A 55,815-nucleotide genomic window follows, 5' to 3' on the forward strand; every position below is an offset into this window, starting at 1 on the left:
CCTCCTGGTCCCCGTCGCCAACTACCTCCAGCAGGCGACCAACAGCTGGGACGGCGTCTTCCTCGTCGCCGCCGGCGCCAACGTCCTCGCCTCGCTCCTCGCCATCGCCGTCCTGAAGCCCTGGCGCAAACGCGTCGTCGCACAGGCGCAGATCGCAACCGAGACCGCTCAGGCGCCGCGCATCGTCACCGCCTGACCGTCGGCACCACCATCCAGAATGCGGGGCCGGACGAAAGTCCGGCCCCGTTTTCGTTCGGCGACCCGCCATGCGGGCCGATCGGCATACCAGTCCCGGTTGACACCGCGCCGCCCGGGGTCCTAACATATGTAGTGTTATAACATTACATAACTACAGGATGCCGATGCAGACCCCCGTTGCCCGCCTTCCGGTGACCGTCCTCACGGGCTTCCTCGGCGCGGGAAAGACCACGCTCCTCAACCATATCCTGAACAACCGCGAGGGGCGGCGCGTCGCCGTCATCGTCAACGACATGAGCGCGGTGAACATCGATGCCGACCTCGTGCGGGCCGGCGGCGCCGACCTCTCGCGCACGGACGAACGCCTGGTGGAGATGACCAACGGCTGCATCTGCTGCACCCTGCGCGACGACCTCCTCGCCGAGGTGCGCCGCCTCGGCGAGGCGGGCCGGTTCGACTACCTGCTCATCGAGGGGACGGGCATCGCCGAGCCCCTGCCGGTGGCGAGCACGTTCTCGTTCCGCGACGAGGCCGGCCGCTCGCTCTCGGACGTCGCCCGCCTCGACACCATGGTGACGGTGGTGGATGCGGTGAACCTCCTGCGCGATTACGGCTCCGAGGACTTCCTGCGCCAGCGCGGCGAGACGGCGGCCGTGGAGGACACCCGCACCCTCGTCGATCTCCTGGTCGAGCAGATCGAGTTCGCCGACGTGGTGGTGATCAACAAGGCCGGGGACGTGCCGCCCGCGCAGCTGGCGCTGGTGCGCTCCGTGGTGCGCGGGCTCAACGGCGATGCCCGGATCGTCGAGGCCGATCACGGCCGCGTCGCTCCCGCGGCGGTCCTGAACACCGGCCTGTTCGACGAGGACCGGGCCCAGGCGCATCCCCTGTGGTTCAAGGCGCTCTACGGCGCCCACGCGCACGTGCCGGAGACGGAGGAATACGGTATCGCGTCCTTCGTCTACCGGGCCCGCCGTCCGTTCGACCCGGAGAAGTTCGACCGCTTCGTCCACGCCACCTGGCCGGGCCTCATCCGGGCCAAGGGGCATTTCTGGCTGGCGACGCGGCCCGACTGGGTCGGCGAGTTCTCGCTCGCCGGCGCCGTCGCGAAGGTCGGCGCCATGGGGTTCTGGTGGGCCGCCGTGCCCCGGGCCCGCTGGCCCGAGATCGACGGGTTCGCGGAGAAGATGCGGGCGGTGTGGAGCGAAGTCTGGGGCGACCGGCGCCAGGAACTCGTGTTCATCGGCACCGGCATGGACTGCGACGCCATCACCGCGGCGCTGGATGCCTACCTCGTCGGCCCGGCCTCGCCCCGGCGCTTCGATCCGGTACCGTTCCGGCACCTGCCCGATCCGTTCCCCGCCTGGCAGCGCAGCGGCGCCTGATGGGATTCGTCAGCCGGGCGGATCTGCGCCTGCGGCAAGCCGTCCGCGCGACCGAGGCCGCGCGGGTGAAGGCCGAGCTGGTCGCGCGGCTCGGACTGACGCCGGACGACGCCGTGTCGGTGAACGAGGTCGCGTGTGACGCGGCCTGCTGTCCCGATGTCGCGACGGTGGTGCTGGTGATGCGCGCCCGCGAACCGACCCGATCGTTCCGGATCGCCCGGCCCCTCGCCGCCGTCACGCCGGCCGACCTCGCGGGCGTACGGGAGGCGGAGGCGCGGTCGCGGGGCTAGAGCGTTTTCTTACGCCGAACCGGCAACCACTTCGGCGGACAATGCGCGAGCCGGATGCGCGCCGGCCCGAGGCCGCTCCGCACGGGTTTTCCCGGCGCTCCGTCACCCGTCCGCCGCACGGCGGAAGAACGCCACGGCCTGCGCCACCACCTCGGGCTGGTGAGCGTGCGGGCCGTCGTACTCGACGACCGTGACGTCGTAGCCGGCCGCGCGCAGGCGGGCGGCGTGGGGGCGGGCGCTGCGGTCGATGGGGATCTGCTCGTCGCGGGTGCCGTGGGACAGGAAGATCCGCGGCGCGCCTGCCTGGAGGTGGACCGACAGGAACCCCGCCGAGGACGCGACCACGTGGGTGACCACGTCGCCGTTGGCGAGCCCGAGGGACAGGGCGTAGCTGCCGCCGTCGGAATGGCCCGCGAAGACGAAGCGCGCCGGGTCGAGGGGAAAGCGCGCGGCCACCGCGGCCAGGGCCTCGGACAGGCGCTCGCGGTCCGGCCCGTGACCGCCGATGACGAGGTCCCAGGTCGGGAACAGCGATTGCGGGGCCAGCAGCAGGAAGCCCTCGGCCGCCGCATGGGCCTCCAGCATCGGCAAAATCTTCTCCGCGCTGCCGCCCCCGCCGTGGAACAGCACCACGAGGGGCACGGGCCGGCCGGGTATCAGGCCGTCCGGCACCACCAGCACCGCGTCGCGGGTGTCGAACAGGCCGAGCGCGTGCCGGCCGGGGGGCAGGGGCGGCGCCACCGGCAGGCGATGCGCGAAGCCGAGGCGCCCGGTCAGTTCGGGCGCGAGGGCGACGCCGTCCGTCACGCGGACTCCCCCTTGGGGAGCGGCTTGATCTTAAGCTGGTCGATCACCCAGAGCCAGCCGCCGTCGGCCTGGCGCCGGGCCGTCTCCACGGAGATATTCCCGTTGGGCAGGCGCGCGAAGGTCATGGCGAGGTCCCCGTTGCGGAGGGCCGGCAGGGTCTCGACGGCGGGAAACTCGGATTTGCGCGCGAGCAGGTCGGTGTAGAACGTTTCGATCTCGGCGTGGCCCGTGGCGACGACGGCGCCGGCGGCCACCACGGCGTCGGGCTCGTAGAGCGCCACCAGACCTGCGACGTCGCCCGCATTGGCGCGGGCGTTGAACAGGCGAGCGAGGTCCTCGGGTGCGTCGGCGCGGCTGGTGTCTGTGGGCATCGCGGATGTCTCCTCGTGGGAATGGGTCGCTTCAGCGCAGCCGGCGCCCGGTTCCGTCCTGGACGGTGACGGCGACGGGGATACCGGCCTCGACGCTCTGCGACACGGTGCAGAAGCGCTCGAACTGCTCGAGCACCCGGTCGAGGCGCGGCAGGGTTTCGGCCGGCTGGCCGAGCGCGATGGCGACCTCGATCCCGCCGATGCGCAGGCGCCCCTCGGCGTTGCGCACGATCCGGCAATGGGCGTCGGCCGCCACGCCGCCCGCCTCCTGCCGGAACTTGCCGAGGGCGAACACCATGCTGGCGCACAGGCAGTTCGAGACCGCCGCCACCAGGAGCTGTTCCGGGCACGGCCCGAGGCCCTCGCCGGCGGGCGGCGCCTCGTCAACGACCAGACCCGCGATCAGGTCGCCGAAATCCACGGTGAAGCGGTACGCCGCCTCCTGGGTGATGCGGATGCCCGGCCCCCGCCCCACGGCCGGGTCGAGAAGGACGGGGTCGAGCCCCGGTGGCGGCGACGCCACCTCGCCGGGGGCCGGAATGGTCGGTTGACAGTCCGAAATGCTTGGCATACCAAATACCAACAACAGGCAGACAGAAAAAGCAAGTCCTCGTCAGGCCCGCCCAAGGGCCGACGACTGCCGAATGCCCGGAGGAAGCGATCATGCGCTCGGATATTCGCCCGCACCACCCCGTCCCGTCCATGCTGCACTTGCGAACGATTGTCTTGCTCCGCAACAAGACGGCGGCGGACCCGCGCTGAGGCATGGCGGAATCCATGGGTTCCCCGACGCAGGCCATCGACTTCGCCGACCTGGTGGGCACGATGGGTGACGCCGTGGTGGTGTCGGACGCGAGCGGCGCCATCGTGGTCTGGAACGCCGCCGCGACGCGCATCTTCGGCCACAGCGCCGCGGAGGCCATGGGCCAGTCCCTCGACATCATCACCCCGGAGCGCCACCGCCGGCGCCACTGGGACGGCTACTTCGAGACCATGCGGACGGGCGTCACCAAGTACGGCGCCGACGTGCTGCGGGTGCCGGCCGTGCACAAGGACGGCCGCGCCCTCTCCATCGCCTTCACGGTGGGGATGCTGCACGGCCCCGACGGAACGGTCGCGGGCATCTCCGCCGTCATCCGCGACGACACCCGTCGCTGGACCGAGGAGCGGGACCTGCGCCGCCGCCTCGCCGAATTCGAATCCCGCGCGCCCTCGCCGGGCGCGGTGGAGACGGCCTGACCGGGCCAGACGCCACACGGCCAAAACGAAGAGCCCGCGCCGAAGCGGGCCATACCGAAACGATTTCGTGTCCGACACCGAACGATCAGGGAGAACGCCGCAATGAGTAAGCCGCTCGAGGGTATCAAGATCATCGACTTCACCCACGTCCAGGCCGGTCCCGCCTGCACCCAGCTGCTGGCCTGGTTCGGTGCCGACGTGATCAAGGTCGAGCGTCCGGGCTCCGGCGACGTGACCCGCACCCAGCTGCGCCACGTCGAGGATGCCGACGCGCTCTACTTCACCATGCTGAATTCCAACAAGCGTTCGCTCACCCTCGACACCAAGACCCCCGAGGGCAAGGAAGTCCTGGAGACGCTGATCCGGCAGTCGGACGTCATGGTCGAGAATTTCGGCCCCGGCGCGCTCGATCGCATGGGCTTCTCCTGGGCCCGCATCCAGGAGCTCAACCCGGGCATGATCCTCGCCTCGGTGAAGGGCTTCTCCGACGGCCACCATTACGAGGACCTCAAGGTCTACGAGAACGTGGCGCAGTGCGCCGGGGGCGCCGCCTCCACCACGGGCTTCTGGGACGGCCCGCCCACCGTCAGCGCGGCGGCTCTGGGTGATTCCAACACCGGCATGCATCTGGCCATCGGCATCCTCACGGCGCTCCACCACAAGAACAAGACCGGCACCGGCCAGAAGGTCGCCGTGTCGATGCAGGATTCGGTGCTCAACCTCTGCCGGGTCAAGCTGCGCGACCAGCAGCGCCTCGACGCGCTGGGCTACCTCGAGGAGTATCCGCAGTACCCCCACGGCGAGTTCACCGACGTGGTGCCGCGCGGCGGCAACGCGGGCGGCGGCGGCCAGCCCGGCTGGGTGCTGAAGTGCAAGGGCTGGGAGACCGACCCCAACGCCTACATCTACTTCACCATCCAGGGTCACGCCTGGGCACCGATCTGCAAGGCCATCGGCAAGGAGGAGTGGATCGACGATCCGGCCTACAACACGGCCCGCGCCCGCCAGGACAAGATCTTCGACGTGTTCGCCATCATCGAGGCCTGGCTCGCCGACAAGACCAAGTTCGAGGCCGTCGACATCCTGCGCAAGTTCGACATCCCGTGCTCGCCGGTCCTGTCGATGAAGGAACTCTCCGTCGATCCGTCGCTGCGCGCAAGCGGCACCGTCGTCGAGGTCCAGCACCCGAAGCTCGGCTCGTACCTGACGGTGGGAAGCCCGATCAAGTTCTCGGACATGACCGTCGACATCGTGGCCTCGCCGCTGCTCGGCGAGCACACCGACGAGGTGCTCCTCGACCTCGGCTACACCCAGCAGCAGATCGAGCACCTGCACCAGGCCCGCGCCGTCTGACGTAAGGCCTCCACCCGACGAAGCGGCGCGCCCATGGGCGCGCCGTCCGCGTTGTGGGCGCCACGTCGAACACCTGTGCGCGTTTCCACTCTCCACGCCTGATGACTGGACACACACATCCGCTCTGTCGCTGGTTTCGACAGGCGTGTGCGTTGGCGTGAAGCACAACAGGCCCCCTCTCCTGGAAGGAGAGGGTTGGGGTGAGGTGTGGGACCTGTTCGGAGAGTTCGCACACCTCACCCTGTCCCTCTCCTTCCAGGAGAGGGGACCCGTGTTTCCCGCGAGATACGAAGACAACGATTCGAAAGGCGATGGGTCCTGAAAGACTCTCGGGCTGGCATCGCTCGCTGATCCAGTGAACTTCCTATCCGACACGCTTCGGATGCTCGGCTCCCTTGCCGCATTAGAGTCTCCCGTCACGCCCCGCAAAACAGCGCCGAGGCCCGTTCCGACGATGCGCCTGTCCCTGCGTCACCTCCTGCCGGACACCCAGCCGTTGAGCCGGCGCGAGCGCCTGCGCTCGGCCGCGGGCGCCCTCGTCGGCATCCTGGTGACGGGGCTGGTCGGCCGGCTCGCCCTCGGGCCGGACCCGGCCTGGCCGGCCCTCATCGCGCCCATGGGGGCCTCGGCGGTGCTGCTCTTCGCCGTGCCGGCGAGCCCGCTGGCCCAGCCCTGGTCGATCCTCGGCGGCAACCTCGTGGCGGCGCTCGTCGGGGTCACGGCGGCCCACGCCATCGCCGATCCCGCCCTGGCGGCGGCCCTCGCCATCGGGGTCGCCATTGGCCTCATGACGACCCTGCGCTGCCTCCACCCGCCGAGCGGGGCCGTCGCCCTCACGGCGGTGCTCGGCGGCCCGGCGATCCACGACCTCGGCTACGGCTTCGTCCTGTGGCCCGTGGGCGCCAACTCGATCCTGCTTCTCTCCGTCGCGATCCTGTTCAACAACCTCACCGGGCGCGCCTACCCGCATGCGGGGTCTCAGAAAAGCGCCGACCCGGCCCCGTCCGCCCGCGGCGGCGTCACCCCGGCCGACCTCGACGCGGTGCTGGACGCCTACGATCAGGTCCTCGATATCGGGCGCGACGACCTCAAGGCGATCCTGGCGGGGGCGCAGCTCGCGGCCTACCGCCGCCGCGCCGCCGGCCCGGTCACCTGCGCGGCGATCATGTCCCGCCACGTCATCGCGGTGGCGCCGCACGCGCCCCTGCACGAGGCCCTCGACCTCCTGCGCCGCCACCGGGTCAAGGCCCTGCCGGTGACCGACGAGGGCGCGCGCATCCTCGGCATCGTCACGCAGACGGACCTCCTGGACAAGACCGTGTGGGAGCGGCCGGGCCCGCGACTCGGATTCGCCCGGCGCGTCGCCCTGACCCTGGCCCGGGGCCGCGCGCCCCACGGCAGCGTCGAGGACATCATGACGAGCCCCGTGCGCTCCGTCCGCCCTGAGACGCCCATCGCCGACCTCGTGCCGTGGATGCAGGATGCCGGCCTCTCCCACCTGCCCGTGGTCGGCCCCGACGACCGCCTCGTCGGCATCGTGTCCCAGGCCGATCTCGTGGCGGAGTTGCTGGCCGAGGCGGTGGGTTCGCGCCGGGCGACGCCGAACCCCGCCGAACCCGCCCTGGCGTGACCGGGGAAGACCCGGCCTGCCACGCCCCCGCAGGACGCCGCGGTGGGCCCTACGGACCCCGCGCGGGTTGCCCGGACAGAGCCACCTCGACCGCCCTCACCACATCGGCGACGGGGACCTCCCAGGTCTGGCCGTGGAATGCGGGATTGAGGTCGGCCCAGGGTTGCGGGGCGGCCCCGATCACGCAGCCGTAGGTGAGGTCTCGAAGCCCGGCCAACCGGCGAAAGCACCAGTTCGCGTAGGCATCCATCATGAGTTCGATGACGATGCAGCCCCGCGATGCGAAGCCGATATTCGTCAGTCCGGCCCCGTGCGGCGACACGATGATGCGGGCCTGGCGGAAAAGGTTGATCTGGCCCGGGATCGTCAGGTCCTCCAGGCGCACGGCCACGAACCCCAGCGCCGCGAGGGCGTGGACGACGGCGTCCTCGTTCGACAGCCTTCGCTGCGAAGCGCCCCGGCGATCGACGTAGAGCCGCTCGATCCGGCCGCGCCCGTCGACCACGTGATTCGCCAGCACGGCATCGAAGAACCGGTTGAGGACCGGATGGTAGTCGAACACCCCGTGCAGATCCCACGGCAGGAGCAGGGTCTCGACGCGCAGCGTCTCCGACGGCAGGACCGGCCGGAACTCGATCCCGGGCGGCAGGCCGGCAAGTGCGAGGAGCTCGCCCTGGCCGATGGCGTCGGACGCGTACAGCACCGTCCGGACCGTTTTCAGCACCGTGTCGGGGACGGTCGACAGCTTGGCGACCCCATCGATGACGGCGTGCCAGTAGCTGTTTCCGCCGGGCATCAGGAGGCTCAGATGGGTGCCGGACAGGGGCGTCACCCGGTCGATCTCGAGGCGGATGCCGGAGTCCTCGATCCGGTACCGATGCCGGCCGGGCTCCGTATGCCAGGTCGTCTCGGTCACCATCGCGTCGCCGATCCCGAGGAGACCGGCCGATCCGTGGACGAGGGCGTCGGCGATGGCATGGACCGTGGTCGGGAGGGACAGGTAGGAGGTCTGCCGCCAGGAAGCGTGGCGCTCGCTCTCGCGGATCGCCACCCGCTCGAGGGTCTCGGCACCGACGCGGAGGGGCGGGAGATGCACCGTCACCCTCGGATACGCGACCAGGGTCTCGATCGCCGCCGGGCCGGTGCCGGCCTCCCGCAGGATCTCGGCCAGCGCACGCAGTTGCAGGGGCGCGACGGGCGGCGGCGCGTCAGTCGCGTCGGCGGCCGCGTCGGCGATCTCGCCGGCGGTCGGGTGACCGGCCCCATCCCCGGCGCGCCGATCCCGTCGGTCGGGCCCGGCGGCGAACGCGCGGCGAACCCGCCGGGCGACGCTGGCCCAGGCGGCCCGGATTCCCTTCCCTGACAGCCGTGGCGTCACCGGTCACCCCCTCGCCCCACCGGCCCTGGTCCGGGCGCTTCACAGAACGTCCCGTCACCCGTGACCGGATGCGGCGCAGGGCGGGCGCCCCGCGAGCGGCCCATCCGAACCGAACTCGAGGTCCGGTACGCCCCCTTTGAGCATCGCATCGACCAGACATCGCGCCGCCGAAGGTAAAGATCCTGCCCCGACGCACAGCCGAAGCCTAGATCTCCCCTGATCCCGTCTTGCGAAGCCGAGTTGCCGAGCCGAATTACGAAGCCGACTTGCAAAGACCCGCGCCCTCGTCGAAGCTTGGACCCCGGACGGACGACGACGAAAACGCCACCGGGACGTCCGGTTCGGTCGACCGAATGGGCCCGGTCCACCATTCCGCCGTCCGCTGGCATTGCATCGGCATCCTGCGCAACCCCGCGAAGGGATCGGCGGCGCGATTGTGATCGGCGGGCGGCCCGGGACGCGCCGGGCTTTCCGCCGGAGCGCCGTCCCGAAACCTGCCCAACCTCTTGATCGAATGATCTTTTTCCCGGTCGTCACGGGGTACCGGTCCGCGCAATCAGGCGAAAAAGTCCGCATCACTTATTTGTGATTTCGTACAACTGAAACTTTCTGGTCGCGTGAAACGTAGTTGCCCTCTAGTGTTTCGATGGCTTAATTTCGAAGAGCAATAAAAGATATTCATTAACACATTGATAAAGCTGGATTTTCGTTTTTTGAAAGACATGGCGACTTCTTTATTCAACCGTAGCCGCTTGATTCAAAACCATCGTTTCACGTACCATCGGATGATCGATACGCGCGATCACTCAAGGGAGTCACAACGATCATGGAAAACGCCTCCGTGCCCACCAACGATTTCGCCGGTTTTGATTATGCCGCTGGACGCCGGGCGTTCATGCGGACCCTCGGCCTCGGCGCGGCGGGCGCCGCCCTCCTGAGCGCCGCCGGCGGTCCGGTCAGCGCGCAGACGGCCTCCGTCGGCGCCGCCGACGTGTTCAACTTCGCCCTGAACCTCGAATACCTCGAGGCCGAGTTCTACCTCCGGGCCGCCTTCGGTCGCGGTCTCGCCGATGCCGACATCTCCGGCACGGGCACCCTCGGCGCCGTCACCGGCGGCCGTCAGGTCTCCTTCGCCACCCCGCTCGTCCAGGGCTACGCCAACGAGATCGCCGACGACGAGGAGAAGCACGTCAAATTCCTGCGTGCGATCCTGGGCAATTCGCGTGTCGCCCGTCCGACGATCAACTTCGTCGACAGCTTCAACGCGCTGGCGCGCTTCTCCGGCCTCGGCAACACCTTCGACGCCTTCGCCAACGAGACCAACTTCCTCCTGGCGGCCTTCGTGTTCGAGGATGTCGGCGTCACCGCCTACAAGGGCGCGGCCCCGCTCCTGCGCAACAACGAGTTCCTCGAGGCGGCCGCGGGCATCCTCGCCGTCGAGGCTTACCATGCCGGCCTCATCCGCACGGTGCTGGCGAGCCGCGGCCTGTTCCAGCAGGCTCAGGCGATCTCCGATCTGCGCGACTTCTTCGACGGCCCGAGCGACCTCGACTTCGGGATCGGCACGGCCGCGCGGCCGGACCTCGTCCCGACCGATGCCAACTCCCTCGCCATCAGCCGGACGCCGGCCCAGGTCCTGGCCATCGTCTACGCCAGCGGCACGGCCCAGCCCGGCGGCTTCTTCCCGAACGGCCTCAACGGCCTCGTTCGCTAAGCCGACGACGGAACGTCGCGGCGCCGCCCGGCCGGTCGCCGGGCGGCGCGTCTCAGGACACGGGCGGGGGTCACGCTTCGAGCGCGATCCCCGCTCGCGTCCGTCGCGGATGGCGGTGACCCGGAAACAACGTCTTGGGCGTTCTGATCGACGGCCTCGTCTGCGCGGTGCTGGTCTTCGTCGCGGTGGAGGATGCCCGGCGGTTCCGCATCCGGAACGGCGCCGTCGCCCTCCTCGTGGCGCTGTTCGGACTCGCCGCGCTGGTGTCGGGCACCGTTGAGGACGCCGCCTGGCACGGTGTCTTCGGCGCCGCGGTCCTGGTCCTGATGTTCGGCGCCTTCTCGGCGCGGCTCGTCGGCGCCGGGGATGCGAAGCTGATGACGGCCGCCTGCCTGTGGACCGGACCGGAGAACGCCCTCACGTTCGCCCTGATCCTGTTCGGCCTGACCGTCCTCTACGGCATCGGGGCGGCCCTGCGGCTTCTTCCCGCCCGACGGGACGGGGCTGGAACAAAGATCCCGTTCGGCCCCAGCATCGCCGTGGCCTGGATCGCGACGATTGCTTTGGTTTGACGAAACTCACCGAAACAAGACCGGCCGCTCGAGCCTAATACCGCGAATGTCAGCTGAGCGGTTGACGGAATCGAACCTTCGATTGACACGTTTCGATCCGCAAGGGATCATTTACCATCTTGGATAGGCGGCCGCGATGCGGGCGCGCCGCGTCTGTGGGGACAGGTCACATGAAGCATCTCATCGAACGCTTTTGCCGCGAGGACGACGGTGCGGCGATGGTGGAATACGCCCTGCTGGTGGCGCTGATCGCCCTCGTGGCCATCGTGGGCCTCACGGCGACGGGCACCAGCCTCAACGCGCAATTCGCCAAGATCAGCTGCAAGATCGCCACGCCGACGGCGGATTGCACGCAGACCCAGTGATCCCGGCAGCGGGGAACGGCGCGATGCGGGAACGCGGGCTCGACGGGCGGGGCGAACCGGATCGGATCACCGGTCGCCGGAGGCGTGTGTCATGAGGGCCTCGTCGGCGATCTCCCTCGGCGTGGCCCTGGCCTTCGGCGCCCTGGCCGCCTTCCTGGCGCGCGGGCTGTTGCTCAGCGCTGATACGCAGGCCCGGCGGCCCGCCCAGGGCCGCATGGTCGTGGCCTCCGCCCCCGTCGGCTTCGGCACGGCCTTGACCTCGGCCAACCTCCGGGAGGTCGACTGGCCCGCCGGGGACAGCCTCGACGGTGCCTTCACCTCCATCGCCGACCTGACCCGCGACGGGCGTCGCCTCGCCCTCGCCCCCCTGCAGCGCAACGAGCCGGTTCTGGCCGCGAAGGTCACGGCCCCCAACCAGCGCGCGACCCTGTCGACCCAGATCGACGAGGGCATGCGCGCGGTCTCGGTCCGGGTCGACGAGGTGCGGGGCGTCGCCGGCTTCGTGCTGCCGGGCGACCGGGTCGATCTGATCCTCACCCGCGGCGAGGGCGGCACCCAGGACAACGCCTACGCGGACGTCCTGATTCAGAACGCCAAGGTCCTGGCCATCGATCAGGTCGCCGGGGACCGGCAGGACAAGCCGACGATCGCCCGCGCCGTCACCCTGGAACTGTCCGTCGCCGAGGCCCAGAAGGCGATCCTCGCCCAGGGGATCGGGCGCCTGTCCCTGGTCCTGCGCCAGACCGGCGAACCCGTGGCGCAATCGGCCCAGCGCGTCACCGCCGCCGATCTGTCGGCCGGCGAAGGGGCCGCCGCCAAGGATCGCATCGCCGAACTCACCGCCCAGGTCGAGGCCCTGCGCAAGGCGTCCGAGGCCGCCGCGGCCCTCGCCGGCGAGGGCGCCCGCGCCCAGCTCGCCGAGATGGAGACGCGGCTGCGCGTCGAACTCGGGCAGCGGATGCCGCCCGGCATCGCGCCGGCGGCCCCGGCGCCGCCGAAGCTCACCATCAACGTCATCCGCAACGGATCGAAGCGCGAACCCTACGCGGTGGATTCCGAGGACTGACGGGCGCGCGGGACGAGCCCTCGCCCCCGAACCCTCGCCCGCGAGCGCCGACCGCGCGTGTCCCGCGTCGAAAAACCCGGCCGCACTTGAATTCCCCGTCCCATCCGGAGCCTTCGTGAACTGTTTTCTGATCGCGGCCGATCGCGGCGCGGCGCGCGTGCAGGCCCTGGCCAAGCACGCCCAGGGCCTCGGATACACGGTGTCGTACGTGGCCGACGTCGCCGCCCTGCACCGTGACCGGACCTTCGCCAAGGCGCGCACGCCCCTGGTGCTGATGCCGGAGGAGGCCGGAGCCGCCCCGGGCGCCGTGGCGGAGGCCGCGATCCAGCTCGCCCGCGCCGAGCAGGGCCGGGCGTTCGTGGTCCACGTCGCCGCGGCCCTCGCGCCGGATCTCTACAAGGCCCTGGTGCGCAGCCAGTCCGGCGAATGGATCGGCTGGGACAACGCCGCCGGGGAACTGCGCGAGGTCACGAGGACCCTGGGCGCCACGGAGCCAGCGGAGAGCAACGCCCGGATCGTCAGCTTCCTGCCGAGCAAGGGCGGGGTCGGAAACACCACCCTCACGGTGGAGACCGGCATGCGCCTGTCGAGCCGGCGCAAGCAGCCCCTGCGCGTGGCGCTCCTCGACCTCAACCTGCAGGGCGGCACCCTCGCGGACGCCCTCGACATCGAACCCCGCTTCGATATCGCCGAGATCGCCGCCCAGCCCGAGCGCCTCGACGAGCAGCTCGTCGATGTGTTCACCAGCCGGCATACGCCGCGCCTCGACGTCTTCGCCTGCCCGCCCCGCCGGATCGCCTTCGACGACGTGCCGCCGGCGATCCTCTTCACCTTCATCGACACCATCGCCCGGCGCTACGAGGCGATCCTCATCGATCTGCCGAAGGCGTGGGTGCCGTGGATCGACAACATCCTTCAGGGGTCGGACGCCGTCGTGCTCTCCGGCGGCGCGACCGTGCCGGCCCTGCGCGCCCTGACCCAGTCCCTGGCCCATCTCGACACCCTGGAGATTCCGGCCGACCGCCTCGCGGTGGCGGTCAACGCCTGCGACGTCGATCTCCTCGGCCGGATCGCCCATCGCGACCAGATCGAACGCCCCCTGTCCGGCCGCTCCGTGTTCTGCCTGCGCCGCGACGGCGCCACCGCCAACGCGGCGCTCGACGCCGGTCGATCCTTGCTGGAGATGGCGCCCAACGCTAGGCTGACCCGTGATCTCGGCCGCGTGGCGGAGTGGTGCGGCACGGCGGCCAAACTCGCGTGAGCCGATCCGAGACGCCGGCCGACACGGACCCGCCCTGCACGGAGCTGCCATGAAAGCCGGATTGTCCGATCGCTGGCGCACCGCGAAGGCGCAGGTGCCGCCAGGCCAGGCCGGCATGCCGCCAGGCCAGGCCGGCATTCCGCCAGGCGAGGCCGGTGTGCCGTCGGGCCGGTCCGAGGGGCCGTCCGGCCAGGCCGGGACGCCGCTCGGCCGACCTCCCGTGACGCCCGGCCCGGCCCAGGCGTCGGGTCCGGCCCGGGAACGGTCCGCGCCGGCGCCCGTGGCCGCGACCAGGGCCGTCCCGGCCCCCGAGCCGGCGCCGCGCTCGTCCCTGACCGACGCCAAGGTGAAGCTCCACGGCCAGATCATCGACGAGTTCAACCTCGCCCTCATCGACAAGATCTCGCCCGAGGACCTCGCCCGCCAAGTCGGACGCTTCGTCGCCGAATACGTCCTCAAGGAACGCCTCGCCCTCAACCAGCGCGAGCTCGAGGCGTTCTCGGCCGAAGTCCTCGACGAGATGATCGGCCTCGGTCCCATCGAGCCCCTGCTGAAGGACCCGAGCGTCACCGACATCCTCATCAACGGCCATCGCTCGGTCTTCGCCGAGCGCGGCGGCCAGCTCGAACCGACCCTGGTCCACTTCAAGGACGAGGCGCACCTCCTGCGCATCGTCAACAAGATGGTCGCGGCGGTCGGCCGGCGCATCGACGAATCCTCCCCCATGGTCGATGCGCGCCTGCCCGACGGGTCGCGCGTCAACGTCGCGATCCGGCCCATCGCGGTCGACGGCCCCCTGGTCTCCATCCGCAAGTTCTCGAAGCGCCCGATCTCCATGGACCGGCTGGTGGAGCTCGGCGCCCTGCGCGCACCCATGGCCGACCTGCTCAAGATCGCCGTGCGGGGCCGGATCTCCCTCATCGTCTCGGGGGGCACCGGCTCGGGCAAGACCACCATGCTCAACGCCCTGTCGTCCTACATCTCGCCGCGCGAGCGCCTCATCACCATCGAGGACGCGGCCGAGCTCCAGTTGCAGCAGCCCCACGTCGCCCGCCTCGAGACCCGGCCGCCGAGCGTCGAGGGGCGCGGCGAGATCCGCCAGCGCGAGCTGCTCAAGAACGCCCTGCGCATGCGGCCCGACCGCATCATCCTCGGCGAGTGCCGGGGCGAGGAAGCCTTCGACATGCTCCAGGCCATGAACACCGGCCACGAGGGCTCGATGACCACCATCCACGCCAACACGCCCCGCGACGCCATCGCCCGCGTCGAGCAGATGATCGGCATGGCGGCGGCCAACATGTCGGTGACCTCGATCCGCAGCCAGATCGCGTCCGGCGTGCAGCTGCTGCTTCAGCTCCAGCGCCTCAGCGACGGCCGCCGCCGGGTCACCAGCATCGCCGAGATCACCGGCATGGAGGGCGACGTGATCCAGATGCAGGAGATCTACCGCTTCGTCCGCGAGGGCATCGACGAGCGCAACCAGGTGCTGGGCAGCTATCGCGCCACGGGGGTGCGGCCGAAGTTCCTGCAGGAGCTGAAGGCGCAGGGCCTGGACATGCCGGCCCAGGCCTTCGACCCGTCGGTGGCCCTGTGAGGCCGCGTCACCGAGAGACAAGTCACCGGGAGGCAAGTCACCGAGAGACAAGTCACCGAGAGACAAGTCGCCGGGAGGCAAGTCACCGGGAAGAACGCCATGGCTGAGCCCTGGGCGATCTACCTCCTGATCTTCGTCTGCTCGGTGGTGGCGGTCCAGCAGCTCCAGGTGGGGCTGGCCGGCGCCCTGCGCGGCCGGAAGCGCCGGCGGCAGCGGCGCGCGGACCTCGACGGCCCGGCGGTCGCCGCTCCCGCCGAGTCCCTGCGCCGCCGCGAGGCCGGGAAATCCGCCCTCGTCATCGGCTGGAATCGTCTGCTGCTGCAATCCGGCACGCGCAAGAGTTCCGCGGCCCTGGCCGGACGGACCCTCGGCCTCGCCGTCCTTCTGCTGCTGGTTCTGCCGGTTCCGGGGTTCTGGCTGCGCCTCGCCGCGAGCCTCGGCGTCGCGGGCCTGCTGTGCCTCATGGTGCTGCGCATCAAGCGGGCGCGCCGCCTCGCGCGCTTCGGCGAGCAGCTGCCGGAGGTGCTCGACGTCATCGTCCGGTCGTTGCGCGCCGGCCATCCCTTGCCCGTCTCGCTGGGCCTCGTCGCCCGCGAGACGCCCGAGCCCGCCGGACCGGAATTCGCCCTCGTGGTCGACGAGATGAACTACGGCCGCAGCATCGCCGAGGCCCTCGACGGGCTCTACCTCCGGGTCGGCCACCCCGAGCTCGCCTTCGTGGTGGCGGCGATCTCCATCGCCAACCAGACCGGCGGCAACCTCGGCGAGGTCCTGGCGCGCCTGTCGCGGATGCTGCGCGAACGCTTCCGCCTGTCCCGGCGCGTGCGGGCGCTCACCGCCGAGGGGCGGTTCAGCGGCTACGCGCTCAGCGGCCTGCCGATCATCCTGTTCGTCGTCATCAACCTCGTCAGCGCCGCCTACTACGCCGAGTTCTGGGTGAGCCCGTCCGCCAACACGATCTTGGGCGTCGCCATCGTCCTGCTGCTGCTCGGCAATCTCACCATCTACCGCCTCGTGAACTTCAAGGTCTGACGTGGCATGAGCGTCGTCCTTCTCGTCACCGTGCTCGCCTTCGCCAGCGTGGCGCTCGCGCTCTACACCGCGACCTCCGCCCTCTCCCGGCGCGAGCGCGTGCGCCGCCGCTACGGCGGGCTCGGTGCGCCGGCCGCCACCGCCGAGGAGGTCGAGCGCGACCAGGAAAGCTGGCTCGACATCGATCCGGCCCGCCTCGGCCTCGACGTCGATGCCCGCCGCGCCCTGCGGCGCGAACTCATCCGCTCGGGCTTCTTCGCACCCTCGGCGGTGGTCATCTTCACCCTGGCGCGCCTCGGGCTCCGCGTCGGCCTGCCGACGCTGGGCACCCTGGTGGTGACCCGCTTCCTGCCGAGTTCGGGCCTCGCCGAGGCGGCGCTCATCGCCCTCGTCCTCTTCATCGTCGCCCATTACCTGCCGCGGGCCTATCTCAGCCGGCGCCAGCGCCACCTCGAGATCCGCTACCGCGCGGTGTTCCCGAACTTCCTCGACATGCTGGTGGTCTGCATCAATGCGGGCCTCAGCCTCGACGCCGCCCTCGACCGCGCGTCGGGCGAGATCGGCGCGTCGGATGCCGAGTTCCGGGCGAATTTCGACCTGATGGCCGGCGAGATGCGGGCGGGCAAGAGCACGCCGGAGGCCCTGAAGGCCTGCGCCGAGCGCCTCGGCCTGCCCGAGGCGCGCTCCTTCGCCGCCCTGCTGCAGCAGACCATCGAGCTCGGCACCGACGTGTCGCTCGCGCTCACCACCTTCTCCGACGAGATGCGCGACCGGCGGATGTCGCGGGCGGAGGAGAAGGCCGCCTCCCTGCCGCCCAAGCTCACCCTGCCGCTCGGCCTGTTCATCTTTCCCGTGGTCCTCATCGTGATCCTGGCGCCGGCGGTGATGAAGGTGCTCCGTGCCACAGCCCCTTAAGCCCCTCGCCGGTGAGCCCCTCGCCCGACGCCTGCGGGCCCTGCGCGACGAGGATTCGGGGGCGGCGATCCTCGAATTCGCCCTGCTGCTGCCGATCCTCGTCGTCCTCGTGTACGGCTGCTTCGAGGTCGGGCGCGCGCTCCTGGTGCGCCAGGCCATGGAGGGGGCCGTGCGCGCCGGCGCCCGAATCCTCGCCCAAGTTCCCGACGCCGCCTGCGAGGCCGGCTGCCCGCCCGGCGCGGCCCGGGCGGTGCGGATCACGGAGAGCCAGATCCTCGCCAATACCGGCCTGCCGCCCGGGGCGGTCACGGCGGAGCCGCAGCCCGACCCGCCCGCCGGCACGGTGGCCATGCAGGCGAGCGTCGCCTTCGACGTGATGTTTCCGGGCCCGGTTCCGCTCCGGCGCTGGACCCTGAAGGCCCGGCATCAGGAGCCGCACGTTGGCCAGTAGCCTGACCGCCTTCCGCCGCAACGAGGACGGCGCCGCCCTGGTCGAGGCCGCCCTGGTGCTGCCGATGCTGCTGATGCTCGTCTTCGCCCTGGCCGACCTGTCCCTGTACTTCTGGCAGCGGGGGCTGGCCGCGAAGGCGGTCGACCTCGGCGTGCGGGCCGCCATCGTGGCCGATTCCGTGGCGGAGGGGCCGGGCCTGACGCCCGCCGACAGCGCGGCCTACTGGTACGGGCGCCCGCCCGGCGCCCCCTGCGGGGCCGGCGGCGAGGCGGGCCAGTGCCCGGTCTTCCGGGTGGTCTGCGATCTCGCGAGCGGCTGCGTCTGCCCGGGAAGTTCGTGCCGGTTCGGATTCTCGCAGGCGAACCTCGCGCCGATCCTGCTGGCGATGCGGGCGGTGCTGCCGCGCCTCGAACCCGCCAACCTGCGGGTGACCTACGCCACCAACGGCCTCGGCTATGTCGGTCGCCCGCCGCCGGTCCCCGTTGATGTCACCGTGCAGATCGTCGATCTCGCGTTCGATCCGATCTTCGCCGGGCTGCTGTTTTCCAAGGCGCTGCCGCTGCAGGCCACCGCCACCCTGCCGGGCGAGGATCTGGTGACCCGCCGATGAGATCCCGCTGCCTGCGCGCCTTCGGCCGGACCGAGGACGGCTTCGTCCTCGTCTTCGCCGCCGTCTGCATCCCGGCCCTCCTCGGCCTCCTCGGCCTTGCCGTTGACGGCACCCGCCTGATGACTTTCGACACCCAGCTCGCCGCGACCGTGGACGCCGCGGCGCTCGCCGCCGCCGGTCAGCTCGACTGGACCGACGGCGCCATCGAGCGGGCCGTCGCCGCCGGCAACGCCCTCACCAACGGCGTCGCGTTCTCCCGGCGCAACCGGGCGAGCCCACGCCTGTCCTTCCGCTTCGCCGCGACGCTGGCGGACCTGCGCGCCGACCCCGCCTACACCCTGCCGGACACGGAGGGCGCGCGGGCCGTGTTCGTCGAGGCGACCACGGCCGAGTACACCCTGACCGCCAGCCTGCTCCAGGTTCTGGGCACGCCGATCCGGCGCCGGGCCGTGGCGGAGGCGCAATACTACGCCTGCGACGTCACCCCGATGGTGATGTGCCAGTCCGACCCCGAGCGCTTCGCCGCCGCGGCCCGGCCCGGGCGCCAGTACTACCTGCGCATGGACGGCAACATCGCCAACGGCTCCGTCGTCCCCCTCGACCGGCCGGACGATGCGGCGAGCCGCACGACCCTTCGCACCCTCGCCTCGGACGCGCCCGCCTTCTGCTACGGCCAGGGCGTGGCCCTGCGGCGCAACATCGCCCCGCGCGACTTCGACGACGCGCTCAACATCCGGTTCGACCGCTACTTCAACGGCATCGCGGCGGTGGCGAGCGATCTTGCCGCCTTCCCCCCGGCCCCGAACGTGATCCAGGGACGCCACCTCCAGGCCTGTTCCTCGCCGCCCTCGTCCGGCGACGTGAACCCGCCCTACCACCTGCCGCGCGACGCGGCCTACCGGATCGTCCGGCCGTCGGCAGCCTACGACCAGGGCCTCGGCGACTGGGCGGTGACGGCGGCCTATGGCGGCTTCGGCGAGATGTCCGCGGCGCGGGCCATCGACGAGTACATCCTGTGGAATCACGCCGACAAGGACCGGACCTTCCAGACCGCCCTGCGCGAGGCGCCGACGCGCTACGACCTCTACCTGCGCGAACTCGGCCTCACGCGGGCGACGGAGTCCCAGCCCGTGGTCACGCGCGGCAACCGGCTCATGGGCAAGACCATGCCCACGGGCGGCCCGCTCACGGGACCGTACGCCTTCGTGCGCGAGAGCCCGATCCCCATGTGCTATCTCGGCGTGCGCCCGGCCAGCGATGCGCGGCGCCGGGTGCTCTACCTGTCGATCGCCGATTGCCGCGATTTTTCCGCCGATCCGGGCCCGGCCCGCCTGTCGCGCCACGTGGCCAAGGTGTTCCTCACGGAGCCGGTGAGCGGCGGCGGACTGCTCGTGGAACTCGTCGCCATGCTCACCCCGCGGGCGGACGACGGCAAGCTCCGGCCGGTGGTGCAGCTCGTCGAGACCCACTGACGCCGGTCCGTCGCGGCCGGGGTGGGGCCGCCGGGGCAAACCTCGCCTTAACGACCGTGGGGCCAGGATGCGCCATGTCGCGTGCCCTGAACGCCCAGACCTTCGGCTCGCTCGTCGTCATCGGCGCCTTCGCGGCCGCCGAAGGCGCCGCCGCCTATCTCGCGGCCTGCCCCGGATCGAGTCTGGCGTGGTACCTCAACCTCGCGGTCTTCCGGCCGTTCGAGGCGGCCCGCGTGGAGACCTCGCCCCTGCACGCCCTGTTCGGGATCGACGCGCTCCGCAACGCCGCCGCGCTCGCGGCGATCACCCTCGCGGTTCGGGTCCTGCGGTTCCGGTTCGGCGTCGCCGCCATCGCCAACCTGTGCTTCGTCTTCGCGGCGGCCCTGACCTACGCCTGGCTCGGCCTCGGCGGACCGCTCCGGACCGTGTCGCTCCTGCCCGTGTCGCTTCCGCCCATGGCGGCGATCCAGGGGCCGGATTTCGCCGTCCTCGCGGTGATGCTGGCGAGCTCGTTCCTCGCCTTCGCCATCAGCCACCTGTCCTTCGCCGGGCGCATCCGATCCGAGCGGCGCCGCGACCCCGCCGGCGCCGGCACGCCGTGAGGCCGCGCGGGTTCGGCGCGCTCCTGCTGGCGCTGGCCGCGACCCCCGGCCCGGCCCTCGGACAGGACCGGGATGTCCCCCCGCCCCGGGGGCCGGACCGGACCCTCACCCTCGGGGGGGACGGATGGGTCCTGGAGCGGTTCGGCCGGGACCTCGCCGTCCTGCGCACCGGTGCGACGCCCCCGTCCGGCCCGGCCGGACTCCTCGTCCTGTCCTGCGAGGGCGGCGAGCGGCGCTGGCGGTTGAGCCTTCCCCAGCGCCTCCTGCCCGAGGGGGATTCCTCCACCACCGGCCAACTGCTCGCGCGCCCGTCCGGATCGGCGGGGCGATCCCCCCGCGCGACGATCGGTCCGGTCCAGATCGCCGACGGGCGCGTCCTGACCCTGACCGAGGGTCGGGCCGCCGCGGGCGCCTTCGTGCCGGCCTTCGTCCGCCTGCTCAGGGCGGGACCGAGCCGCATCGACCTCCTCCTGCGCAGGGCGGGCCCGGGGCGGCCCCCGGTTCTGTTCGGATCGACGATCCCCGCCATCGTGTTCGCGCCGGTCGTCGGGCGCTCGGACATCGTCGCCTTCGACGACTTCCTCGCGACCTGTGTCGCGGCCCCGCGCTGACGAGCCGGCGCCGCACCGACGGGCACGCGCGGCATTCCCGCAACGGCCGGTCCGAAACCGCGGGACGGGCGGGCTGCGCGCTTGGTCGGCCCCGCCAAGTCTGCCATGAGCAGGCGCGAACGTCGATCGGCACCGGGCGCCCCGAACGGGAGAGATCAGCCTGCGGTCGCGGCCTGTGTCCGGCCGAAGGCCGACCGTGCCGGCACGGGACCCGAAGATCACGGGACCCGAAGATTCCGAGCTCCGGGCGCCTCGCGACACGTCCGGACGGACGTCGTGAAACTCTTCGCCTCGGCGGCCGTATGGGAGACACCCGGAGTGTTGCGAGCGGCCCGATGCTTCTCCCCAGCCTTCGGGCCGTCTTGGATACAAGCCGGGCCGTTCGTGTGGCAGTGTCGCCGCTGGGTCCAGGGATAACGAGTGGATGACGGCATATCGCGCAGCGCGAGCCGCGGGACTCTTCGCCTGCCTGTGGCTGGCCGGGTGCCAGACCCGGTCGGACGAGGGCATCGCCCTGGTTCCAGGCGTCGAACCCACGTTGCCGGCCACCAACGAAGCCTATCGCGTTGGCCGGGTGAACCTTGCGGCCGGCAACAACGGCCTAGCCGAGCGCAACTTCCGGCAGGCCGTGGAGGTCAACAAGGACGACGCGGCCGCCTGGCTCGGACTCGCGGCGGCCTACGACAACCTCGGGCGCTACGAGCTCGCCGACCGGGCCTACGACCAGGCGACGTCCCTCAGCGGCGAGACCCTCGAAATCGTGAACAACCGCGGCTATTCCTACATGCTGCGCGGCAACGGCAAGCGTGCCCTCGGCCAGTTCGAGCAGGCCCTGGCCATGGACCCCAGTAACACTGTGATCCAGAACAACATTCAGATCCTGCGCTCCGCCCGGCGCCCGACCCGATCCGCTCCGTTCTGAGCCGATATCACGATCTGATCGTTCGATCCGCGCGGAAGCGTTGCCCGAACGCCTCTCTTCTCTCGATAAAACTGTGGCACTCAGCACCGGATCTTGTGGCAGCCACGCCGGCACGCTTAACCTGATCTTAACCAGAAGGATGTTTGCGTGATCGGTTGCCGGCGAAGGGCTCGACTGACATTTCGCCGGGTGTTCGATCTCGCCGTCGTGCTGTCGTTGACGGCCGGCGCGCTCCCGGCGCAGATCGGCGTGGCCCAGGCCCAGGCCCAGGTTCGCGCCGTGCCGCGCACGGGCGGCAACGCGGTCCTCAGCCGCCTGAAACTCACGATCAACAAGTCCCAGACCGTGAAGGTCGGCAGCGCGTTCGCCGACGTCCTCGTGGGATCGTCGGAGATCGCCGACGTGGTGCCCATCAGCGACCGCACCCTCTACGTCCTCGGCAAGCGCGCCGGCACCACCAACGTCTCCCTCATCGATTCCGAGCGCAAGCTCGTCGGCCTCATCGACGTGGAGGTGCGCCCCGATACCGGCGTCATCGAATCCCAGGTCCGCCAGAGCACCGGCGATCCGGGTTTGCGCGTGGAGAGCCAGGGCGACCGGGTGATCCTCGGCGGCGTCGCCGGGGACGCGGTCAGCGTCGACCGGGCCATGCAGGTGGCGCCGCCCGGCACCCTCAACCTCACCCGCGTGCGCTCGCCCCAGCAGGTGATGCTGAAGGTCCGGTTCGTCGAGGTGAACCGCAACGCCGGGCGCGAGTTCGGAACGCGGTTCGAGTTCGGCGGGCGCAGCACCCTCGCCAGCGTCGGCGCCTTCGGCGGCCAGACCCCGGTGTCGTCCTCCGGCGGCGTGCTGTCGGGGATCGTCGGCTCGGCGGTCAATGCCGCCACCACGGGCGGCGTCCCGTTCGCGAGCCTCGTCCAGGGGTTCCGCGGCAATTCGGGGCAGCTCGACCTGTTCGTGAGCGCCCTGGAGACGAAGGGGCTCCTGCGTCGCCTGGCCGAGCCCAACCTCATCGCCATGTCGGGTGACCGGGCCGAATTCCTGGCGGGCGGCGAGATCCCGATCCCCATCGCCAACCAGACCTCGAACGGCGCGCCGCAGATCACCGTCTCCTACAAGGAGTTCGGGGTGAAGCTCGGCTTCACGCCCACGGTCCTGCGCAACGGCATGATCCACCTCCAGCTCGAGCCCGAGGTGAGCGACATCGATCCGACCCTGTCGGTGGCCGTGGGCGGCGGCATCTCCGTGCCGGGCCTGACCAAGCGCCGGGCCAAGACCAACGTCGAACTGCGCGACGGGCAGAGCTTCGCCATCGCCGGCCTGCTGCAGACCAACTCCACCCGGTCCATCGAGCAATTGCCCTGGCTCGGGTCGATCCCGGTGCTGGGGGCCCTGTTCCGCTCCTCCGAGTTCCAGGAGCGCGAGACCGAGCTCGTGGTGATCGTGACGCCGTCCCTGGTCAATCCGGCCCGGCCCGGCCAGATGCTGGCGACGCCCCTCGACACCAGCACGCCGGCCAACGACGTCGATTTCTTCGTCAACGGCCAGATGGAACTGCGCCGCAACATGCGCCAGTTCGTGAACCAGCGCGGCGGCGCCGTCGGCCCGCACGGCCATATCCTTCCCGACCGTTCCCTGCCCACGGCCGTCGCCGTCCCGCAGGGGACCGTGCAGGCGCTCAACTGATGCGGGGCGCACCCCTTCGTTCGGCGCGACGCCTGCTGCTGCCGGCCGGGGTGCTCGCCCTGGCCCTGTGCGCCTCGGGCTGCACCGACTACCTCAAGCGGCGCGATACCCTGACCCTCGAATCCGGCGAGGCGGTGCAGGCCAACATGGCGGTGCACGTCATCGACCCGGCGCCGCCCGCCTCCAGCCGGATCGTCCGGGACATGGATGGCGAGCGGCTGCAGCACGGCATCGAGCGCTACCGCAATCCGCAGACCGGCTTCGGCGGCGGGGGCGGCGTCTCACCGGTTCCCGTCGGGGCGACCACCGCGCCGCCCGTGGGCAATCCGCTCAACCGGTAGGCCGACCCGCCCTCTGGACATGTCCGGGCGCCCACTCCATCGGATGGGCGGCGCGGGATCACAGGAGCCGCCATGCCTGTCAGGCTCGACATCGAGTTCCCGGACGACAACACGGTCACGCTCGCACCGAAGTTCCTCGACGAGAGCAACGCCGTCGTGACGATACGCGGGCGCGGCAATCGCCTTCACGTCGAGGCTCCCCTCGTTCCGAACGCCGCCGCGTTCTCCCTCACCGGGGGGGCGACGGTCATCGTCGGGATGGATTCGAACCTCAACGGCCTCACGGTCTCCGCCTCGGCCGAAGGGGCCGTGGTCGAGATCGGCGCGTGGTGTTCGTTCAACGGCCGCAGCCAGATCACGGCGCATGAGCGCGCGACCATCAGGATCGGTGCGTTCTGCCTGTTCGGAGACGGGTGCCGCATCGCGTCGAGCGACGTCCACAAGGTGCTCGACGTCGTGACCCGCGAACGCCTCAATCCCCCCGGCGACATCACCATCGGCGATCATGTCTGGGCGGCGGGCGACGTGACGATCCTGCGCAACGCCGTGATCGGCCGCGACACCGTGGTCGGCGCCGGCTCCCTGGTCCGAGGCGCCTTCCCGTCCAACGTCTCCCTCGCGGGGGTTCCGGCACGGGTGATCCGCACGGGCGTCACCTGGGAGTTCTGAGGCTTCGCCGCGGGCCCGCGTCTCCCCACGCCTCGCCTCCCGGGACACCACCCTGTTTTCGGAACCGCGGCCCGCATCGGCGCTTGCCCCCCTGATGCCGGCGTCCCGTCCGGCCACGAGGAACGCCATGTCGAGCGATACGGACAAACATCGGGCGCTGCTCCAGGGGCTCAAAGCCGCTATGGGCGAAGGAGCCTCGGGCAAAGGAACCGGCGCTTTCGAGCAGGCCGTCACCGCCGCCTTCGAGCACGTCTTCGAGCACCTGGAACGCTTGAACTCCCACGTCTCCGAGGGCGGGCACTCCGGTGAGGATCGCCCGTTGAAGGACGGCGAATCCTCGACCCTGCGCTAGGCCGGCCCCGCGCCGCCCACGGCGCGGAGGCCCCCTCCCCCGGGAAAGCGGCCCGCGAAATGTCCGATCGGGGCCGGTCCCCGCCCGGAAGCGGGCTCCGGGACGGTCCACACCGGACCTTAACGACCCCGGCCGTCCTAATCCGGCGCAGGCGGCAACCGGCGTTCCGTCGGTCGGCCGCTTCCACGGACGCCCCGCGCATGAACCCCTACCTGCTCCTCGCCTTCGCGATCGGCGCCGAAGTGACGGCGACGCTCGCCCTGAAAGCCGCCGATGGGCTGACCCGCCCGGTGCCGACGCTCATCATGGTGCTGGGCTACGGCACCGCGTTCTGGCTGATGTCGAACAGCATGAACATGCTGCCGATCGGCGTCGTCTACGCGATCTGGGCCGGGGTCGGCATGGTCGGCGCGGCGCTCGGCGGCGCGGTCCTGTTCGACGAGCCGATCACCCTCCCGATGATGGCCGGCATCGCCGTGATCGCCCTCGGCGTCACGATCCTCGCGTCGGGCCAGACCGCGCCGCACTAGATCTTTCCTCGGCCCCGTTGCCCGCGCTCCCGTCATCCGCCCCGAGGCGTGGACGCGGCGGCGAATATTCCCCCTCGTGAAGGCTGCCCCCAGGTGCGTCCGAATCCCGAGCGCCCTGCGCGGCTCCGCCCCCGGCTGGTCGGCCCGGCCCTCGTCATCGGTCTTCTGGGCGGCCTGCCGGGCGGCCTGGCCTGGACGGCCACCGCCCTCATCGGCGTGCCCGATCCCGTCACCCTGGCGGCCCTGGCCATCGTCAAGCCCTCCGCCGTCGGGACCTGGTTCGCGAGCCGGCCGGTGGCGGCGTCGCCGACCCCGCGCGTGCTGCCGGCCCAGCCCCGCCCGCTCCCCGAACGGGTTCCGTGGAAGGGCGCGGCCGTGCCGCTCGCCACCGTGCTGGCGGCGACCCGGACCAACGCCTTCCTGGTGACCCAGGACGGCATCCTCGTCCACGAATGGTACCGGCCCGGCTTCGACCGGGCGACGCGGTTCCCGTCCTGGTCCGTAGCGAAATCGGTGGTGTCGCTGCTGGTGGGGCGGGCCATCGCGGACGGCCGGCTCAAGGAAACGGACCCCGTCTCGGCCCTGCTGCCCGACCTGAGCGGCGTGCCCGCCTTCGGCCGCATCACGGTCCGCGACCTCCTCGACATGACGAGCGGCCTCGCGGTGCCGGAGAACTACGATCCCTGGAACCCCCTGGTCGGCACCGCCGGGATGTACCTGACCCGCGACCTGCCCGCCTTCGTCAAGGCGCACGCCGCCCTGTCGTCGAGGCCCGGCAGCCGGGGCCGGTACCGCAGCATCGACACGGAGGTGCTCGGCCTGATCCTCGCCGGCCTCCACGGCAAGCCCTTGGCGGATCTCCTCGCGGAGCAGATCTGGCAGCCCATGGGAGCGGAAGCGGACGCCACCTGGAATCTCGACGCGCCGGGCGGGACCGAGAAGGCCTTCTGCTGCCTCAACGCCGTCGCCCGCGACTTCGTCCGCCTGGGACTGATGGTGGCCGATCACGGCCGGGTCGGTCCGGTCGGCATCGTTCCGCCGCACTGGATCGAGCGGATCGCGACGCCGGCGCGGCGGGCGGTCGACGGTTGGCCCTACTCGGCGCAGTGGTGGCACGTGCCGGACGGCGACGACGACATCGCGGCCATCGGCGTCTACGGCCAGTACATCTACATCAACCGCGACACCGGAACGGTGATCGTCAAGCTCAGCGACCACGGGGCCGAGCAGGACGAGGCGGAGACCCTCGCGGTGATGCTGTCCCTGTCCCGCGCGCTCTCCCGCACCCTCGCGCCGCCCCCCCGGGAGCGCGGGGCGGACTGAGGCGGATCCCCTCAGGCGACCTTCGCCGCCGTGGGCTCCGCCGCGGCCAGCCCGCGCTTGCGCGCGATGGTCTCCGCCCGCCAGTTGCGCCGGAGGCGCCGCCGGACGCCGTGCCAGCCGAGGGCCGGCACCGGCGAGACGGGATCGATCAGGGCGCTCAGGGCGCGCGCGTAATCCAGCACGAGGCCGGGGGTCCACGTCATCGCGCCGGCGCCGTTGCGCATGAGCGCGGCCGCCCAGAATTCCGGGCTCAGCGCCGCCCGCGCCAGCCGGCGCCACGGCGTGCCGTCGCGGCCGAAGCTGCCCTCGACGGCGGCGTCGAGGGCGTTGGCGACCCCCGTCGAACAGTTCCGGCCGACGAGGTTGTAGGTGGCGTCCCGGCGATACGCGTCCCAGAACGCGCGCAGGCGGGCGCCGTCGACGCCCCGGAGGGTGACCGTCACGGTCGCCTCGCACCAATCGTCCGCCTCGGCGCGGTAGCTCGGCAGGAAGCGGCCCGGCACCTCGTTCTCGGGCCCGGCCCGCAGGGTCGCGCGCAGGTTGTCGGGCGAGCGGTCGATCTCCACGGCGGGGTAGTGGCTCACATACAGGGGAGCGCCGCGCAGGGACTCGTCGTGAAGGGGATCGCCGCTCCCGCCGGGCGATCCCGCCCATTCCAGGGCGGCGTGCCCCGTGGAGATGTGGCCCCCGCCGTTCACCGAGACGACGTAGCGGTGGACGAGCCGCTGCCGGGCCGGGATCGTCGCCGTCCCGGTCGGCGTCCAGACATGGACCGTGACCATGTCCGACCCGCGGTCCGAACCACGCTCCGAATCGCGCACCGGCATGGAGGCCCCGAGGGGTTCCGGCGGGCGGCGCAGGCGCAATCCGAGGACCGTGACCTTGATCCCGGACAGCACCAGGAAGGTGCCGATGCTGAACCCGACGGTGCCGGCGTACCAGGTCGGCCAGGGCTGCAGGGTCAGGAGCCCAAGAATTGCGCCGAGGCTCCCGTGCGCCACCGACCAGCGCCAGCCGGGAAAGCGCAGGACGTGCGAGAGCACGATCCGCGACAGGCCGTCGAACAGGAAGGCCGTGCCGAACAGCATCGCGAGGAGGAAGGTGCTCGAGGCCGAGGCGAGAAGCGTCAGGACGGCCACGACGAGGAGCAGCGCGGCCTTGAGCAGGCGCAGGCGGCGCGCGGCCCCGGTGGCGACGAGGCCGCGCACCAGCGAACTCAGCGCCTCGAACACCAGGAGGAGGCCGAACCAGCGATCGGGAACGTGCGTGGCGCCGTCGAGGGCATCGATCACCAGGGCGCCGCCGAGCGCGGTCCAGACTAGGCCCGCGCCCGCGACGATGCCCCAGCGCCGGTGGACCGCCTCGCGCCCGACGAGGAGCAGCCAGAGCGGCAGCGCCCGCGGCTTCGCCGGAGCGCCGGACGGCGTCGCCAGCATCCCCGCGACGGGGTCGCTCCCGCGCTCGGCCGCGGCGAGGCCCAGGACGGCCTGCGCCTTCGGGCCGAGGGCCGCGGAGTCGGGCGCTCCCTCACCGGGGCCGGCACTCACCGCGCTCCTCGGCGCGTCACCGGTCCGGTGGCTCGGCTTCGACGGGGAGGTCACGCGAAGGATCCCCCGGACGCGCCGTCGCGGGTCACCGGATGGACCGGGCGCGGGACGGATCGATCGGGGGCGGCCGGCCGGTCCCCGTCGGCATCGTCGGACTGCATGCGCGAATTCCGATCGTCAATGCGCCACCGCCGCCGCCTCGCCCCCGGCGGCCGGGGTCGGGGCGGAGGCGCCAATCTGCCTTGCCTGGTGCGCGAGCATCACGGCCTTGGCCCGCTCGATCGCCCCGGGCCCGATGGCCAGGGGGCCATCGAACGGGCGCTCGTGCAGCGCGATCACGCTCAGGGTGACGATCATCGCCGACGAGAACAGGAACAGCGTCAGGATCTGGGCGCGGTGCTTGTCGCCATGGACCATCCCGATGGAGACGAGGGTCAGGGCGGCCAGGAAGATCAGGGTCAGCCACTTCGAATCGTCCTCCTTCGAGGCGCTCAGCGCCAGACGTTCGCCGCGCGCCTCGCGGAGGTTCATGGCCACCGTCATGAGGGCCGTATGGGCGACGGCCCCGGCTTCGCCCGTGAGCGCGGGATCGGCGATGATCCGCATGAGATTGCTCAGGGCGGCGCCGCCCGGCTCGGAACTCGATCCGCCATCCGCCATCTTCGGCCACTCGTCGGCGATGACCGTCTCGGTGTAGGCGAGGAGGGCCTGGCGGATGCCGGCCATGTTCGAGGTCGTCTCGATGCTGAGGTCGAAGGCCGCGATGAGGTTCGCGCGCTCCTTCTCGACCACGCGGCTGCCCTGCTTCTGGCGCTCCCAGGCATCGTTGGCGACGAAGCCGGTGAGCAGGGCGAGCAGGATGCTGATCGAACTGAAGAAGGCCGGCACGACGCCGTCGACGACCCGCAGGAACGTGGGCCGGGTGACCGGCAGGGCGGTGATCGCGACCATGACGGTCGAGACCAGGAGGAAGAACAGGGTGATCAGGGTCACCATCAGCCACATCGGTTGATCGAGCCAGAGCCCCAGAAGCATGGTCGTCTCCCATCGGCCGCGCGGCCCGTCGCCGGAGGTACGGTTAGCGCACAGACGCCAACGGCTGGTGAATCCCGGGGCCTCGATCCGTGATGCCGGCGCCCGGCCGGACGGAGGGCGGCGTGACCGTCCACCCGTGGGCGCCCGTGTCCCCCGGGCGATGCGCGGCGTCCGGGCCGGCCAGCCCCGCCGGCCAGCCCCGCCGGATTGACACCGGATGAGTGGACGGAGTCTTGCTTGACGGGCTGAGCCATCGTGCGGGCGGGGCCATGGATCTCAACGGCGTCACATCCGTCATCACCCTGGGGAAGGCCGACGCGCTGCCGGCCTGGCGGACCGGCGATGCGTGGTTGGCCGGCGGGACGTGGCTGTTTTCGGAGCCGCAACCGGGCCTGCGCCGACTGATCGACGTCGCCGGCCTCGACTGGCCGGCGCACGCCCTGTCGGAAGCCGGCCTGACCCTCGCCGCGACCTGCACCATCGCGCAGCTCGACCGGCTGGAGCTGCCGCCGACATGGATCGCCGCCCCCCTCGTCGGCCGGTGCTGTCGGGCGCTGCTCGGCTCGTTCAAGATCTGGAACCGGGCGACGGTCGGCGGCAACCTCTGCATGGCCCTTCCGGCCGGCCCGATGATCGCCCTGACGGCCGCCCTCGACGGGGTGTGCACGATCCTCGCGCCGGGCGGGCCCGAGCGGCGGCTGGCGGTCGCCGACTTCGTGCTCGGGCCCCAGCGGACGGCCCTCCGGCCGGGCGAGATCCTGCGGAGCATCGCCCTGCCGGCGGCGGCCCTGTCCCGGCGGACCGCGTTCCGCCGGATCTCCCTCAGCCCCAACGGCCGCTCGGGCGCCCTGCTGATCGGGACCCTGGACAGGTCCGGCGCCTTCGACCTGACGGTCACGGCCTCGACCCCGCGCCCGGTGCGGATCGCGTTTCCGGCGCCGCCCGGCGCGGAGGCCCTCCGAGGGGCGATCGCGGCGGCGATTCCGGAGGCCGGCTGGTACGACGACGTCCACGGCGCACCGGACTGGCGGCGCCACGTCACGGGCCTCCTCGCGGAGGAAATCCGGCAGGAGCTCGCCCGATGAGGCTCACCGTCAACGGACAGGCGCAGGAGGCCGCGGCCCGGCCCGGCCAGTGCCTGCGCACCCTCCTGCGCGAGCTCGGCTGGTTCGGCGTCAAGAAGGGCTGCGACGCCGGCGATTGCGGCGCCTGCACCGTGCATCTCGACGGCGAGCCGGTGCATTCCTGCCTCCTGCCCGCCTTCCGCGCCCAGGGGCGGGCGGTGACCACCATCGAGGGACTGGCCGGCCCGTGCCCGCCCGGCGGCGGGCCGCCCACGCATGTCCACCCCATGCAGGACGCCTTCCTGAACGCGCAGGGCTTCCAGTGCGGGTTCTGCACGCCCGGCATGATCATGACGGCCGCCGTCCTCGACCAGGGCCAGCGCCGGGACCTCGGCACGGCGCTGAAGGGCAACCTCTGCCGCTGCACCGGCTACCGTGCCATCCGCGACGCGGTGGCGGGCGCGGGCGACGCCGAGGCGCCGCAGACCTGTCACGCGCCCGTCGGGCGCGACGTGCGGGCGCCGGCGAGCCTCGGCGTCGTCTCGGGAACGGCGCCCTACACCCTCGACGTCGCGATGCCGGGCGTGCTTCACCTAAAGGTGCTGCGCTCGCCCCACGCCCATGCCCGCATCGCGGCCATCGACCGGGCGGCGGCGCTGGCCGTTCCGGGCGTCGTCGCCGTGTACACCCACGCGGACGTGCCGCAGCGGCGCTTCTCCACCGGGCGTCACGAGAACCCGGCCGACGACGCCCCCGACACGCTGATCCTCGATTCCATCGTCCGGTTCGTCGGCCAGAGGGTCGCCGCCGTGCTGGCGGAGAGCGAGGCGGCGGCCGAAGCCGGCGTCGCGGCGCTCGTGGTGACCTACGACGTGCGCCCGGCCCTGCTGGACCCGGACGCGGCGCTGCGCCCCGACGCCCCCCTGGTGCACGATCCCGCCGACCGCGCATCGCCGCCGCCCGGCGCCGACGCGCCGCCGCTCTCGGCTCACCCGAACCTCGCGGCGGAGGCCCACGGCGCCATCGGCGATGTCGAAGCCGGGTTCGCGCAGGCCCATCTCGTCCACGAGGCGGAGTACGTGTCCCAGCGCGTCCAGCACGCCCATCTCGAGACCCACGGCGCCCTCGGCTGGCGCGACGCGGAGGGCCGCCTCGTGGTGCGCTCCTCGACCCAGGTGCCGTTTCTGACCCGCGACGCGCTCTGCGCCCTGTTCGACCTCGACCGGGCCGGGGTCCGCGTCCTGTGCGGCCGCGTCGGCGGTGGATTCGGCGGCAAGCAGGAGATGCTCACCGAGGACCTCGTCGCCCTCGCCGTGCTGAGGACCGGGCGGCCGGTGCGGTGGGAGCTGACCCGCCAGGAGCAGTTCACGGCCACGACCACGCGCCATCCCATGCGGGTGCGGGTGAAGATGGGGGCGAAGGCCGACGGCACCCTCACGGCGATCCAGCTGACGGTCCTGTCCGACACCGGCGCCTACGCCAACCACGCCGGCGGCGTGCTGCACCACGGCTGCAACGAGTGCATCGCGGCCTATACCTGCCCGAACAAGCGGGTGGACGGGGTCAGCGTCTACACCAACACCCTGCCGGCGGGCGCCTTTCGCGGCTACGGCCTGAGCCAGACGATCTTCGCGGTGGAATCGGCCCTGGACGAGCTGGCGCGCGGCCTCGGCTTCGATCCCTTCGCCATGCGCCGCCGCAACGCCGTGCGGCCGGGCGACCCGATGGTCGCCACGAGCCTCGAACCCCACGACGTCCAGTACGGCTCCTACGGCCTCGACCAGTGCCTCGACCTCGCGCAGGCGGCCCTCGCGGAGGATTCGGGCGCGCCGCCGCCGGGGCCGGATTGGCGCGTCGGCGAGGGCATGGCCATGGCGATGATCGACACGATCCCGCCGCGCGGCCACTTCGCCCACGCGCATCTGCGCCTCGACGCCGAGGGCTACGCCCTCGCCATCGGCACGGCCGAGTTCGGCAACGGCACGAGCACCGTGCATACTCAGATCGCCGCGCAGGCGCTGTCCACCACGCCCGACCGCATCCGCCTGATCCAGGCCGACACCGATGCCGTCGCGCACGACACCGGCGCCTACGGCAGCACCGGCACCGTCGTCGCCGGCCAGGCCAATTTTCGCGCCGCGACGGCCCTGGCCCAAGCCCTCACGCAAGCGGCGGCGAAGCGGATGGAGGTCGACCCCGAAGCCTGCCGCCTGTCGGGCGACGTCGTGGAGACCCCCGCCGGCCCGGTCCCGCTCTCCACCCTCGCGCCGCTGGAGGCGCGGGCCGAGGCCGACGGCTCGCCGCGTTCCGTCGCCTTCAACGTCCAGGCGTTCCGGGTCGCCGTGCACCCGAGGACCGGCGAGGTCCGCATCCTGGCGAGCATCCAGGCCGTGGATGCCGGTGTGGTGATCAATCCGATGCAGTGCCGCGGGCAGGTCGAGGGCGGGGTGGCCCAGGCGCTGGGCGCCGCCCTCTACGAGGATTACCGCTTCGACGGGGCGGGCGGCGTCGTCACGCAGACGTTTCGCAACTACCACATCCCCGCTTGCGCCGACGTCCCCGACACGCGGGTGCTGTTCGCCGACACCTACGACCGCGTCGGGCCGCTCGGCGCCAAGTCCATGAGCGAATCGCCCTACAACCCCGTCGCCCCGGCGCTCGCCAACGCGATCCGCGACGCCACGGGCGCGCGCCTCACCGCGACGCCGTTCGCGCCGGACCGGATCTATCGCCAGGTGATGGCGGCGGTCGCGGAGCGGGAGCGCTCCGCGACCTGAGGCCGGTCAGGCCGTCCGTTCCGAAAAGATCGCCTTCTTGACGATGGCGTGGACGCCCCAGTTGCCGTCCACCACCTGGGTGATCCCGAAATCGACGGCGATGGACATGAGCGAGATCGCCTCGTCCTCCGTCAGCCCCTTCGCGTGCATGAGGAAGGACCGCATCTTGTGGAAGGCGTCGCGCATGGCGAGGTCGAGGGAGGATTTCTGGAAGATCGCGTTCTGCGCGTCGGGGCCGAGGTCCCGCAGGTAGTTCGGGTAGCTGAAGCCCGACAGCACCCAGTCCTCGGCCGTCTCGATCATCGGGAAATCGAGGGCTTCGAGCGACGTGCCCGCGAGATCGGTCTTCTTGTGCAGGATGAACTGGAAGGTGCCGGTGAGCGAGCACTCGATGGCCGTGCCGCAGAGCTCGGAATCGCCCTGGCTCGCATGGGGATCACCCACCGAGAACAGGGCGCCCGGCACGGCGACGGGATAGTACATCGTCGCGCCCTTGCCGATGCGCCAGTTGTCGATGTTGCCGCCGGTGTAGCTCGGCGGGATCGAGTTCACCATCTCGGCCTCGGCGGGCGCGAGGCCCATGGTGCCGAAATGCGGGCGGATCGGCACGCGGATGCCCTTGAGCACGTCGTAGGTGCGCGTGGTCTTGGTGTGGTCGACGGGGATGCCGGGATAGTCGATGGTCGGGTGCAGCACCCCGTTCGGATCGGTGACGCCGGGCCAGGGGAAGCTGTAGACGGCCTTCGCCCAGTCGCGCCCGCCCGTGGCATCGACCTCGTAGATGGTGATGACCTCGCGCTTCTTGCCCTCCAGCATGTCGCCGTAATGGTAGCCCCACCAGGCGGCGGCGTTGCTGCCGAAGGTCGAGCCCTTGAACTTCGGATTGGCGGAGGGACGGGGCGCCACGTCGAGGATGCGCACTTCGAGGACGTCGCCGGGCTCGGCGCCCCGGATCGCCACCGGGCCGGTGCAGATGTGGACGCCGAGGCCGCCGCCCGGCCCGAGCTTGGCGTCCTCGGGGCCGGCGCCGCGCCGGGCGACGCCCTTCCGCTCCTTCGTCCAGAGGAAGACGCTCTCGGCCCCGGGATCGCCCGTCACCATGCGCTCGGAATCGTCGTTGGCGTGGTGGGTCAGCGTCTCGATGGTGACGTAGTCGCCGGACGCGATCTCGACCTGCGGTTTCAGGCTCCTGCTGAAGTAGCCCCAATGCACGGTCTCGGCGGTGGCGGGCAGGTGGTAATGCGCCGATTGCCTCACGCCCTTGCTGGCCTCGGCCAGGGCCGGGCTCACCAGGGACAGGCCGCCGGCGGCGAGGGCGGCGGCGCCCCCGGACGCCACGAATCCGCTCTTGAGGAAGGCGCGCCGCTCGGGCTGCATGTCGCGCCGGTACCGGAGACGGTGCTCCGCGAAGGCCGCGCAGGTCGGATCGTCACCAAGGCACATCTCGTCTCTCCGATAGGGAAGCGTCCCGCGCCGTGTACGCAAGGGCGCGGCCAAGCCTCGACCCAAGATCCGTTCGATCGCTTCGGATCGGGCGATCGCAAACCGGCCCCCCTCTCCTTCCAGGAGAGGGGGGCCGTGCATTACCTCTTTACTTCAGCGATACGCATGATCGACCGAATTGGTGAGGCGAACACCGGATTGCTCCGCTTAGGTCGGCGCAGCGGCGCGGTAGGTGCGCCAGCCGCCGTAACGGGTGATCTCCGGCGCGTCGGCGACGGCGTGGGCCTCGCACAGGAAGCCCGCGACCGTGCTGCCGTCGCCGAGCGCGATCCGGCCGATGCCGAGGGGGGCGGGAATCGCGGCGACGAAGCGGCCGAAGGCCTCCGGCGTCAGCGTCCAGATCTCGACCTCGATCCCGGGGCCGTAGAAGCCGGGGTCGCGCACGAGGCCGGGCTTGGCCGGCTCCGTGCCGGGCAGGACGTAGAGGCGGTAATCGGCCCCCGTCCGGGTCTTTCGCGCGAGCGTCGCGCCGAGACCGACCAGCTCCCGGTTGAGGGGCAGGCCGGAGAGATGGGCCCCGACCACCGCGAGGGCGACGCGCTCGGTCCGCGGCTTCGGCGGGCGGGGGAGGTCCGGCACGGGCGCCGCGCGGTCGAGGCCCATGCCGCAGGCGGCGCCGCGGTGGAGGGCATCGGCCAGGGGCGACAGGGCGTCGTCGCTGCCGCCGGGACCGACGAGCGTGACGCCCATGGGCAGGCCGTCGCTTCGAAATCCCGCCGGGACCGCGATGGCGGCGAGGCCGAGCAGGTTGGCGAAGTTGGTGTAGAGCCCGAGCCGGCTGTTGAGCGCGACGGGGTCGTCGCGCATGGCCGCCACCGTGTAGGTGGTCGGCGCCGTCGGCAGGAGCAGGATGTCGACGCGGGCGAACAGCGCCTCGGCCTCGCGCTTGAGGGCCTCGAACCGATACCGGCCGCGAAAGGCATCGACGGCGCTGAACCGCCGGGCGGACGCAACGATGGCGCGCACGCTCGGATCGAAGTCGTCCGCGTTCGTGCCGAAGAAATCCTCGACCGCCGCGAGGCGCTCGGCCACCCACGGGCCGTCGTACAGCAGCGCGGCGATGGCGCGCAGCGGCGCGTAGTCGAACGGAACGGGTGTTCCGCCGAGGGCCTCGAGCCGCGCCGCCGCCGCGTCGTAGAGGCCCTCGGCCTCGGTGTCGCCGAAGAATTCGCGGTCGGCCCCCGTCAGTACGCCGAAGCGCGGGGCGGCCGGCAGGGCCACGGGCGTGATGCGCCGGGCGTAGATGTCGCTCCCGTCGAACCCCTCGGCGATCCGGCGGATCTCCACGCCGTCCCCGACACTCGGGGCGAACACGGTGATGCAATCGAGGCTGCGGCAGGCCGGCACGAGGCCGGTGGTGGAGAGCAGGCCCGGCGTTGGCTTGAGGCCGACGAGGTTGTTGAAGGCGGCCGGAACCCGGCCGGAGCCGGCGGTGTCGGTGCCGAGTGAGAAGGCCGCCAGTCCGGCCGCGACCGCCACCGCCGAGCCCGAGCTCGAGCCGCCGGAGATGTGCTCGGACGAGAAGACGCTGCGGGGCGCGCCGTAGGGCGAGCGGGTGCCGTTGAGGCCGGTGGCGAACTGGTCGAGGTTGGTCTTGCCCGTGACGAGGGCGCCGGCCGCCTTCAGCCTGGCGACCACGTGGGCATCCTCCGAGGGCGTGAACGCGAAGGCGGGGCAGGCCGCCGTGGTGGGCAGGCCGGCGACGTCGATGTTGTCCTTGACCGCGAAGGGCACGCCCCAGAGCGGCAGCGCATTGGGCTCCGGGTGGCGCGCCATCAGGGCGCGGGCCGCCGCGATCAGGCTTTCGCGGGGGACGGGGGTGATGAAGACGGCCGGGTCGGCCGAGGCCGCCATGCGGTCGGCCACCCGGGCGGCGACGTCGGCGGGCGTCAGCGCTCCGGCGGCGTAGAGGCCGCGCAGGGCCGCGAGGGTCAGGACCGGCGGCAGGCCGTCGCCCGCGCCCTTGTGCTCACCGCGATGCATGTCTGCTCCCATGTCTGCCTCCAATGTATACACGGGGCGCCGCGTGCCCGTCCGCCGCCCCGGTCCGTGGCGGGTTATCCTCACGCTTGAGCAAGCGCGCTGCCAGATCGTGTCAGGCGGGCCGGACCGCGCCCTTCGCGCGCACGTCGTCCGGCATTGGCTGATCCGCTTCCTGCTCGGCGAAGCGCTGGATCAGCCAGCGCCCAGCCGGTCCGGGCGGCCTGTCGGTGCGGTAGATCGCCGTGAAGGGCAGCCGGCGGCGCTTGGCTTCCGGCATGTGCAGCTCGACGAGCCGTCCCGCCGCGAGGTCCGCCCGCACCATGTGGGCGGGCATGCTGCCCCAGCCGATGCCAGCGAGCAGCAGGGTGTGCTTCGAGCTGAGGTCGGAGAGCCGCCAGGTCCGCGTCGCGATGACGCCGAACTCCTGGCCTTCCGACAGGGGCGAACGGTCGGCGATGACGAGCTGGACGTGCTCGCGCGCGAGGCCCGGAAGGGACCCGTCCACGCCCGCGAGGGGATGCGAGGGCGCCGCCACGGGCAGCATCTCGACGTCGCCAACGGCGATGTGCTCGAGGGGATCGGTGGTCTTGTCCCAGATCTCGACGCCGATGCCGATGACGGCCCGGCCGCCGGCGACGTATTGCTGGACCGCCCCGAGCGCCTCGACGTTGAGGCGCAGCGCCACGGTCGGAAACCGCGCCTGGAACGCGCGGAGGGCATCGACGAGCCGGTCGCCCGGCATCAGGACGCTGACGGCGAGGCTGACTTCGGCCTCGAGCCCGCTCAGCATGCCGTTCACCTTGGCGCGCAGGGCATCGAGGCTGTGGGCGACGGTGCGGGCCTCGGCGAGCACGGCGCGTCCGGCCTCGGTGAGCTGCGGCTTGCGGGTCGATTCCCGATCGAACAGCGGCAGGCCGAGCTGCTGTTCGAGGTTGGCGATCCCGTAGCTGATCACCGAGGTGGCGCGGTTGAGCCGCCGGCCCGCCGCCGCGAAGCTCCCCGTCTCGACCACGCACAGGAACACGTGCAGCTGATCGAGGGTCGGGGTTCCGGAGGTCCGCATGTCGTGCCCCTCGCCGATCCCCTCGAACGCGGCGCATCCGGCGCGTCGCGGGGTTCGACAAGCAAGGGCAGCGCCGGTTCGGACGCCGACGCGACGAAGCCGGCCCCCAAAGGGACCGGCTTCGGGACCGCCCCGAGGGTTCGGGCGGATCAGCGGGCGGTGCGCGCGCGGACGGCCTGCGAGGCGCGGATCGAACCGGTGGTGGCGATGTCCCCGCCCGAGACCGCGCCGGGGGCGGACCGATCGAAGCGCCTCTGCGGGGTCGAGGCGGCGAAGCCGTCGAGGCCGCCCGGCGCCGTGACGGACGGGATGCCGGCGGGCGCGGTGTAGCTCTGGGCGGAGGCGGCACCGGTCACGCCGGCGACGAGCGAGAGGGCGAGGGCGGAGGCGGCGAGGATACGGGACATGGTGGGCTCCATCGGTTCGGCGTGACGGCCTGTGGCCGTCATCTGATGGAGTGACGATGCGCCCGGAGCGCTCCGCGCAAAACCCGAAAAGACTCGACGGAAACGTTCGAGAAAATCGAAAAGCCGGAGATCGTCAGTGATGCCCGGCCATGTGCCGGCCGATGGTGCCGGCCTCGGCGTCCGCCGCCGGGGTCTCGTAGACGAGGCGGCCGTCCGACATCACCAGGATGCGGTCGGACAGTTCGAGGATCTCGTCGAGGTCCTCGCTGATCAGCAGCACCGCCGCCCCGGCATTGCGCGCGGCGACGATCCGGTTTCGGATCTCGGACACCGCCGCGAAGTCGAGGCCGAAGCACGGATTGACCACGATCAGGAGATCGACGGGATCGGTGAGCTCGCGCGCCAGCACGGCCCGCTGCACGTTGCCGCCCGACAGCGTCGCGATGGGGGCTTCCGAGGAGGCGGTCTTCACCTTGAAGCGGGCGATCAGGTCCCGGGCGCGCCGGGCCATGGCGCCCTTGTCGAGCCACAAGGTCGGGGGTTTGTCGGGATCGTCGCCGCGCCGGTCGAAGGCGCGGAAGGCGAGGTTCTCGGCGACCGACATGCGCGGCGCGCAGGCGTTGCGCAGGGGCTCTTCCGGAATGAAGCGGACTTTTCGCGAGCGGCTCTCGGCCCGGGTGCCGGAATACGGTGCGCCGGCCACGACCACCCGCCCGCCGGTGGCGCGGATCTGCCCGCCGAGGACGTCGGCGAGTTCCTTCTGGCCGTTGCCGGAAACGCCGGCGATGCCGACGATCTCCCGGGCGCGCACGCGCAGGCTGTCGATGGCGATGGGGCGCAGGCCGGACGGGTCGGTCGCGGTGACGCCCTCCATCCGCAGCACCTCGCGGCCGGCCTCCGCCGTGCCGATCCGCGCGGCCAGGGTCCGCACGGTCCGCTCGCCGATCATCAGCGCCGCCATGTCGTCGCGCGAGAGCCCACCGACGGCGCCACCGCCGACGAGGCGGCCCCGGCGCAGGACGCTCAGGGAGCGGGCGAAGGTCTCGACCTCGCGGAACTTGTGGCTGATCATCAGCACCGTGAGTGCGCCGCGATCGGTCATGGCGCGCAGCAGGCCGAGCACCTCCTCGGCCTCGGCCGGCGTCAGCACGGAGGTCGGTTCGTCGAGGATGAGGAAGCGGGCCTTGAGATAGAGCTGCTTGACGATCTCGAGCTTCTGCTTCTCGCCCGCCGCCAGTTCCGCCACGGCCCGGTCGAGGTTCAGCCGGAACGGCATCCGCGCCATGAAGTCGCCGAGCGCGGCGCGCTCCGAGCGCCAGTCGAGGACCGCCGGCGCGTCGGCCCGCGCGATGACGAGGTTCTCGGCCCCCGTGAGCGAGGGCACCAGGGTGAAGTGCTGGTAGACCATGCCGAGGCCGCGCGCCTGCGCGCCCTTCGGATTGGTGATCTCGGCCTCGCGGCCGTCGACCAGCACCGTCCCGGAGGTCGGCGCGTAGAATCCCATCACGCACTTGACCAGGGTCGACTTGCCGGCGCCGTTCTCGCCGAGAAGCGCGTGGAAGCCGCCGCGCTCGATCTTCAGCGAGACGTCGTCGAGGGCGGCATGGGCGCCGAAGCGCTTCGTCATCCCGATGGTCTCGACGCCGATCGCCGTGGATGGGGGAAAAGCCGCGTCGACCATGCTCACCCCATGGCCCGGAGGAGGGATTCGGACGTGGCGACGGCGCCGAAGACGCCGCCCTGCATGGTCACCATCTTCAGCGCCGCGTCGTGGTTGCCCCGGTCGGTCGCCGCGGTGGCGTCCGAGACGATGACGCATTCGAAGCCGCGGTCGTTGGCCTCCCGCATGGTGGTGTGGACGCAGACATCCGTCGTGATGCCCGTGAGGATGAGGTTGCGGATGCCGCGCGCGTTGAGGATCAGCTCCAGGTCGGTGGCGCAGAACGAGCCCTTGCCGGGCTTGTCGATCACCGGCTCCCCCGGCTCCGGCGCCAGTTCCGGGATGATCTCCCAGCCGGGCTCGCCCCGCACCAGCACCCGGCCGCAGGGGCCGGGATCGCCGATGCCGGCGCCGATCCGTCGCGAGCGCCAGCGCTTGTTGGCGGGCAGATCCGCCAGGTCGGGCCGATGGCCCTCGCGGGTGTGGATCACGGGGAAGCCATTCTTCCGCGCGGCGGCGAGAAGACGGGAGATCGGGCCGATCGGCGCGCGGGTGAGGGCGAGGTCGTAGCCCATGGCGTCGACGTAGCCGCCGACCCCGCAGAAGTCGGTCTGCATGTCGATGATCACCAGCGCCGTGGTCTCCGGGCGGAGGCTGCCGTCGTAGGGCCAGGGATAGGGCTCGGCGGCGGCGAAGGTGCCGGCACCCGGTTCGGCAGGGACCACGCTCATACCACGGCCTCCCGGTTCTGGCCCATCCGACGGATTTGTAGTAACAATCCCGCCATGAAGCGGGTCTTCGATTGGGATCCCGGCAAGGCCGCGTCCAACCTACGCAAGCATGGGGTGCGCTTCGAGACGGCGGCCCGCGTCTTTGCCGACCCTTTCGCCATCACGTCTGCGGATCGGATCGAAGAGGGCGAGTTGCGCTGGCTGATCACCGGGATGGCCGACGCCATCAAGGTGCTCGTCGTGGTCCACACGATCCACGAGACAACCGAGGTCGGTGAGGAGATCGAGATCATTCGCATCATCTCGGCCCGCAAGGCCGACCGTTCCGAGAGGCGGCGCTATGAAGACGAAGCTCGTTAGGTACGAAATCGATCTCGCCAACCCGCCGCCCCTGACCGATGGGCAGAAGGCGGAGTTGGAAGCGCTCGCCGCGATGCCGGACGAGGCGATCGACTACAGCGATATCCCGCCTCTGACGGAGGCCTTCTGGGAGAATGCCGTTCCCAATCGCTTCTACCGGCCGACCAAGACCGCGACGACGGTCCGCATCGATTCCGACGTGCTCGCGTGGCTGCGCTCCCAGGGCCGGGGCTACCAGACCCGCATCAACGCCATCCTGCGCCGCGAGATGCTGGCGGCCCTCAAGAACCGCTGAGGCGCTCATTCCGCCGCCTCCCGCGCCCCGGGCGCCTGCGCTGCGCCGTAGGACCGCGTCGGCGCGGCAAAGCCGCAGCTCGTGCCGTCGACGACCTTGACCTCGTCCTCCCACGGCACCCGGTACCGGCCGGCGGCCAGATCGTGCATGTAGGTGTAGGGGCAATCCTGCGCGCCGCCCTTCACGGCCGTGTAGCCGCGATGGCCGAGCTGGTAGATGTTGTTCTCGACGCCCCAGTGGATGCGCGCCTCGCGCACGAGGTCGGGGCGGACCTCCGCCGTGATGATCTCGTCGACGCGGCCCGTGGTGCCGTGCGCGATGACCGCGCCGTCGAAGTTGCAGATCATGCCCTCGCCCATGGAATCGAAGGCGCCGTCCGAGCCGCACAGGCAGACGTTGGCGGTGACCATGAGGTTGGAGAACGCGTTCGCCTGATTGGTGAAGCGCCAGGAGTCGCGGATCGGCGCGGTGTAGCCGGCCGTGCGGATCATGATCTCGGCGCCCTTGTAGGCGCATTCGCGCGCCATCTCGGGGAACATGCCGTCGTGGCAGATGATGAGGCCGAGTTTCGCCCCCTTCGGCCCCTCGATCACCGGAATGCCGAGATCGCCCGGCTCCCAGGGCTCCACCGGCACCCAGGGGTGCATCTTGCGGTAGGTGAGCTTCACCGCCCCCCGGTCGTCGATGATCAGGCCGGTGTTGTAGGGATTTCCGTGCGGGTTGAACTCCATGATGGAGAAGCAGCCCCAAATCCGGTGGTCGAGGCAGGCTTGGCTGAACGCCGCGACCTCGGGCCCATCCATCCGGCACATGATCGCCGGGTTGATGTCCATCGACAGGCCGTGCAGGGCGTATTCGGGGAAGATCACGAGGTCCATGGTGGCCAGATTCGTCCGCGCCTTGGCCACCATCGCCACCACGCGGTCGGTCTGGGCCTTGAGGTCGGCCGGCGTGACCACGGTCGGCAGCTGCAGCTGCACGAGGCCGATGACGACGCCGTTGGGCGACTTGTTCAGTCCGCCGAGTCCGTTCATGGAGCCTCCTATTTCGAGAGGGACAGTTCGCCCGGTGCGCCGGCGAGCGCCCGGTCGGGCGACGAGGTGGCGATCAGCAGGGCGAGGGTGAGGACGTAGGGCGCGGCGTAGAACAGGTAGTAGCCCTGTGAGACGCCCACCGATTGGAGCGCCGGTCCCAGCGCCCCGGCTCCGCCGAACAGGAGCGCCGCGCCGAAGCACGCCAGCGGGTTCCAGCGGGCGAAGATGACGAGCGCCACCGCCATCAGGCCCTGTCCCGAGGACACGCCCTCGTTCCACGAGCCCGGATAGTACAGCGACAGGTAGGCGCCGCCGATCCCCGCGAGGGCACCGCCCGTCGCGGTGGCGTAGAGGCGGACCCGGTCGACGTCGTAGCCCATGGCGCGGGCGGCGTCCGCGCTGTCGCCGACGACGCGCACGATCAGCCCCGCCTTGGTGTTGCGGAACGCCCACCACAGGACCAGCGACAGGGCGGCACCGGCGAGGAACAGCACGTTGACCTGCAGGGCCGCCCGGACCTGGGGCAGGCTCGACCAGAACCCGAAGGGAATCGCCGGCAGCGGCGGCGCCGAGGGCTGGATGAAGGGCTTGCCGAGGAAGAACGCGAGGCCGGAGCCGAACAGCATCAGGGCGATGCCCACCGCCACGTCGTTGACCCGGGGCAGGCGGCAGACAAATCCGTGCAGGAGGCCGAACGCGGCGCCCGACAGGGCGGCGACGGCCACTCCCGCCCAGGGCGAGTTCGTCAGCACGGCGGTGCCGTAGGCCGACATCGCCCCGAACACCAGGGTCCCCTCCAGCCCGAGGTTGATCCGGCCCGAGCGCTCGGTAATGGTCTCGCCGAGGCTGACGAACAGGAACGGCGTCGAGACGCGGATCGCCCCGCCAATCACGGCGAGCAGGACGGACCAGAGGCCGAGATCCTCGTTCATCGTCCGCCCCTCATCGATTTTGGCTCATGCCGGCACCGACGTCGCGGGCACTTGCGCCGTCTCGCGCTTGGCCGCCCAGAGGTGCGGGCTGAACAGCTTGAACCGGCCGTAGAGCGTCTCGCTCATGAGCACGACGAGGAACAGCAGGCCTTCCAGCACGAGCACGGTGGCGTCGGGCAGCTGCATTCGCCGCTGGATCAGGCCGCCCGAGGCCTCGATGCCGCCGAGCAGGAACGCCACCGGCACGATGGCGATGGGGTTCTGCCGGGCGAGGAAGGCGACGAGGATGCCGGTGTAGCCGTAGCCGGCCGCGAGCGTGCCGTTGGCGGTGCCCTGCACGGCGACCACCTCGAAGAAGCCCGCCAGCGCCGCGAACGCGCCCCCCAAAGCCGTGAAGCCGACGATGAGCCGACCGACGGGCAGGCCCTGGATCTGCGCGGCGCGCACGTTGCCCCCGGCGATGCGCGCGGCGAAGCCGAGCGTCGTGCGGTCCATGAGGAGGTAGGCGGCCAGGCACGCGATCACGCCGCAGCCGAGCCCCCAATGCACGCCGATCCCCGGCATCGGTCCCAGCATCAGGGCTTCGCCCACCGGCAGGGTCGAGGGCTTGTTGAGGCTCGTCGGATCGCGCAGCGGCCCCTCGATCAGGTGGTTGGCGAGAGCGATGGCGATGTAGGACAGGAGCAGGCTGGAGATGGTGGCGTTGACGCCGCGATAGGCCTGGAGCCAGCCGACCGCTCCGATCCAGACTGCCCCGACGAGGGCCGCGGCGCAGGCCATCAGGGGGATCGCCAGCGGCGCCGGCAGGGCGGCGAGCGGCGGGGCAACCGCCGCCGCCGCGAGGCCGCCGAGCACGATGGCACCCTCGCCGCCGATCACCACGAGGCCGAGCCGGGCCGGCAGGGCCACGCACAGGGCGGCGAACAGGAGGGGGGCGGCGCGCTGCAGGGTGTTGCCGAGCGCGAAGGCTGAGCCGAAGCCGCCGCGCCAGACGATCTCGACGAGCTGGACCGGCGACTTGCCCATGAGGCCGAGGAAGATCCCGAACAGCGCGAAGCCGGTGACGGCGGCGGCGACGGGGATCGCCACCGCCTCCGCGCGGCGCGCCAGCCAGGCGCGGGCCTGGAGGCCGGCCGAGGGGCGCGCCGGGGCGGCGCTCATCTCCGTGGGGGCGGCATCCGCGCGCACGCGTCGGGGTCCTCCGTGTTCGGCCGGCGGGTGCGTCAGACCGAGCCCTTCACGCCGGCGACGAGGTAGTTGGTGCTTTCCAGCTCGGCCGCCTTCTCGGGGTAGGCCGTGCCGGCGGCGAGGATCTCCTTGCCGGTGTTGTCCTTGAGCGGCCCCTTGATGATGGCGTAGCCGCCCTTCATCATTTCGGCCTTGACCGCGTCGGCGTTCTTGGCGGCCGCCTCGCTCACGCCGGGGCCGTAGGGGCTCATCCTGACGTAGCCGTCCGCGAGGCCGCCGCGCACGAAGTTCTGCGGAACCTTGCCCGCCTGCATCGCCGCGATGAAATCCTTGTAGATCGGCAGCCAGTTCCACTCGGCGCCGGTGAGATACTTCTGCGGTGCCAGCGGCGACTGGTCGACATGGTAGCCGCAGACGAAGGCCCCGCGCCGGGACGCCGTCTCGACTACGACCTTCGGGCTGTCGACGTGGCAGGTGATCACGTCGGCGCCGCCGTCGATCAGCGCGTTCGTGGCCTCCGCCTCCTTGACGGCCAGCGACCACTCGCCGGTGAAGATCACCTGGCAGGTGATGGACGGATCGACGCTCTGGGCGCCGAGCAGGAAGGCGTTGATGTTGTTCAGGACCTGCGGGATGGGCTTGGCCCCGACGAAGCCGATCTTCTTCGATTTCGACGCATGCGCGGCGACGATGCCGTTGAGATACTGGCCCTGCGCGATGTAGCCGAAGTAGGAGCCGGCGTTCTTCGGGTCCTTCTCCGACCAGAGCCCGCCGCAATGGCGGAACTGGATTTTCGGGTTCTTCTTCGCCTCGGCGAGGAGATACGGGCTGTAATAGCCGAACGACGTCGGGAACAGCAGCGTCGCCCCGTCGAGGTTGATCATGCTCTCCATGGTCTTCTCGACGGCCTTGGTCTCGGGGACGCGCTCCTCCTCGATCACCTCGAGGCCCGGCATGCCTTTCAGGGCCTTCGCGGCCTGGGCGTGGGCCTGATTGTAGCCGTAATCGTCCTTGGGCCCGACATAGATGAATCCCACCGTCAGGGCACCGGCGGCCCGGGCCCGGCCGAAGGGCAGCAGGCCGAGCGACAGGGCGCCGGCACCACCGAGAAGGTATCTGCGGGAGAAAGAGCGTGCGGTCACGGCATCCGTTCCAGATCGACTCGCATCGCTGCGATGGAACGAAATCTAAGCCGTCGCGACGGCACGAAGAAGCCAAGACTTTCGGCAGTGCGGCCGGCGGGTTTGCTCTGCGAAACTCCGCAATCGTCTCCGTCGGCCGCCCATTCCGACGGCCGTGTATGCACAGTTTTCGATCAGCCCGGCGCGGAATGCGCGGGTCCACCGCGGCATGGGATGTCCGCCTCCGCTCCGGACGGGACAGGGCCGGCCGGGCCGGCCGGGCCGCACCCCGCGACCGCAAAAAAGGGCCGGCGGCCCCATCGAGGCTGCCGGCCCTTCTTCGCTCGAAGAGGCTTGATCGGCGTCAGTCGAGGGCGCGGCCGCGCGGCACCGCCGAGCCCCTCACCGAGCCGGTGGTGGACACACCGTCCTCGACGACGCGACCGGGCGCGGAGCGGACGGAGCGACCCGTGATCGCACCGAGATTGCGGGCCCCCGCCTGTCCGTCAAGCCCGCCCGGTGCGGTCGCGGCCGGAATACCCGCCGGTGCGGTGTAGCTCTGTGCGAGAGCGGCGCTGGAAAGGGCGAGGCCGAGGGCGGCGCCCACGAGGATGCGTGCGGTCATGGATGAATTCCCAGGTTCGGGGCCGTGGCCTGGGAGAAGGCCGGATGGCGATCCGAGTTCCTGAAATTTGTGCAGCGGCGCATCGAAAAGCAACACATCCTGCGCAAGACGTATGCATCAACTTGATGCACCGCGCAGGCGACCTGCGGCCTGCCGGCAGAAAGATTGGGAAAAATATCAATGAGGACAGTGTCTTATCGTGCACTGCCGGTTTTCTGTCCAACTTCCTCCGATCATGGCATGGGTCTTTCCCCGATCGCGCCGCTCGGCATCGCGCGAGCCGGACTTGTCCGTCTCGCGTTCTCGATGAACCACCGCTCGCCGACGGGACGGTTTCAAGCGGCCACGTCCAGACCCCCCGGGGTGGAGGGCGCGCCTCAGCCGCGCCCGATGGTCGCCTCGATCTGCCCGTGGGGCTCGTCGGTCGGCAGGAACACCACGCCCGGGTTCTCGAGGCCGAACGGGGTCAGGTTGATGGGGATGTAGTGCTTGTTCGGCATGGCGAAGCCGATCTCGGCGATCTCCGGGATGGCGGCCAGGACCGCCTCGCCCATGCGGTACATGCTGTCCTGGACACTGGCGCTGTAGGTCGTGCCGAAGACGTCCATCAGGATCTCGAGCACCCGGGCGTTGCGCGCCGTCATGTCGGCAGGCGTGCGCGTCCAGGTCCAGGTCGCGTCCATGGCAGTGGCGGCGATGCGGTCGGTGGTGTCCGCCAGGGTGCGGTAGCGGTCCTCGACGAAATCGGCCCAGCCCGACTGCGTGGTCTTCATGAAGGTGAAGCCGCGCAGGCCCGATTGCAGCACGGCCCCGTCGCGGCGCGCCACCAGCCGGACATAGGCCGTTCCGTTGCCGTCGAGGATGAAGACGTGGCCGTGCGGCGCGCCCGCGATGGCGTGGCGCAGCCAGCGCGTCTCCCAGCCCTCGACCTGCACCTCCGCGATCTGCGGGTAGGTGTCGAGGAAGGTCCTGGCGACGGCGTCGGCGAAGGCTTCCTTGTCGAGGGAGAGGTTTTGGGCCGCCACTACGTTGACGATGTTCTTCACGCTGTCGGTGGCGACGCAGGCCCGGTTGTCGGCCCCCGTCCAGGCGGCGTCGAAGGCGCCCTTCATCAGCACCGTGAGGGAGAGCTCGCGCGGGGTGTGGTGGTCGCCGTCGCGGGTGAGCCGCATCACCCGAACGCGGCCCTTGCCGTAGGTGGAGGCGGTCAGGGGCATGGTTCTCTCCAGGAAAGACGGGCCGGACGGATGATTCTCAATGCTCGGCGGAGGCCGCCTGATGCCGGGCGGCCGCGCGCGCGGCCCCCCGGTTGGTGAGGCCGTTGAAGAACAGGTTCAGGGTCACCGCCGCGAGGGCGCAGAGCAGGATGCCCGATTCGAGCAGCGGATGGAGCGCGTGGGGCATCTGCTTGAAGAAGGCCGGGGCGACCAGCGGGATCATGCCGAAGCCGACGGACACCGCGACGACGAACAGGTTGTTGCGGTTGGCGGCGAAATCCACGGCCCCCAGGATGCGCACGCCGGTGGCGCCGACCATGCCGAACATCACGAGACCGGCCCCGCCGAGCACGCATTGCGGCACCGCCTCGACGAGGGCGGCGAGTTTCGGGATCAGGCCGAGGCCCAGCATGATGAACCCGCCGACCACGGCGACGTAGCGCGTGCGCACGCCGGTGACGCCCACGAGACCGATGTTCTGCGAGAACGAGGTGTAGGGGAAGGTGTTGAAGACGCCGCCGATGATCGTGCCGAGCCCGTCGCCGCGCAGGCCCCGGGTCAGGCGCTTCTCGTCGACGGGATCGGCGCAGATCTCGGCCAGCGCCAGGAACATGCCGGTGGACTCGATCATCACCACGATCATCACGATGCAGAGCGTGACGACGGAGACGGGATCGAAGGTGGGCCAGCCGAACGCGAAGGGCCGGACCACGTCGAACCAGGAGGCCGTGGCGACGTGGCCGAGATCGACCAGCCCGAAGGCGGCGGCGACGAGCGTCCCGACGATGATGCCGATGAGCACCGAGGCCGAATTGACGAAGCCCGTGCCGTATCGGGTGATCGCCAGGATCACGCCGAGCACGAAGGTGGCGATGGCGAGGTAGACCGGCGCGCCGTAATCGGGATTGCCGACGCCGCCGGCCGCCCAGTTCACGCCGACCTTCATCAGGGATACGCCGATCACCAGGATGATCGTGCCGGTCACCACCGGTGGGAACAGCGGCAGGAGCCGTCCGATGAGGGGGGCGACGAGGAACGCGAACAGGCCCGCCGCGATCACGGCACCGTAGATGCCCGTCAGGCCGATCGTGGGATTGGTGCCCATGGCGATCATGGGCGTGACGGCCGCGAAGGTGACGCCCATCATCACCGGCATGCGCACGCCGATGCCCGGCAGGCCCCAGCTCTGCAGGAGCGTGGCGAGGCCGCAGGCGAACAGGTCGGCGCTGACCAGCATCGCGACCTGCTCCGGCGGCAGCTTCAGGGCCCGCCCGACGATCAGCGGCACCGCCACGGCGCCGGCATACATCACCAGGACGTGCTGCAAGCCGAGCAGGCCGAGGGCGATGGGCGCCACATTCGCCACCGGCGCCGTGGCGGGTCCGAGGGGGACGGGGCCCGTGGGCTCGACGACCGCATCGGAAGGGGCGGCGATGGTGGGGGCGCTGTTCATGGAATCGATGCCTCTGCCGCCGTGAGCGGTTCCCTCGCCGGGGATGCCGTTGCGACCGGGCAAAGCGTGTGCCAAGCGGGAGCCCGAGCCGGGCGGCCGGGATGGCCCGTTGCCTGCACCGTTCGGTCCGGCGATGCGCCGCCATCGCCCGCTTCCAGAGGGGGACCCGGCCGTCATGGCATCGACGCTCGCAGCTCTGAACGACGCTCCGATCCCCGATTTCGTGGCGGCGCTGGGCGCCGTCCTCGCGCACGCGCCGTGGGTGGCCGAGGGTGCCGCGGCGCAGCGGCCCTTCCCCACCGTCGAGGCCCTGTTCCGCGCCCTGCGCGACGGGGTCCAGGGGGCCTCGGACGCCCGGCGGCTCGCCCTGCTCGCGGGGTATCCCGACCTCGCCGGACCCGCCGCGCGGTCCCGCACCATCGCCCCCGACGCCGTGGCGGAGCAGGCGGCGGCCGGCCTCGATCGCCTGTCGGAGGCCGAGTACGCCCGCTTCGCGGCGCTGAATGCGGCCTACCGCGAAAGGTTCGGGCTTCCCTTCATCCTCTGCGTCGGGCGGCACGGCCGCGCCTCCCTTCTCGCGAACGTCGAGAGCCGGCTGGCCTCGTCTCCCGACGCGGAACGACGGACTGCCGAGGCCGAGGTGATGCGGATCGCCGCGATCCGCCTGAATGCCCTGGTGACCGGCGCCGGGCCGCTGACCACCACGGGCCGGATCTCGACCCACGTCCTCGACACCGTCCAGGGCAGGCCCGCCGCCGGGGTGGCCGTCGAACTCGTCGAGTTCGTCTCGGCCACGGAAACGGCGGTCGTCGCCCGCGCGGTGACCAACGCCGACGGCCGCACCGACTTGCCCCTGATCCACGGACGGCCCGTGCCGATGGCGACCTACGAACTGCGCTTCGGGCTCGGCGACCACTTTCGCCGGGTCGGGGCCGCCCACGGTCCCGCCCTGCCCGAGCCGCCCTTCCTCGACATCGTGCCCCTGCGCTTCGGCGTCGGGGACCCGGAGGGCCACTATCACGTGCCCCTGGTGGCGACCCCGTGGAGCTATCAGACCTATCGCGGCAGCTGATCCGGGCGTCGCCTCCGATCCGGGTGTCGACTCGCGGCCGAATCGGCGACGGGCCCCGGCATAGCTCTTGCTGCGAACGCGTGCAGATCCGGCGCGCGGCCGGCGTCAGGAGCGTAGCGCATGCGTCCGTCCCGAGCCCTCGGCTTCGGCCTTCCCCTGGTGGTCTGGCTCTTCGCCGGCGGCCTGTTCGGCGGGGGCGTCCTCGGCGGAGCGTCGGGCGCGCGGGCGCAGGCCAGCCTGACACCACCGGCGGGGCAGTCCCGCGTCACGGCGCCGGGCGGCCTTCGCGGCCGGGCCGCGCGCCGTCACAGGAGCCACCGTCGCCGTTGAAGCTCACGCAACGTGTCACCCCGAGGAACGTCTCCGGTCCCGCATGGATTTTCATCGGGAGACGACGAACTCGCCTATTCGCTCCGACTCTTTTTGGAAGGTTATCGATCATGCGTCTGACGATGTCTGTCCTCGCCCTGTGCGGGGTCTTCGGTCTCGGCGGAGTTTTGGGTCTGGGCGGTGCGGCGTTTGCCCAGTCGACCGGCGCGCCCGCCGGTGTCGACCCGGCCACGGCCCCCGGTGGCACCGAGGGCATCGCCGGCCCTCGCAACGAGCGGGAGGCGATCCGGAGCGGCGATGCCATCCCGGCGCCGCGCGGCGTCGGCGAACCGGTTCTTCCGCCGTCCGACGCCCTGCCGCCCGACCGGGCGCCCCCGCCGCGCCCCTGATCGCCGACCTTCGCCGATCGCCAGAACCCCGCCGGATCGCTCCGGCGGGGTTTTGGTTTTCGCGATGCCCGACCGGTCGGGTTACTGGGTCAGCTTGTCGTCGATGCCCTTCACGTACCAGTTCATGCCGAGGATCATGGGGTCGGGCGCGGTGTCGCCCTCCTTCACCGCGAGGGTGCCGTCCTGCTTCACCACCGGCCCGGTGAAGGGGTGAAGCTTGCCGGCGGCGATGGCCGTGCTGGTCTCCTCGGCCATGGCCTTCACGTCGTCGGGCATGTTGGTGAAGGGCGCCAGCACCACCATGCCGTCCTTGATCCCGCCCCAGGTGTCGCCGCTCTTCCAGGTGCCGTCGAGGACCGCTTTGGCCTGCGCGATGACGTAGCCGTTCCAGTCGTCGGTGATCGAGGTGAGCTGGGCCTTCGGGGCGAAGCGGAACTGGTCGGAGGACTGGCCGAAGGCGAGCTTGCCCTGCTTCTCGGCCTCCTGCAGCGGGGCGGCCGAATCGGTGTGCTGGGTGAGGATGTCGGCGCCCTGGGCGAGCAGGGCCTTGGCCGCCTCCGCTTCCTTGCCGGGATCGAACCAGGTGTTCACCCAGACGATCTTGATCTTGATGTTCGGGTTGACCGATTGCGCGCCGAGCATGAAGGCGTTGATGCCGCTCACCACTTCCGGGATCGGGAAGGACGCGATGTAGCCGACGGTGCCGGATCTCGAGAGCTTGCCGGCGATCTTCCCGCAGACGTAGCGGCCCTCGTAGAAGCGGGCGGAATACGTCGCGACGTTGTCGGAGCGCTTGTAGCCGGTGGCGTGCGCGAACTTCACCTTCGGGAACTTCTTGGCGACCTTCAGGGTCGGCTCCATGAAGCCGAACGAGGTCGTGAAGATCAGGCCGGCGCCGGACCGGGCAAGCTTCTCGATGGAGCGCTCGCTGTCGGCCTCGGGCACGTTCTCGAGGAAGGTGGTCTCGACCTTGTCGGGCATCGCCGCGGCCAGCGCCTTGCGGCTGAGATCGTGCTGGTAGGAATAGCCGAAATCGGCGACCGGGCCGACATAGACGAACCCGACCTTCAGCTTGTCGGCCGCCACGGCCGAGCCCGCCCCGACCGCGAGCGCGGCGCCCAGAAGCGCCCCGCGCAGGAGCGCACCGCCGAGTCCCGTCAACATACGCCCCATCGTGGTGTCCTTCTCGAAAGCTGATCCGGTCGGTCGCGGGCGCGGTTCACCGGCTCGGTGTGAAGACGCGTCCGAGGGCGGCGGGCGCCAGCGAACCGCCCTGGCGCTGCCCGAGGGAGAGCAAGACCAGGGCCAGGATGGTGGCGAGGTAGGGCAGCGCCGACAGGAACTGGCCCGGCAGGCCGAGGCCGGCGGCTTGGGCGTGGAGCTGGAGGACTGTCGCCCCGCCGAACAGGAGGGCGCCCGCCGCGACCCGCAGGGGCCGCCACGAGGCGAACACCACGAGGGCCAGCGCGATCCAGCCGCGGCCCGCCGTCATGCCGGGCGACCAGAACGGCGTGTAGGCCAGCGCGAGGTAAGCCCCGCCGAGACCGGCGCAGGCCCCCCCGAACAGGACGGAGAGGAAGCGGACCCGGCGCACCTTCAGGCCGAGCGCATGGGTCGCGACGTGATCGTCGCCGATGGCGCGCAGCATCAGGCCGGCGCGGGTGCGCCAGAGGAACCACGACACGGCGGCGACCAGGGCGACCGCCGCGTAGACGAACCCGTCCTGCCCGAACACCAGATGACCGATCCCGGGCAGGTCCGTGAGGCCGGGGATCGCGAGGTGGGGCGCCGGATCGCGCTTGATGCCGACGTAGTTCGCGCCCACCAGCCCCGACAGGCCGAGCCCGAGGATGGTGAGCGAGAGGCCGGAGGCGACCTGGTTCGCCGCGAGCCCGACGGTGAGGATGCCGAACAGGGCGGCGAGCAGCAGGCCCGCGCCGGCGCCGCCGAGCGCTCCGAGGACCGTCGAGCCGGTCTGCATCGCCACGGCGAAGCTGACGGCGGCGCCGAAGATCATCATCCCCTCGACACCGAGGTTGAGCACGCCCGAGCGCTCGGCGACGAGTTCGCCGATGCCGGCGAGGATCAGGGGAGTCGCGGCCGCCAGCACCGTGACGAGGACCATCTGGACGATATCGAGGGTCATGACCGGCTCCGGCCTCGTTCGAGCAGACTCACGACGCCGGGCGGCCCGACGGCCCCCCCGGCACGAGGCGGACGTGGTAGCGGGCGAACACGTCGGCCCCGAGGACGAGGCCGAGCAGCAGGCCCTGGAAGGCGCGGGTCAGGTCGAGGGGCAGCTTCAGGTCGATCTGCGCGCCCTCCCCGCCGATGGTGGTGAGCGCGATGACGAGGGCGGCGACGAGGATGCCGGGCGGCGAGAGCCGCCCGAGGAACGCGACGATGATCGCGGTGAAGCCGTAGCCCGGCGAGATCTCGGGCTGGAGCTGCCCGATCTTCCCCGCGACCTCGACGATGCCGGCGAGGCCCGCGGCCCCGCCGGAGATGGCGAAGACGGACAGGGTCAGGCGCGCGTCGGAGAAGCCGGCGAAGCGCGCCGCCCGCGGGCTCGCCCCGACGACCCGGACCTCGAAGCCGAACAGGGTGTGGGCCAGCACCACGGCCGCCAGCGCCACGGCGAGGAACGCGATGAGCACGCCCGCATGCAGGGTCTCGCCCTCCATGAGGTAGGGCAGGCGCGCCGCCGCGTCGAAGCCGACGCTCTGGGGGAAGTTGTAGCCCGCCGGATCGCGCAAGGGGCCGCGGACCATGTAGTCGAGCAGGAGCTGGGCGACGTAGACGAGCATCAGGCTCGTCAGGATCTCGGAGACGCCGAGGCGGACCTTCAGGACAGCCGGGATCAGCGCGTAGGCGGCCCCGGCGAGCGCCCCGGCGACGAGCATCGCGGGCAGCACCCAGAGGGTGAAGCCCGCCGCGCCGTGCGTCGCGACGCCGACCCAGCCGCCGGCGAGGCCGCCGACCACGAAATGGCCCTCGGCGCCGATGTTCCAGAGGTTGGCGCGGTAGCAGAAGGCGAGCCCGGTGGCGATGAGGGCCAGGGGGGCGGCCTTCAGGGCGATCTCCTGCAGGGACCAGACCTCGCTCAGGGGCGCGACGAAGTAGGTCACGAAGGCGTCGGCCGGCGAGACGCCAAGGGCCGCCACCATGACGCCGCCGATCACCACCGCCGCCGCGAAGGCGAGGGCCGGCGAGAGGATGTCGAGCACCGGGGCGCGGCGTGTACGGGGCACGAGGTCGAGGCGCATGGGGTCTCCCGGTCAGGGGGCGGGGGCCGGGGCCGCGTCGCTCGATCCGCCCATGAGCAGGCCGACCGCCTCGCGGGTCGTCTCGGCCGACGGCACCGCCGCCGAGAGCGTGCCGTCGTGCAGCACGGCGATGGAGCCGGCGATCTCGAACAGCTCGTCGAGGTCCTGGCTGATGACGAGGATCGCGGCCCCGCGCGCGGCCAGATCGATGACCGCCTGCCGGATGTGGGCGGCGGCGGCGGCATCGACGCCCCAGGTCGGCTGGTTGATCACGAGCACGCCGGGCTCGGCCAGGATCTCGCGGCCGACCACGAACTTCTGGAGGTTGCCGCCCGACAGGGTGCCGGCGGCGGGATCGGGGCCCGCCTTGCGCACGTCGAAGGCCTCGATCACGCGTCTGGCGAGGTCGCGCGCGGCCCCCGGCCGGATCAGGCCGAACCGGGTCAACGGGGCGGTCGGGTGGCGCGAGAGCAGGGCGTTCTCGGACAGGCTCATGAGGGGCGCGGCGGCGTGGCCGTTGCGCTCCTCCGGCACGAACCCCGCGCCGAGGCGCCGGCGCGCGTTGATGCCGAGGGCGCCCACGGGCGCGCCGTCGAGGCGCACGGCCTCCCGGTCCGGAGCGCGGGTCTCGCCCGAGAGCGCAGCGAAGAGTTCGGCCTGCCCGTTGCCGGCGATTCCCGCGATCCCGAGGATCTCGCCGCCCGCGACGCTCAGCGACACGTCGCGCAGCGCCGTGGCGTGCAGGCCGGGGGCGGGGAGGGCGAGACGATCGAGGCGCAGACGCTCCTTGCCGAGGGTTGCACCCTCTTGCGGCGTCACCGCGCGGACCGCGTTGCCCACCATCATCGCGGCGAGCGAGCGGGCAGTCTCCTCCCGGGGGTTGCAGGTGCCGACGACCTTGCCGGCCCGCAGGATGGTGGCGCGCACGCAAAGCCGCCGCACCTCGTCGAGGCGGTGGGAGATGTAGAGCAGGGCCCTGCCCTCCTGGCGCAGGCGCTCCAGGACGGTGAACAGCGCTTCGGCCTCGCCGGGGGTGAGCACCGAGGTCGGCTCGTCGAGGATGACGAGCTTCGGGTCCTGCAGCAGGCAGCGGACTATCTCGATGCGCTGCCGCTCGCCCGCCGAGAGCGACCAGACCGGACGGTCCGGTTCGAGATGCAGGCCGTAATCGATGCCGAGCCTGGCGATGCGGTCGGCCAGCGCCCGGCCCGAGAGATCCTTCGGCATCACGAGGGCGATGTTCTCGGCGACCGTCAGATTCTCGCACAACGAAAAATGCTGGAACACCATGCCGATTCCGAGCTGGCGGGCGGCTTCCGGGTTCGGCAGCTGCACGATGTCGCCCTTGTGGGTGACGACGCCCTCGGTCGGCTCGAGCAGGCCGTAGAGGATCTTCATCAGGGTCGACTTGCCGGCCCCGTTCTCGCCCAGGAGGGCGTGGATCTCGCCGGCCCGGATCTCCAGATCGACGCCGTCGTTTGCCGTGAAGCTGCCGAACCGCTTGACGATGCCGTAGGCACCGAACAGGGGCGTCGGCCCCGCCTTCGCGCGCGGCACAGGGGCGGAAAGGGAGCGGACGGCCTCCATCTCAGACCGCGCCGAACAGGTGCAGGGCGAGCCGGCTGTGCTCCTCGCGGAGCCGGTGCGTGTCGAGGCCGACCGGGTGCCCGTCGATCACCCGCCACTGCCCGGCGACCATCACCCGGTCGGCCCGGTGCGCGCCGCACAGGACCAGGGCCGCGAGGGGATCGTGGCTGCCGGAGAAGCGCAGTTCGTCGAGGGTGAACAGGGCGAGGTCCGCCTCCCGTCCCTCCTCGATCCGCCCGATGTCCGAGCGCCCGAGGCAGGCGGCGGAGCCTTCCGTGGCCCAGCGGAGCGCATCAAGATGGGTGACCCGCTCCGCCCCGTAGGTGAGGCGGTTCAGCATCAGGGCGTGGCGCACACCCTCCATGAGGTTCGAACTGTCGTTCGAGGCGGAGCCGTCGACGCCGAGGCCCACGGGGGAGCCGGCGGCTTCCAGTTCG

The 55,815-nt window shown here is 71.3% G+C and carries 56 protein-coding genes and 1 pseudogene (1 of these 57 only partly in view); 33 read left to right on the forward strand and 24 right to left on the reverse strand.

Annotation, left to right across the window (positions count from 1 at the left end; genetic code table 11):
* From MKK49_RS15065 to MKK49_RS15075, 3 genes and pseudogenes are all read left to right on the forward strand, one after another.
* Positions 1-196 (forward strand): annotated as a pseudogene (locus tag MKK49_RS15065) (oxalate/formate MFS antiporter); the annotation flags it as partial.
* 166 nt (positions 197-362) lie between these two features.
* Positions 363-1,583 (forward strand): GTP-binding protein, encoded by a 1,221-nt coding sequence (locus MKK49_RS15070; protein ID WP_244029780.1) that lies wholly within the window; start codon positions 363-365, stop codon positions 1,581-1,583.
* The gene (locus MKK49_RS15075) at positions 1,583-1,873 is read left to right on the forward strand and encodes a hypothetical protein (protein ID WP_244029782.1); all 291 of its coding nucleotides are present in this window, start codon (positions 1,583-1,585) and stop codon (positions 1,871-1,873) included. The genes MKK49_RS15070 and MKK49_RS15075 overlap by 1 nt, the downstream gene beginning before the upstream one ends.
* A gap of 102 nt (positions 1,874-1,975) precedes the next feature.
* Here MKK49_RS15075 and MKK49_RS15080 read toward each other — a convergent pair whose 3' ends face one another.
* The 3 genes from MKK49_RS15080 to MKK49_RS15090 are packed head-to-tail and all read right to left on the reverse strand — an operon-like array spanning position 1,976 to position 3,526.
* The gene (locus tag MKK49_RS15080) at positions 1,976-2,680 is read right to left on the reverse strand and encodes an alpha/beta hydrolase (protein WP_244029784.1); all 705 of its coding nucleotides are present in this window, start codon (positions 2,678-2,680) and stop codon (positions 1,976-1,978) included.
* Positions 2,677-3,051: a YybH family protein gene (locus MKK49_RS15085; RefSeq protein ID WP_244029786.1), complete on the reverse strand. Its 375-nt coding sequence runs from the start codon at positions 3,049-3,051 to the stop codon at positions 2,677-2,679. Before MKK49_RS15085 ends, MKK49_RS15080 begins: the two co-directional genes overlap by 4 nt.
* 31 nt (positions 3,052-3,082) lie before the next feature.
* Positions 3,083-3,526, reverse strand: a complete 444-nt coding sequence (locus tag MKK49_RS15090) for an OsmC family protein (protein WP_244030184.1) — start codon at positions 3,524-3,526, stop codon at positions 3,083-3,085.
* Positions 3,527-3,828: 302 nt separating this feature from the next.
* On the opposite strand from MKK49_RS15090, the gene MKK49_RS15095 reads away from it, so the two are divergent.
* The 3 genes from MKK49_RS15095 to MKK49_RS15105 all read left to right on the forward strand — a co-directional run bounded on the left by MKK49_RS15095 (position 3,829) and on the right by MKK49_RS15105 (position 7,273).
* Entirely contained in the window at positions 3,829-4,290 is a 462-nt protein-coding gene (locus MKK49_RS15095; protein ID WP_409565082.1) for a PAS domain-containing protein, read from the forward strand.
* Positions 4,291-4,392: 102 nt separating this feature from the next.
* Positions 4,393-5,643 (forward strand): formyl-CoA transferase, encoded by a 1,251-nt coding sequence (frc, locus tag MKK49_RS15100; protein WP_244029791.1) that lies wholly within the window; start codon positions 4,393-4,395, stop codon positions 5,641-5,643.
* Positions 5,644-6,097: 454 nt separating this feature from the next.
* Positions 6,098-7,273, forward strand: coding sequence for an HPP family protein (locus MKK49_RS15105; protein ID WP_244029793.1), 1,176 nt, complete (start codon positions 6,098-6,100; stop codon positions 7,271-7,273).
* A 49-nt stretch (positions 7,274-7,322) separates the two neighbouring features.
* Here the strand turns inward: MKK49_RS15105 and MKK49_RS24665 are convergent, their stop codons facing one another.
* Positions 7,323-8,651 (reverse strand): glycosyltransferase family 61 protein, encoded by a 1,329-nt coding sequence (locus MKK49_RS24665; RefSeq protein WP_244029795.1) that lies wholly within the window; start codon positions 8,649-8,651, stop codon positions 7,323-7,325.
* An 826-nt stretch (positions 8,652-9,477) separates the two neighbouring features.
* Here MKK49_RS24665 and MKK49_RS15115 point away from each other — a divergent pair.
* The 20 genes from MKK49_RS15115 to MKK49_RS15210 all read left to right on the forward strand — a co-directional run bounded on the left by MKK49_RS15115 (position 9,478) and on the right by MKK49_RS15210 (position 26,739).
* Positions 9,478-10,365, forward strand: coding sequence for a ferritin-like domain-containing protein (locus tag MKK49_RS15115; RefSeq protein ID WP_244029797.1), 888 nt, complete (start codon positions 9,478-9,480; stop codon positions 10,363-10,365).
* A 134-nt stretch (positions 10,366-10,499) separates the two neighbouring features.
* Complete coding sequence (locus MKK49_RS15120; protein ID WP_244029799.1) at positions 10,500-10,937, forward strand: prepilin peptidase; 438 nt, start codon at positions 10,500-10,502, stop codon at positions 10,935-10,937.
* Positions 10,938-11,107: 170 nt separating this feature from the next.
* Complete coding sequence (locus MKK49_RS15125) at positions 11,108-11,302, forward strand: Flp family type IVb pilin (protein ID WP_244029801.1); 195 nt, start codon at positions 11,108-11,110, stop codon at positions 11,300-11,302.
* A 91-nt stretch (positions 11,303-11,393) separates the two neighbouring features.
* Complete coding sequence (gene cpaB / locus MKK49_RS15130) at positions 11,394-12,368, forward strand: Flp pilus assembly protein CpaB (RefSeq protein WP_244029803.1); 975 nt, start codon at positions 11,394-11,396, stop codon at positions 12,366-12,368.
* Positions 12,369-12,483: 115 nt separating this feature from the next.
* Positions 12,484-13,629: a CpaE family protein gene (locus MKK49_RS15135; protein ID WP_244029805.1), complete on the forward strand. Its 1,146-nt coding sequence runs from the start codon at positions 12,484-12,486 to the stop codon at positions 13,627-13,629.
* Between the two features lie 49 nt (positions 13,630-13,678).
* On the forward strand, positions 13,679-15,223 hold the full coding sequence (locus MKK49_RS15140; protein ID WP_244029807.1) for an ATPase, T2SS/T4P/T4SS family: 1,545 nt from the start codon (positions 13,679-13,681) through the stop codon (positions 15,221-15,223).
* A gap of 99 nt (positions 15,224-15,322) precedes the next feature.
* Entirely contained in the window at positions 15,323-16,255 is a 933-nt protein-coding gene (locus MKK49_RS15145; RefSeq protein WP_244029809.1) for a type II secretion system F family protein, read from the forward strand.
* Positions 16,256-16,261: 6 nt separating this feature from the next.
* Positions 16,262-17,170 carry a type II secretion system F family protein gene (locus tag MKK49_RS15150; protein WP_244029811.1) on the forward strand — a complete coding sequence of 303 codons (909 nt, stop codon included), beginning with the start codon at positions 16,262-16,264 and terminating at the stop codon, positions 17,168-17,170.
* Complete coding sequence (locus MKK49_RS15155; RefSeq protein WP_244029813.1) at positions 17,154-17,621, forward strand: TadE/TadG family type IV pilus assembly protein; 468 nt, start codon at positions 17,154-17,156, stop codon at positions 17,619-17,621. The genes MKK49_RS15150 and MKK49_RS15155 overlap by 17 nt, the downstream gene beginning before the upstream one ends.
* Positions 17,611-18,231, forward strand: a complete 621-nt coding sequence (locus tag MKK49_RS15160; RefSeq protein WP_244029815.1) for a TadE/TadG family type IV pilus assembly protein — start codon at positions 17,611-17,613, stop codon at positions 18,229-18,231. Before MKK49_RS15155 ends, MKK49_RS15160 begins: the two co-directional genes overlap by 11 nt.
* On the forward strand, positions 18,228-19,703 hold the full coding sequence (locus MKK49_RS15165; protein ID WP_244029817.1) for a pilus assembly protein TadG-related protein: 1,476 nt from the start codon (positions 18,228-18,230) through the stop codon (positions 19,701-19,703). Before MKK49_RS15160 ends, MKK49_RS15165 begins: the two co-directional genes overlap by 4 nt.
* 74 nt (positions 19,704-19,777) lie before the next feature.
* Positions 19,778-20,305 carry a hypothetical protein gene (locus MKK49_RS15170; protein WP_244029819.1) on the forward strand — a complete coding sequence of 176 codons (528 nt, stop codon included), beginning with the start codon at positions 19,778-19,780 and terminating at the stop codon, positions 20,303-20,305.
* A complete protein-coding gene (locus MKK49_RS15175; protein WP_244029821.1) occupies positions 20,302-20,916 on the forward strand; it encodes a hypothetical protein in 615 nt (204 codons plus the stop codon). The genes MKK49_RS15170 and MKK49_RS15175 overlap by 4 nt, the downstream gene beginning before the upstream one ends.
* 424 nt (positions 20,917-21,340) lie before the next feature.
* The gene (locus MKK49_RS15180; protein ID WP_244029823.1) at positions 21,341-21,838 is read left to right on the forward strand and encodes a tetratricopeptide repeat protein; all 498 of its coding nucleotides are present in this window, start codon (positions 21,341-21,343) and stop codon (positions 21,836-21,838) included.
* Positions 21,839-22,027: 189 nt separating this feature from the next.
* Complete coding sequence (locus tag MKK49_RS15185; protein WP_244029826.1) at positions 22,028-23,524, forward strand: type II and III secretion system protein family protein; 1,497 nt, start codon at positions 22,028-22,030, stop codon at positions 23,522-23,524.
* Positions 23,524-23,865, forward strand: coding sequence for a hypothetical protein (locus MKK49_RS15190; RefSeq protein ID WP_244029827.1), 342 nt, complete (start codon positions 23,524-23,526; stop codon positions 23,863-23,865). The genes MKK49_RS15185 and MKK49_RS15190 overlap by 1 nt, the downstream gene beginning before the upstream one ends.
* A gap of 72 nt (positions 23,866-23,937) precedes the next feature.
* On the forward strand, positions 23,938-24,534 hold the full coding sequence (locus MKK49_RS15195) for an acyltransferase (protein ID WP_244029829.1): 597 nt from the start codon (positions 23,938-23,940) through the stop codon (positions 24,532-24,534).
* 127 nt (positions 24,535-24,661) lie between these two features.
* Complete coding sequence (locus tag MKK49_RS15200; RefSeq protein ID WP_244029832.1) at positions 24,662-24,886, forward strand: hypothetical protein; 225 nt, start codon at positions 24,662-24,664, stop codon at positions 24,884-24,886.
* A 200-nt stretch (positions 24,887-25,086) separates the two neighbouring features.
* The gene (locus tag MKK49_RS15205; RefSeq protein ID WP_244029834.1) at positions 25,087-25,416 is read left to right on the forward strand and encodes a DMT family transporter; all 330 of its coding nucleotides are present in this window, start codon (positions 25,087-25,089) and stop codon (positions 25,414-25,416) included.
* Positions 25,417-25,509: 93 nt separating this feature from the next.
* Positions 25,510-26,739 (forward strand): serine hydrolase, encoded by a 1,230-nt coding sequence (locus tag MKK49_RS15210; protein ID WP_313899169.1) that lies wholly within the window; start codon positions 25,510-25,512, stop codon positions 26,737-26,739.
* A gap of 11 nt (positions 26,740-26,750) precedes the next feature.
* On the opposite strand, the gene MKK49_RS15215 is transcribed toward MKK49_RS15210, so the two are convergent.
* A complete protein-coding gene (locus tag MKK49_RS15215) occupies positions 26,751-28,340 on the reverse strand; it encodes an HdeD family acid-resistance protein (protein ID WP_244029836.1) in 1,590 nt (529 codons plus the stop codon).
* 123 nt (positions 28,341-28,463) lie between these two features.
* Entirely contained in the window at positions 28,464-29,321 is an 858-nt protein-coding gene (locus tag MKK49_RS15220) for a DUF4239 domain-containing protein (protein WP_244029838.1), read from the reverse strand.
* A 269-nt stretch (positions 29,322-29,590) separates the two neighbouring features.
* On the opposite strand from MKK49_RS15220, the gene MKK49_RS15225 reads away from it, so the two are divergent.
* Both MKK49_RS15225 and MKK49_RS15230 read left to right on the forward strand, forming a co-directional pair.
* The gene (locus MKK49_RS15225; protein WP_244030188.1) at positions 29,591-30,406 is read left to right on the forward strand and encodes an FAD binding domain-containing protein; all 816 of its coding nucleotides are present in this window, start codon (positions 29,591-29,593) and stop codon (positions 30,404-30,406) included.
* Positions 30,403-33,162, forward strand: coding sequence for a molybdopterin-dependent oxidoreductase (locus MKK49_RS15230; RefSeq protein ID WP_244029841.1), 2,760 nt, complete (start codon positions 30,403-30,405; stop codon positions 33,160-33,162). Before MKK49_RS15225 ends, MKK49_RS15230 begins: the two co-directional genes overlap by 4 nt.
* A gap of 6 nt (positions 33,163-33,168) precedes the next feature.
* Here MKK49_RS15230 and MKK49_RS15235 read toward each other — a convergent pair whose 3' ends face one another.
* The 6 genes from MKK49_RS15235 to MKK49_RS15260 all read right to left on the reverse strand — a co-directional run bounded on the left by MKK49_RS15235 (position 33,169) and on the right by MKK49_RS15260 (position 40,509).
* Positions 33,169-34,605 carry an acetamidase/formamidase family protein gene (locus MKK49_RS15235; protein WP_244029842.1) on the reverse strand — a complete coding sequence of 479 codons (1,437 nt, stop codon included), beginning with the start codon at positions 34,603-34,605 and terminating at the stop codon, positions 33,169-33,171.
* A gap of 207 nt (positions 34,606-34,812) precedes the next feature.
* A complete protein-coding gene (gene atzF, locus MKK49_RS15240) occupies positions 34,813-36,660 on the reverse strand; it encodes an allophanate hydrolase (RefSeq protein ID WP_244029844.1) in 1,848 nt (615 codons plus the stop codon).
* Positions 36,661-36,760: 100 nt separating this feature from the next.
* On the reverse strand, positions 36,761-37,711 hold the full coding sequence (locus tag MKK49_RS15245) for a LysR family transcriptional regulator (protein WP_244029846.1): 951 nt from the start codon (positions 37,709-37,711) through the stop codon (positions 36,761-36,763).
* Positions 37,712-37,860: 149 nt separating this feature from the next.
* Positions 37,861-38,118, reverse strand: coding sequence for a hypothetical protein (locus MKK49_RS15250; protein WP_244029848.1), 258 nt, complete (start codon positions 38,116-38,118; stop codon positions 37,861-37,863).
* 133 nt (positions 38,119-38,251) lie between these two features.
* A complete protein-coding gene (locus MKK49_RS15255) occupies positions 38,252-39,799 on the reverse strand; it encodes an ABC transporter ATP-binding protein (RefSeq protein ID WP_244029849.1) in 1,548 nt (515 codons plus the stop codon).
* A gap of 2 nt (positions 39,800-39,801) precedes the next feature.
* Complete coding sequence (locus MKK49_RS15260; RefSeq protein WP_244029851.1) at positions 39,802-40,509, reverse strand: cysteine hydrolase family protein; 708 nt, start codon at positions 40,507-40,509, stop codon at positions 39,802-39,804.
* A gap of 54 nt (positions 40,510-40,563) precedes the next feature.
* Between MKK49_RS15260 and MKK49_RS15265 the strand changes: the two genes are divergently transcribed.
* Both MKK49_RS15265 and MKK49_RS15270 read left to right on the forward strand, forming a co-directional pair.
* Complete coding sequence (locus tag MKK49_RS15265) at positions 40,564-40,869, forward strand: BrnT family toxin (RefSeq protein WP_244029855.1); 306 nt, start codon at positions 40,564-40,566, stop codon at positions 40,867-40,869.
* Entirely contained in the window at positions 40,850-41,164 is a 315-nt protein-coding gene (locus tag MKK49_RS15270) for a BrnA antitoxin family protein (RefSeq protein WP_244029856.1), read from the forward strand. The genes MKK49_RS15265 and MKK49_RS15270 overlap by 20 nt, the downstream gene beginning before the upstream one ends.
* Positions 41,165-41,169: 5 nt before the next feature.
* On the opposite strand, the gene MKK49_RS15275 is transcribed toward MKK49_RS15270, so the two are convergent.
* The 7 genes from MKK49_RS15275 to MKK49_RS15305 all read right to left on the reverse strand — a co-directional run bounded on the left by MKK49_RS15275 (position 41,170) and on the right by MKK49_RS15305 (position 48,734).
* A complete protein-coding gene (locus MKK49_RS15275; RefSeq protein ID WP_244029858.1) occupies positions 41,170-42,198 on the reverse strand; it encodes a formamidase in 1,029 nt (342 codons plus the stop codon).
* A gap of 8 nt (positions 42,199-42,206) precedes the next feature.
* On the reverse strand, positions 42,207-43,130 hold the full coding sequence (locus tag MKK49_RS15280) for an ABC transporter permease (protein ID WP_244029860.1): 924 nt from the start codon (positions 43,128-43,130) through the stop codon (positions 42,207-42,209).
* Between the two features lie 24 nt (positions 43,131-43,154).
* Positions 43,155-44,291, reverse strand: coding sequence for an ABC transporter permease (locus tag MKK49_RS15285; protein ID WP_244030190.1), 1,137 nt, complete (start codon positions 44,289-44,291; stop codon positions 43,155-43,157).
* A gap of 62 nt (positions 44,292-44,353) precedes the next feature.
* Positions 44,354-45,460, reverse strand: coding sequence for a BMP family ABC transporter substrate-binding protein (locus MKK49_RS15290; RefSeq protein WP_409565083.1), 1,107 nt, complete (start codon positions 45,458-45,460; stop codon positions 44,354-44,356).
* 343 nt (positions 45,461-45,803) lie between these two features.
* Positions 45,804-46,064 (reverse strand): hypothetical protein, encoded by a 261-nt coding sequence (locus MKK49_RS15295; RefSeq protein WP_244029862.1) that lies wholly within the window; start codon positions 46,062-46,064, stop codon positions 45,804-45,806.
* A gap of 377 nt (positions 46,065-46,441) precedes the next feature.
* Positions 46,442-47,281, reverse strand: a complete 840-nt coding sequence (gene pucL / locus MKK49_RS15300) for a factor-independent urate hydroxylase (RefSeq protein WP_244029864.1) — start codon at positions 47,279-47,281, stop codon at positions 46,442-46,444.
* 37 nt (positions 47,282-47,318) lie between these two features.
* Positions 47,319-48,734 (reverse strand): nucleobase:cation symporter-2 family protein, encoded by a 1,416-nt coding sequence (locus MKK49_RS15305; protein ID WP_244029867.1) that lies wholly within the window; start codon positions 48,732-48,734, stop codon positions 47,319-47,321.
* A 175-nt stretch (positions 48,735-48,909) separates the two neighbouring features.
* On the opposite strand from MKK49_RS15305, the gene uraD reads away from it, so the two are divergent.
* The 3 genes from uraD to MKK49_RS15320 all read left to right on the forward strand — a co-directional run bounded on the left by uraD (position 48,910) and on the right by MKK49_RS15320 (position 50,525).
* Positions 48,910-49,806 (forward strand): 2-oxo-4-hydroxy-4-carboxy-5-ureidoimidazoline decarboxylase, encoded by an 897-nt coding sequence (gene uraD, locus MKK49_RS15310; protein WP_244029868.1) that lies wholly within the window; start codon positions 48,910-48,912, stop codon positions 49,804-49,806.
* A 120-nt stretch (positions 49,807-49,926) separates the two neighbouring features.
* Positions 49,927-50,136, forward strand: coding sequence for a hypothetical protein (locus MKK49_RS15315; protein ID WP_244029871.1), 210 nt, complete (start codon positions 49,927-49,929; stop codon positions 50,134-50,136).
* Between the two features lie 110 nt (positions 50,137-50,246).
* Positions 50,247-50,525: a hypothetical protein gene (locus MKK49_RS15320; RefSeq protein ID WP_244029873.1), complete on the forward strand. Its 279-nt coding sequence runs from the start codon at positions 50,247-50,249 to the stop codon at positions 50,523-50,525.
* An 81-nt stretch (positions 50,526-50,606) separates the two neighbouring features.
* Here the strand turns inward: MKK49_RS15320 and MKK49_RS15325 are convergent, their stop codons facing one another.
* The 5 genes in view from MKK49_RS15325 to MKK49_RS15345 are tightly spaced (at most 55 nt apart) and all read right to left on the reverse strand, a layout consistent with a single transcriptional unit that may run on beyond the window.
* Positions 50,607-51,689, reverse strand: a complete 1,083-nt coding sequence (locus MKK49_RS15325; protein ID WP_409565087.1) for a BMP family ABC transporter substrate-binding protein — start codon at positions 51,687-51,689, stop codon at positions 50,607-50,609.
* Between the two features lie 55 nt (positions 51,690-51,744).
* Positions 51,745-52,671 (reverse strand): ABC transporter permease, encoded by a 927-nt coding sequence (locus MKK49_RS15330; RefSeq protein WP_244029878.1) that lies wholly within the window; start codon positions 52,669-52,671, stop codon positions 51,745-51,747.
* Positions 52,672-52,699: 28 nt separating this feature from the next.
* Positions 52,700-53,791, reverse strand: coding sequence for an ABC transporter permease (locus tag MKK49_RS15335; RefSeq protein ID WP_244029880.1), 1,092 nt, complete (start codon positions 53,789-53,791; stop codon positions 52,700-52,702).
* Between the two features lie 12 nt (positions 53,792-53,803).
* A complete protein-coding gene (locus MKK49_RS15340) occupies positions 53,804-55,378 on the reverse strand; it encodes an ABC transporter ATP-binding protein (RefSeq protein WP_244029882.1) in 1,575 nt (524 codons plus the stop codon).
* A 1-nt stretch (position 55,379) separates the two neighbouring features.
* Positions 55,380-55,815, reverse strand: partial view of an 8-oxoguanine deaminase gene (locus MKK49_RS15345; protein WP_244029884.1) — the final stretch only. The gene runs 929 nt beyond the window's last position; 436 of the gene's 1,365 nt are visible here — the last part of the coding sequence; its start codon lies off the right edge, out of view; the stop codon is at positions 55,380-55,382.

Origin of the sequence: Methylobacterium sp. J-090 (assembly GCF_022829345.1) — a bacterium.
Classification (GTDB): Bacteria; Pseudomonadota; Alphaproteobacteria; order Rhizobiales; family Beijerinckiaceae; genus Methylobacterium.

Bases quoted from the DNA above. Each gene is read 5' to 3' on its own strand.
- MKK49_RS15070 (WP_244029780.1), top strand. From the start codon at position 363: ATGCAGACCCCCGTTGCCCGCCTTCCGGTGACCGTCCTCACGGGCTTC.
- MKK49_RS15075 (WP_244029782.1), top strand. From the start codon at position 1,583: ATGGGATTCGTCAGCCGGGCGGATCTGCGCCTGCGGCAAGCCGTCCGC.
- MKK49_RS15085 (WP_244029786.1), bottom strand. From the start codon at position 3,051: ATGCCCACAGACACCAGCCGCGCCGACGCACCCGAGGACCTCGCTCGC.
- MKK49_RS15095 (WP_409565082.1), top strand. From the start codon at position 3,829: ATGGGTTCCCCGACGCAGGCCATCGACTTCGCCGACCTGGTGGGCACG.
- frc (WP_244029791.1), top strand. From the start codon at position 4,393: ATGAGTAAGCCGCTCGAGGGTATCAAGATCATCGACTTCACCCACGTC.
- MKK49_RS15105 (WP_244029793.1), top strand. From the start codon at position 6,098: ATGCGCCTGTCCCTGCGTCACCTCCTGCCGGACACCCAGCCGTTGAGC.
- MKK49_RS15115 (WP_244029797.1), top strand. From the start codon at position 9,478: ATGGAAAACGCCTCCGTGCCCACCAACGATTTCGCCGGTTTTGATTAT.
- MKK49_RS15125 (WP_244029801.1), top strand. From the start codon at position 11,108: ATGAAGCATCTCATCGAACGCTTTTGCCGCGAGGACGACGGTGCGGCG.
- cpaB (WP_244029803.1), top strand. From the start codon at position 11,394: ATGAGGGCCTCGTCGGCGATCTCCCTCGGCGTGGCCCTGGCCTTCGGC.
- MKK49_RS15140 (WP_244029807.1), top strand. From the start codon at position 13,679: ATGAAAGCCGGATTGTCCGATCGCTGGCGCACCGCGAAGGCGCAGGTG.
- MKK49_RS15145 (WP_244029809.1), top strand. From the start codon at position 15,323: ATGGCTGAGCCCTGGGCGATCTACCTCCTGATCTTCGTCTGCTCGGTG.
- MKK49_RS15150 (WP_244029811.1), top strand. From the start codon at position 16,262: ATGAGCGTCGTCCTTCTCGTCACCGTGCTCGCCTTCGCCAGCGTGGCG.
- MKK49_RS15165 (WP_244029817.1), top strand. From the start codon at position 18,228: ATGAGATCCCGCTGCCTGCGCGCCTTCGGCCGGACCGAGGACGGCTTC.
- MKK49_RS15170 (WP_244029819.1), top strand. From the start codon at position 19,778: ATGTCGCGTGCCCTGAACGCCCAGACCTTCGGCTCGCTCGTCGTCATC.
- MKK49_RS15180 (WP_244029823.1), top strand. From the start codon at position 21,341: ATGACGGCATATCGCGCAGCGCGAGCCGCGGGACTCTTCGCCTGCCTG.
- MKK49_RS15190 (WP_244029827.1), top strand. From the start codon at position 23,524: ATGCGGGGCGCACCCCTTCGTTCGGCGCGACGCCTGCTGCTGCCGGCC.
- MKK49_RS15195 (WP_244029829.1), top strand. From the start codon at position 23,938: ATGCCTGTCAGGCTCGACATCGAGTTCCCGGACGACAACACGGTCACG.
- MKK49_RS15200 (WP_244029832.1), top strand. From the start codon at position 24,662: ATGTCGAGCGATACGGACAAACATCGGGCGCTGCTCCAGGGGCTCAAA.
- MKK49_RS15205 (WP_244029834.1), top strand. From the start codon at position 25,087: ATGAACCCCTACCTGCTCCTCGCCTTCGCGATCGGCGCCGAAGTGACG.
- MKK49_RS15220 (WP_244029838.1), bottom strand. From the start codon at position 29,321: ATGCTTCTGGGGCTCTGGCTCGATCAACCGATGTGGCTGATGGTGACC.
- MKK49_RS15225 (WP_244030188.1), top strand. From the start codon at position 29,591: ATGGATCTCAACGGCGTCACATCCGTCATCACCCTGGGGAAGGCCGAC.
- MKK49_RS15230 (WP_244029841.1), top strand. From the start codon at position 30,403: ATGAGGCTCACCGTCAACGGACAGGCGCAGGAGGCCGCGGCCCGGCCC.
- MKK49_RS15235 (WP_244029842.1), bottom strand. From the start codon at position 34,605: ATGTGCCTTGGTGACGATCCGACCTGCGCGGCCTTCGCGGAGCACCGT.
- atzF (WP_244029844.1), bottom strand. From the start codon at position 36,660: ATGGGAGCAGACATGCATCGCGGTGAGCACAAGGGCGCGGGCGACGGC.
- MKK49_RS15245 (WP_244029846.1), bottom strand. From the start codon at position 37,711: ATGCGGACCTCCGGAACCCCGACCCTCGATCAGCTGCACGTGTTCCTG.
- MKK49_RS15250 (WP_244029848.1), bottom strand. From the start codon at position 38,118: ATGTCCCGTATCCTCGCCGCCTCCGCCCTCGCCCTCTCGCTCGTCGCC.
- MKK49_RS15255 (WP_244029849.1), bottom strand. From the start codon at position 39,799: ATGGTCGACGCGGCTTTTCCCCCATCCACGGCGATCGGCGTCGAGACC.
- MKK49_RS15260 (WP_244029851.1), bottom strand. From the start codon at position 40,509: ATGAGCGTGGTCCCTGCCGAACCGGGTGCCGGCACCTTCGCCGCCGCC.
- MKK49_RS15265 (WP_244029855.1), top strand. From the start codon at position 40,564: ATGAAGCGGGTCTTCGATTGGGATCCCGGCAAGGCCGCGTCCAACCTA.
- MKK49_RS15270 (WP_244029856.1), top strand. From the start codon at position 40,850: ATGAAGACGAAGCTCGTTAGGTACGAAATCGATCTCGCCAACCCGCCG.
- MKK49_RS15275 (WP_244029858.1), bottom strand. From the start codon at position 42,198: ATGAACGGACTCGGCGGACTGAACAAGTCGCCCAACGGCGTCGTCATC.
- MKK49_RS15280 (WP_244029860.1), bottom strand. From the start codon at position 43,130: ATGAACGAGGATCTCGGCCTCTGGTCCGTCCTGCTCGCCGTGATTGGC.
- MKK49_RS15285 (WP_244030190.1), bottom strand. From the start codon at position 44,291: ATGAGCGCCGCCCCGGCGCGCCCCTCGGCCGGCCTCCAGGCCCGCGCC.
- MKK49_RS15295 (WP_244029862.1), bottom strand. From the start codon at position 46,064: ATGACCGCACGCATCCTCGTGGGCGCCGCCCTCGGCCTCGCCCTTTCC.
- pucL (WP_244029864.1), bottom strand. From the start codon at position 47,281: ATGCCCCTGACCGCCTCCACCTACGGCAAGGGCCGCGTTCGGGTGATG.
- MKK49_RS15305 (WP_244029867.1), bottom strand. From the start codon at position 48,734: ATGAACAGCGCCCCCACCATCGCCGCCCCTTCCGATGCGGTCGTCGAG.
- uraD (WP_244029868.1), top strand. From the start codon at position 48,910: ATGGCATCGACGCTCGCAGCTCTGAACGACGCTCCGATCCCCGATTTC.
- MKK49_RS15315 (WP_244029871.1), top strand. From the start codon at position 49,927: ATGCGTCCGTCCCGAGCCCTCGGCTTCGGCCTTCCCCTGGTGGTCTGG.
- MKK49_RS15320 (WP_244029873.1), top strand. From the start codon at position 50,247: ATGCGTCTGACGATGTCTGTCCTCGCCCTGTGCGGGGTCTTCGGTCTC.
- MKK49_RS15325 (WP_409565087.1), bottom strand. From the start codon at position 51,689: ATGTTGACGGGACTCGGCGGTGCGCTCCTGCGCGGGGCGCTTCTGGGC.
- MKK49_RS15330 (WP_244029878.1), bottom strand. From the start codon at position 52,671: ATGACCCTCGATATCGTCCAGATGGTCCTCGTCACGGTGCTGGCGGCC.
- MKK49_RS15335 (WP_244029880.1), bottom strand. From the start codon at position 53,791: ATGCGCCTCGACCTCGTGCCCCGTACACGCCGCGCCCCGGTGCTCGAC.
- MKK49_RS15340 (WP_244029882.1), bottom strand. From the start codon at position 55,378: ATGGAGGCCGTCCGCTCCCTTTCCGCCCCTGTGCCGCGCGCGAAGGCG.